General features: G+C 72.3%; 54 protein-coding genes and 2 tRNA genes (2 of these 56 running past the window's edge). 26 read left to right on the top strand and 30 right to left on the bottom strand.

The features are described from left to right. Positions 1–432 carry the end of a pyridoxal phosphate-dependent aminotransferase gene (locus RH861_RS03515; protein ID WP_310519772.1) on the top strand. The gene continues 786 nt to the left of window position 1, outside the view, so 432 of the gene's 1,218 nt are visible here — the last part of the coding sequence; the start codon falls outside the window, past its left edge; the stop codon is at positions 430–432. 14 nt (positions 433–446) lie between these two features. Further along, complete coding sequence (gene dgt / locus RH861_RS03510) at positions 447–1,958, top strand: dGTP triphosphohydrolase (RefSeq protein ID WP_310519771.1); 1,512 nt, start codon at positions 447–449, stop codon at positions 1,956–1,958. 62 nt (positions 1,959–2,020) lie between these two features. On the opposite strand, the gene RH861_RS03505 is transcribed toward dgt, so the two are convergent. Further along, positions 2,021–2,926, bottom strand: a complete 906-nt coding sequence (locus RH861_RS03505; protein WP_310519770.1) for a LysR family transcriptional regulator ArgP — start codon at positions 2,924–2,926, stop codon at positions 2,021–2,023. A 69-nt stretch (positions 2,927–2,995) separates the two neighbouring features. Here RH861_RS03505 and RH861_RS03500 point away from each other — a divergent pair, with 69 nt between their 5' ends. The 8 genes from RH861_RS03500 (at position 2,996) to RH861_RS03465 (ending at position 12,194) form a co-directional block, all read left to right on the top strand. Further along, positions 2,996–3,730 (top strand): LysE/ArgO family amino acid transporter, encoded by a 735-nt coding sequence (locus RH861_RS03500; RefSeq protein WP_310519769.1) that lies wholly within the window; start codon positions 2,996–2,998, stop codon positions 3,728–3,730. Between the two features lie 276 nt (positions 3,731–4,006). After that, positions 4,007–5,011: an isopenicillin N synthase family dioxygenase gene (locus RH861_RS03495; RefSeq protein WP_310519768.1), complete on the top strand. Its 1,005-nt coding sequence runs from the start codon at positions 4,007–4,009 to the stop codon at positions 5,009–5,011. A gap of 158 nt (positions 5,012–5,169) precedes the next feature. After that, on the top strand, positions 5,170–6,069 hold the full coding sequence (locus RH861_RS03490; RefSeq protein ID WP_310519767.1) for an ABC transporter ATP-binding protein: 900 nt from the start codon (positions 5,170–5,172) through the stop codon (positions 6,067–6,069). Then, positions 6,066–6,962: an ABC transporter permease gene (locus tag RH861_RS03485; protein ID WP_310519766.1), complete on the top strand. Its 897-nt coding sequence runs from the start codon at positions 6,066–6,068 to the stop codon at positions 6,960–6,962. Before RH861_RS03490 ends, RH861_RS03485 begins: the two co-directional genes overlap by 4 nt. Positions 6,963–6,986: 24 nt before the next feature. Further along, positions 6,987–8,183, top strand: a complete 1,197-nt coding sequence (locus tag RH861_RS03480; protein WP_310519765.1) for a sensor histidine kinase — start codon at positions 6,987–6,989, stop codon at positions 8,181–8,183. Continuing rightward, positions 8,180–8,851, top strand: coding sequence for a response regulator (locus RH861_RS03475; protein ID WP_310519764.1), 672 nt, complete (start codon positions 8,180–8,182; stop codon positions 8,849–8,851). Before RH861_RS03480 ends, RH861_RS03475 begins: the two co-directional genes overlap by 4 nt. A gap of 26 nt (positions 8,852–8,877) precedes the next feature. Further along, positions 8,878–10,488 carry a bifunctional phosphatase PAP2/diacylglycerol kinase family protein gene (locus tag RH861_RS03470; protein ID WP_310519763.1) on the top strand — a complete coding sequence of 537 codons (1,611 nt, stop codon included), beginning with the start codon at positions 8,878–8,880 and terminating at the stop codon, positions 10,486–10,488. Continuing rightward, on the top strand, positions 10,485–12,194 hold the full coding sequence (locus RH861_RS03465; RefSeq protein WP_310519762.1) for a long-chain-fatty-acid--CoA ligase: 1,710 nt from the start codon (positions 10,485–10,487) through the stop codon (positions 12,192–12,194). Before RH861_RS03470 ends, RH861_RS03465 begins: the two co-directional genes overlap by 4 nt. Positions 12,195–12,220: 26 nt before the next feature. Here the strand turns inward: RH861_RS03465 and RH861_RS03460 are convergent, their stop codons facing one another. From RH861_RS03460 to RH861_RS03440, 5 genes are all read right to left on the bottom strand, one after another. After that, the gene (locus tag RH861_RS03460; RefSeq protein WP_310519761.1) at positions 12,221–13,429 is read right to left on the bottom strand and encodes a UDP-N-acetylmuramate dehydrogenase; all 1,209 of its coding nucleotides are present in this window, start codon (positions 13,427–13,429) and stop codon (positions 12,221–12,223) included. 1 nt (position 13,430) lies between these two features. Continuing rightward, on the bottom strand, positions 13,431–13,868 hold the full coding sequence (locus tag RH861_RS03455; protein ID WP_310519760.1) for a MaoC family dehydratase: 438 nt from the start codon (positions 13,866–13,868) through the stop codon (positions 13,431–13,433). Continuing rightward, positions 13,868–14,314 (bottom strand): FAS1-like dehydratase domain-containing protein, encoded by a 447-nt coding sequence (locus RH861_RS03450; protein ID WP_310519759.1) that lies wholly within the window; start codon positions 14,312–14,314, stop codon positions 13,868–13,870. The genes RH861_RS03455 and RH861_RS03450 overlap by 1 nt, the downstream gene beginning before the upstream one ends. A gap of 74 nt (positions 14,315–14,388) precedes the next feature. Beyond that, a complete protein-coding gene (locus tag RH861_RS03445; RefSeq protein WP_310519758.1) occupies positions 14,389–15,012 on the bottom strand; it encodes a DUF937 domain-containing protein in 624 nt (207 codons plus the stop codon). Between the two features lie 45 nt (positions 15,013–15,057). Then, positions 15,058–15,432, bottom strand: a complete 375-nt coding sequence (locus RH861_RS03440; RefSeq protein WP_310519757.1) for a hypothetical protein — start codon at positions 15,430–15,432, stop codon at positions 15,058–15,060. Between the two features lie 186 nt (positions 15,433–15,618). Here RH861_RS03440 and RH861_RS03435 point away from each other — a divergent pair, with 186 nt between their 5' ends. Further along, complete coding sequence (locus RH861_RS03435) at positions 15,619–15,987, top strand: ArsR/SmtB family transcription factor (RefSeq protein ID WP_310519756.1); 369 nt, start codon at positions 15,619–15,621, stop codon at positions 15,985–15,987. A 1-nt stretch (position 15,988) separates the two neighbouring features. Next, complete coding sequence (locus tag RH861_RS03430; protein WP_310519755.1) at positions 15,989–16,639, top strand: SRPBCC family protein; 651 nt, start codon at positions 15,989–15,991, stop codon at positions 16,637–16,639. Positions 16,640–16,867: 228 nt separating this feature from the next. Here RH861_RS03430 and RH861_RS03425 read toward each other — a convergent pair whose 3' ends face one another. From RH861_RS03425 to gabT, 6 genes are all read right to left on the bottom strand, one after another. Continuing rightward, positions 16,868–18,418: an APC family permease gene (locus RH861_RS03425; protein ID WP_310519754.1), complete on the bottom strand. Its 1,551-nt coding sequence runs from the start codon at positions 18,416–18,418 to the stop codon at positions 16,868–16,870. Positions 18,419–18,429: 11 nt separating this feature from the next. Then, positions 18,430–19,308, bottom strand: coding sequence for a universal stress protein (locus RH861_RS03420; protein WP_310519753.1), 879 nt, complete (start codon positions 19,306–19,308; stop codon positions 18,430–18,432). Continuing rightward, a complete protein-coding gene (locus RH861_RS03415; RefSeq protein WP_310519752.1) occupies positions 19,305–20,678 on the bottom strand; it encodes a flavin monoamine oxidase family protein in 1,374 nt (457 codons plus the stop codon). Before RH861_RS03415 ends, RH861_RS03420 begins: the two co-directional genes overlap by 4 nt. 189 nt (positions 20,679–20,867) lie before the next feature. Then, a complete protein-coding gene (locus RH861_RS03410) occupies positions 20,868–22,334 on the bottom strand; it encodes an NAD-dependent succinate-semialdehyde dehydrogenase (protein ID WP_310519751.1) in 1,467 nt (488 codons plus the stop codon). A 41-nt stretch (positions 22,335–22,375) separates the two neighbouring features. After that, positions 22,376–23,674 (bottom strand): Glu/Leu/Phe/Val family dehydrogenase, encoded by a 1,299-nt coding sequence (locus RH861_RS03405; RefSeq protein ID WP_374760956.1) that lies wholly within the window; start codon positions 23,672–23,674, stop codon positions 22,376–22,378. A 20-nt stretch (positions 23,675–23,694) separates the two neighbouring features. Continuing rightward, positions 23,695–25,053 (bottom strand): 4-aminobutyrate--2-oxoglutarate transaminase, encoded by a 1,359-nt coding sequence (gabT, locus tag RH861_RS03400; protein ID WP_310519749.1) that lies wholly within the window; start codon positions 25,051–25,053, stop codon positions 23,695–23,697. 129 nt (positions 25,054–25,182) lie between these two features. Between gabT and RH861_RS03395 the strand changes: the two genes are divergently transcribed. The 3 genes from RH861_RS03395 (at position 25,183) to RH861_RS03385 (ending at position 27,859) form a co-directional block, all read left to right on the top strand. After that, entirely contained in the window at positions 25,183–26,736 is a 1,554-nt protein-coding gene (locus RH861_RS03395; protein ID WP_310519748.1) for a PucR family transcriptional regulator, read from the top strand. A 71-nt stretch (positions 26,737–26,807) separates the two neighbouring features. Continuing rightward, on the top strand, positions 26,808–26,996 hold the full coding sequence (locus RH861_RS03390; protein ID WP_067950807.1) for a DUF1918 domain-containing protein: 189 nt from the start codon (positions 26,808–26,810) through the stop codon (positions 26,994–26,996). Between the two features lie 89 nt (positions 26,997–27,085). Continuing rightward, positions 27,086–27,859 carry an SGNH/GDSL hydrolase family protein gene (locus RH861_RS03385; protein ID WP_310519747.1) on the top strand — a complete coding sequence of 258 codons (774 nt, stop codon included), beginning with the start codon at positions 27,086–27,088 and terminating at the stop codon, positions 27,857–27,859. A 44-nt stretch (positions 27,860–27,903) separates the two neighbouring features. Here RH861_RS03385 and RH861_RS03380 read toward each other — a convergent pair whose 3' ends face one another. Continuing rightward, positions 27,904–28,398 carry an FBP domain-containing protein gene (locus tag RH861_RS03380; RefSeq protein WP_310519746.1) on the bottom strand — a complete coding sequence of 165 codons (495 nt, stop codon included), beginning with the start codon at positions 28,396–28,398 and terminating at the stop codon, positions 27,904–27,906. 78 nt (positions 28,399–28,476) lie between these two features. After that, positions 28,477–29,829, bottom strand: coding sequence for an aminotransferase class V-fold PLP-dependent enzyme (locus RH861_RS03375; protein ID WP_310519745.1), 1,353 nt, complete (start codon positions 29,827–29,829; stop codon positions 28,477–28,479). A gap of 260 nt (positions 29,830–30,089) precedes the next feature. Between RH861_RS03375 and RH861_RS03370 the strand changes: the two genes are divergently transcribed. Beyond that, positions 30,090–31,778, top strand: a complete 1,689-nt coding sequence (locus RH861_RS03370) for a stealth family protein (protein ID WP_310520276.1) — start codon at positions 30,090–30,092, stop codon at positions 31,776–31,778. Positions 31,779–31,814: 36 nt separating this feature from the next. Here the strand turns inward: RH861_RS03370 and RH861_RS03365 are convergent, their stop codons facing one another. From RH861_RS03365 to RH861_RS03355, 3 genes are all read right to left on the bottom strand, one after another. After that, positions 31,815–32,759, bottom strand: a complete 945-nt coding sequence (locus RH861_RS03365) for a phosphodiesterase (RefSeq protein WP_310519744.1) — start codon at positions 32,757–32,759, stop codon at positions 31,815–31,817. A 306-nt stretch (positions 32,760–33,065) separates the two neighbouring features. Next, on the bottom strand, positions 33,066–33,584 hold the full coding sequence (locus tag RH861_RS03360) for a hypothetical protein (RefSeq protein WP_310519743.1): 519 nt from the start codon (positions 33,582–33,584) through the stop codon (positions 33,066–33,068). An 81-nt stretch (positions 33,585–33,665) separates the two neighbouring features. Continuing rightward, a complete protein-coding gene (locus RH861_RS03355) occupies positions 33,666–34,478 on the bottom strand; it encodes a universal stress protein (RefSeq protein WP_310519742.1) in 813 nt (270 codons plus the stop codon). Between the two features lie 168 nt (positions 34,479–34,646). Between RH861_RS03355 and RH861_RS03350 the strand changes: the two genes are divergently transcribed. From RH861_RS03350 to RH861_RS03325, 6 genes are all read left to right on the top strand, one after another. Then, on the top strand, positions 34,647–36,350 hold the full coding sequence (locus RH861_RS03350; protein WP_310519741.1) for a sensor histidine kinase: 1,704 nt from the start codon (positions 34,647–34,649) through the stop codon (positions 36,348–36,350). 16 nt (positions 36,351–36,366) lie between these two features. Then, complete coding sequence (locus RH861_RS03345; protein WP_067950822.1) at positions 36,367–37,008, top strand: response regulator; 642 nt, start codon at positions 36,367–36,369, stop codon at positions 37,006–37,008. A 132-nt stretch (positions 37,009–37,140) separates the two neighbouring features. Next, positions 37,141–38,289 (top strand): zinc-dependent alcohol dehydrogenase, encoded by a 1,149-nt coding sequence (locus RH861_RS03340; protein WP_310519740.1) that lies wholly within the window; start codon positions 37,141–37,143, stop codon positions 38,287–38,289. A 15-nt stretch (positions 38,290–38,304) separates the two neighbouring features. Then, positions 38,305–38,901 (top strand): hypothetical protein, encoded by a 597-nt coding sequence (locus tag RH861_RS03335; RefSeq protein ID WP_310519739.1) that lies wholly within the window; start codon positions 38,305–38,307, stop codon positions 38,899–38,901. 98 nt (positions 38,902–38,999) lie between these two features. Next, positions 39,000–39,911: a VOC family protein gene (locus tag RH861_RS03330; RefSeq protein WP_310519738.1), complete on the top strand. Its 912-nt coding sequence runs from the start codon at positions 39,000–39,002 to the stop codon at positions 39,909–39,911. A gap of 73 nt (positions 39,912–39,984) precedes the next feature. After that, entirely contained in the window at positions 39,985–40,554 is a 570-nt protein-coding gene (locus RH861_RS03325; RefSeq protein ID WP_310519737.1) for a GIY-YIG nuclease family protein, read from the top strand. Positions 40,555–40,567: 13 nt separating this feature from the next. On the opposite strand, the gene RH861_RS03320 is transcribed toward RH861_RS03325, so the two are convergent. After that, entirely contained in the window at positions 40,568–42,427 is a 1,860-nt protein-coding gene (locus RH861_RS03320; RefSeq protein WP_310519736.1) for a DEAD/DEAH box helicase, read from the bottom strand. A gap of 178 nt (positions 42,428–42,605) precedes the next feature. Between RH861_RS03320 and RH861_RS03315 the strand changes: the two genes are divergently transcribed. Further along, positions 42,606–42,893: a hypothetical protein gene (locus RH861_RS03315; RefSeq protein ID WP_067950832.1), complete on the top strand. Its 288-nt coding sequence runs from the start codon at positions 42,606–42,608 to the stop codon at positions 42,891–42,893. Between the two features lie 117 nt (positions 42,894–43,010). Here the strand turns inward: RH861_RS03315 and RH861_RS03310 are convergent, their stop codons facing one another. After that, positions 43,011–43,949, bottom strand: a complete 939-nt coding sequence (locus tag RH861_RS03310) for an aldo/keto reductase (protein WP_310519735.1) — start codon at positions 43,947–43,949, stop codon at positions 43,011–43,013. A gap of 173 nt (positions 43,950–44,122) precedes the next feature. On the opposite strand from RH861_RS03310, the gene RH861_RS03305 reads away from it, so the two are divergent. Further along, a complete protein-coding gene (locus tag RH861_RS03305; protein ID WP_310519734.1) occupies positions 44,123–44,731 on the top strand; it encodes a hypothetical protein in 609 nt (202 codons plus the stop codon). Positions 44,732–44,743: 12 nt separating this feature from the next. Then, positions 44,744–45,526 (top strand): PspA/IM30 family protein, encoded by a 783-nt coding sequence (locus RH861_RS03300; RefSeq protein ID WP_248598080.1) that lies wholly within the window; start codon positions 44,744–44,746, stop codon positions 45,524–45,526. 82 nt (positions 45,527–45,608) lie between these two features. On the opposite strand, the gene RH861_RS03295 is transcribed toward RH861_RS03300, so the two are convergent. The 11 genes from RH861_RS03295 to RH861_RS03245 form a co-directional block, all read right to left on the bottom strand. Further along, positions 45,609–46,367, bottom strand: a complete 759-nt coding sequence (locus RH861_RS03295) for a FadR/GntR family transcriptional regulator (protein ID WP_310519733.1) — start codon at positions 46,365–46,367, stop codon at positions 45,609–45,611. Between the two features lie 61 nt (positions 46,368–46,428). Then, on the bottom strand, positions 46,429–47,901 hold the full coding sequence (locus tag RH861_RS03290) for an APC family permease (protein WP_310519732.1): 1,473 nt from the start codon (positions 47,899–47,901) through the stop codon (positions 46,429–46,431). Positions 47,902–47,984: 83 nt separating this feature from the next. Next, entirely contained in the window at positions 47,985–48,779 is a 795-nt protein-coding gene (locus RH861_RS03285; RefSeq protein ID WP_310519731.1) for a carbon-nitrogen hydrolase family protein, read from the bottom strand. 48 nt (positions 48,780–48,827) lie between these two features. Continuing rightward, positions 48,828–50,081 carry a cation:proton antiporter domain-containing protein gene (locus tag RH861_RS03280; RefSeq protein WP_310519730.1) on the bottom strand — a complete coding sequence of 418 codons (1,254 nt, stop codon included), beginning with the start codon at positions 50,079–50,081 and terminating at the stop codon, positions 48,828–48,830. Continuing rightward, positions 50,071–50,877 carry a hypothetical protein gene (locus RH861_RS03275; RefSeq protein ID WP_310519729.1) on the bottom strand — a complete coding sequence of 269 codons (807 nt, stop codon included), beginning with the start codon at positions 50,875–50,877 and terminating at the stop codon, positions 50,071–50,073. The genes RH861_RS03280 and RH861_RS03275 overlap by 11 nt, the downstream gene beginning before the upstream one ends. Positions 50,878–51,021: 144 nt before the next feature. After that, positions 51,022–51,095: transfer RNA gene (locus RH861_RS03270), tRNA-Met, on the bottom strand. Positions 51,096–51,129: 34 nt separating this feature from the next. After that, a tRNA-Thr gene (locus RH861_RS03265) sits at positions 51,130–51,201 on the bottom strand. A 74-nt stretch (positions 51,202–51,275) separates the two neighbouring features. Further along, positions 51,276–51,701, bottom strand: a complete 426-nt coding sequence (locus RH861_RS03260; RefSeq protein ID WP_310519728.1) for a DUF4190 domain-containing protein — start codon at positions 51,699–51,701, stop codon at positions 51,276–51,278. A gap of 112 nt (positions 51,702–51,813) precedes the next feature. After that, positions 51,814–52,797 (bottom strand): sugar ABC transporter permease, encoded by a 984-nt coding sequence (locus RH861_RS03255; protein WP_310519727.1) that lies wholly within the window; start codon positions 52,795–52,797, stop codon positions 51,814–51,816. Further along, positions 52,797–54,416 carry an ABC transporter permease subunit gene (locus RH861_RS03250; RefSeq protein ID WP_310520275.1) on the bottom strand — a complete coding sequence of 540 codons (1,620 nt, stop codon included), beginning with the start codon at positions 54,414–54,416 and terminating at the stop codon, positions 52,797–52,799. Before RH861_RS03250 ends, RH861_RS03255 begins: the two co-directional genes overlap by 1 nt. Positions 54,417–54,502: 86 nt before the next feature. Continuing rightward, on the bottom strand, positions 54,503–55,741 hold the full coding sequence (locus RH861_RS03245; RefSeq protein WP_310519726.1) for a sugar ABC transporter substrate-binding protein: 1,239 nt from the start codon (positions 55,739–55,741) through the stop codon (positions 54,503–54,505). Positions 55,742–55,982: 241 nt separating this feature from the next. Between RH861_RS03245 and RH861_RS03240 the strand changes: the two genes are divergently transcribed. Continuing rightward, on the top strand, positions 55,983–56,370 hold the start of the coding sequence (locus RH861_RS03240; RefSeq protein WP_310519725.1) for a glycoside hydrolase family 13 protein. Its footprint extends 1,295 nt past the window's final position; only the first 388 of its 1,683 coding nucleotides appear in the window; its start codon is at positions 55,983–55,985; the stop codon falls past the right edge of the window.

Here is a 56,370-nt window from a genome sequence, read left to right as displayed (position 1 = left end):
CCGGCCGACGTCATGAAGGGCGCCGCGAACCTCCAGTCGCACCTCACCTCGAACGTGTCGAACATCTCGCAGCGCGCGGCGATCGCGGCCCTCACCGGGCCCCAGGAGCCCGTCGAGCGGATGCGGCAGGCCTTCGACCGCCGCCGGCGCCTGATCGTCGCCGAGCTGTCGAAGATCGACGGCATGGCGGTGCCCGTCCCGCAGGGCGCCTTCTACGTGTACCCGGATGTCACGGGCCTGCTCGGCCGCGAGTGGGACGGCGTCACGCCGACGACCTCGCTCGAGCTCGCCGACCTCATGCTCGAGCGCGCCGAGGTCGCAGCCGTGCCCGGTGAGGCGTTCGGCCCGAGCGGGTACCTGCGGTTCAGCTACGCGCTCGGCGACGAGCCGCTGCTCGAGGGCGTCCAGCGCCTGCAGCGCCTGTTCGGCTGACCCGGGTGCCGCCGATGGATCGCGCGACGCGACGCGTCCACGAGCCCCGCCGGAGCGCCGACGTGGTCGGGGAGCACTCGCAGTTCCGCCTCGACCTCGAGCGGATCCGGTTCTCGCCGTACTTCTCCCGACTGTCGGCCGTGACGCAGGTCATCGCGCAGCCCGGGGCGGGGCCGCTCATCCACAACCGCCTGACCCACTCGATCAAGGTGACCGCGGTCGCGCGCGCGATCGCCGTCAAGCTGACGGATGCCGCGTCGCCCGCGCGATCGCTCGCCCTCGAGCACGGCTGCGACGCCGTCGTCGTGCAGGCGGCCGCGAGCGCCCACGACCTCGGACACCCGCCGTTCGGGCATCTCGGCGAGCGCGTGCTCGACCGGCTCGCGCGCGAGCGGCTGGGCCTCACCGACGGCTTCGAGGGCAACGCGCAGACGTACCGCATCCTCGCCTCGCTCGACGTGAGCGAGGCGGCGCCCCGCGGGCTCAACCTGACCGCCGCGGTCCGCACGGCGGTCGCGAAGTACCCGTGGACGCGCTACCTCGACGTGGAGGCCCTCGGCGACGGCCCGCTCCCCCGCGGCCTGCGTCGCACGCTCGACGGGGTCGACGTGCTGAAGTTCTCGACGTACGGCATCGACGCCGCCGACTTCCACGAGGCGCGCCGCGGCCACCCGCCGCTCACCCAGTCGCTCGAGTGCTCCGTCATGGACATCGCCGACGACATCGCGTACTCCATCCACGACGTCGACGACTTCTACCGCGCGGGCCTGCTCAGCCAGGGCGCGGTGGCGCGCGAGTTCCGCGGCTGGATGGACTTCACCGCCCAGCTCCGCGACCTCGAGGCCGACGCGCTCCGCGGGCGCACGGCCCCGCCCGGCAGCGCACTCGAGGCGCTCCGCCGCAAGATGCACGCGAGCGACCCGTGGATCGCGGACGACGATGCGTTCCGCCAAGCGGTGTCCGTGGTAGCCGACGACCTCGTCGACGGCCTGCTCGCGATGCCGTTCGACGGCTCGATCGCCTCCGAACGGGCGCTGTCGTCGTTCGCGAACCGGTGGATCGACCACCTGCAGTCCTCAGTCGTGCCGTCGCCGGAGGGCGTCGTGCGGGCCGGCCCGGTGACGCTCGACGTGCGGGCGTGGCACGAGGTCGAGGTGCTGAAGTTCGTGCACCGTCACTTCATCCTGGACCGGTCCGACATCGTCATGTACCAGCGCGGGCTCAGCCGGGTGCTGACCCGCGCGGTCAACGGGCTCACCGCGTGGGTGCACGATGAGGACGACCGAGACCGCGTCCCGCAGCGACTGAAGGAGCTGGTCGAGATCGCCACCGACGGGTACGCGCAGCTGCGCGAGACGCGACCCGAGGGCGTGCCCGTTCCGGACGCCGCGGACGTGCCGGCGCTCGGGGTCGGCCGCGGCGTGATCGACTACGTGGCGTCGTTGTCCGACGACCAGGCGCTCGCGGTGTCGGAGGCGATCGACGGTCGCCCCGACCGGCTGTGGGACATCGGGCAGAACCTCTGAGGTCTCGATACGAGCGCTTCGCGTCCGGCTCGACCACCGGTTCGGTCCGGCCGCTTCCCGTCCTACTCGACCGGCGGGCGTCGCAGGGCGCGGCGCGCCTCGGCCGTGATCCCCTCGGCGATCGCGTCGAGCAGGGGCGAGCCGAGGTTCCACTGCTGCCAGTACAGCGGCACGTCGATGGGCGGCCCGCCGAGGGCGACGAGGCGACCGTCGGCGAGCTCGTCGTCGGACTGGAACCCGGGCAGCAGGCCCCACCCGAGTCCGAGCTTCACGGCCGTCGCGAAGTCGTTCGAGGCGGGCACGTAATGCCGGGGCGGCTCCGCGGCATCCGTCCCCAGCAGCCGCAGGTACTCGCCCTGCAGGTCGTCGCGGCGATCGAAGTCGACCCGGGGCGCGTCGGCGAGCGCCGCGGCATCCGCCCCCTCGGGAGACCATCGCGCGACCCAGCCGGGCGTCGCGACGGCGGTGTACCGCATGACCCCGAGCGGGCGGACGACGCAGCCCGCGACCGCCGCCGCCCGGGAGGTGACGGCGCCCATGACGGTGCCCGACTCGAGGAGCTCGGCGGTGAAGTCCTGGTCGTCGCGGTGCAGGTCGAAGACGACGCGGTGGCGCTCGGCGATCCTCGCGAGCGCCGGCAGGAACCACGTGCCGAGCGAGTCCGCGTTGACCGCGAGGGGCACGGTGGTGGGGCGAGCGGATGCCGCGTCGTCGCCGCCGAACGCGGCGAGCGCGTCGTGCTCGAGCAGGGCGAGTTGGCGAGCCAGGCGGACGACCGCGGCACCGGCCTCGGTGGTGCGGACCGGCTTCGAGCGCACGACGAGCACTCGACCGAGTCGCTGCTCGAGCTGCTTGAGGCGCTGCGACACGGCCGACGGCGTGATGCTGAGCTCGGCGGCGGCCGCCTCGAGCGTGCCGGCGTCGACCACGGCGGCGAGCGTGCGCGCCAGGTCGAGCGGGATCTGCATGAAGCAATGCTAATGCTCCTGAAGAATCCTGAGCTGGAGTTGATCGCGCGCGCTGCGTAGCCTGACGCCATGGATCTCAGCGTGCTCGTGGCCGGCCTCGGCCTCGGCTTCTCGCTCATCGTCGCGATCGGCGCGCAGAACGTGTTCGTGCTGCGGCAGGGCATCCGCCGCGAGCACGTCTTCGTCGTCGCCGCGATCTGCGCGATCTCCGACGCGGTGCTCATCGCCGCGGGCGTCGGCGGCATGGGCGCGGCGCTGCAGGCCATGCCGTGGCTGGTCGGCGTCGCGCGCTGGGCGGGCGCGGCGTTCCTCGTGGGATACGCGGTGCTCGCGGCACGGCGGGCCATCCGCGGAACGGAGGCGGGGCTCGTCGCGGAGGACGGTGCCGGGGGTCTCGATACGGGCGCTGACGCGTCCTACTCGACCACCGGGGCGGGCGCTGACGCGTCCTCTCCGACCAGCGGGGCGGGCGCCGGCGCATCCTCCTCGACCACCGGCGTGATCGCCCGGCCGACGGCGCTGCTCCCCGTCGTGCTCACGTGCCTGGCGCTGACGTGGCTGAACCCGCACGTCTACCTCGACACGGTCGTGCTGCTCGGCTCGGTGGGCGCCACGTACGGCGACCTCCGCTGGACCTTCGCCGTCGGCGCGATGCTCGCGAGCGTCGTCTGGTTCTTCTCGCTCGCGTACGGCGCCCGCCTGCTCGGCCGGGTGCTGGCGAGCCCGCGTGCCTGGCGCATCCTCGACGGCGTCATCGCCATCGTGATGCTCGCCATCGCGGTCTCGCTCGTGCTTCCAACCTGAGTCGTGCTACCGTGTGCGTCATCGTGAGCACCAAGTCCTGTCGCTGCTGTCGCCGCTAGGCGATCGTCTCCCCGACGATCCCAGGGCGCGATTCCTCCGCGCCGCCGACCGCAGCCCCCGTGCTCACGCCGCATCCGACGCGTCCGCGTCAGCTCAGCGGCATCCGCTCTTCGAGGCACCGCCATCGAAACGGATGCCACGAGCCGACGTCGAAGGATGCCGGGGCCGCCTCGTCGTCGGCGCACCCATCCCCGGCACCCTCGAAAGGACCAGCACATGTCCGGCATCCCCGTCCTCGACCTCTCCCTCCTCAACGGCACCGCCGAGCAGCAGGCGCAGTTCCGCGACGACCTGCGCCGCGCGACCCACGAGGTGGGCTTCTTCTCGCTCGTCGGCCACGGCGTCCCCGCTGACCTGATCGACCGCGCGTACGAGGTGGCGCACGCGTTCTTCGCGCTGCCCGAGTCGCACAAGCTCGCGATCGAGAACGTCACGAGCCCGCACTTCCGCGGCTACACGCGCATGGGCGGTGAGCGCACGCTCGGTCGCGTCGACATCCGCGAGCAGATCGACATCGGCGCCGAGCGCCCTGCCGTGCCCGCCGGACCCGACACCCCCGACTACTGGATCCTGCAGGGCCCGAACCTGTGGCCCGAGGCGCTGCCCGAGCTGCGCGAGGTCGCCGAGGAGTGGATCGCCCGGCTCGACGAGGTGAGCTCGCGCCTGCTGCGCGCCTGGGCGGAGGCGCTCGGCGCACCCGCCGACACGTTCGACGAGGCGTTCAGGAACCCGTCGCCGTACATGAAGATCGCCCGCTACCCCGGCGTCGAGGCCGAGCAGCCCGCGCAGGGCGTCGGCGCCCACAAGGACCTCGGGGTGCTCACGCTGCTCTCGGTCGAGGAGGGCAAGGCCGGGCTGCAGGTCGAGAAGGACGGCGAGTGGATCGACGTGACCCCGCCCGCCCATGCGTTCGTGGTGAACATCGGCGAGCTCCTCGAGATCGCCACCGGCGGCTATCTCAAGGCGACGCTGCACCGCGTGGTCTCCCCGGCGCCCGGCACCGAGCGGATCTCGATCCCCTACTTCCACGGACCGGCCCTCGACGCCACGATCCCGACCATCGAACTCCCGCCGGCCCTCGCGGCCGAGGCGGCGGGGGTCACGCAGGACCCGGCGAACCCGCTCCACGCGGTCTTCGGCGAGAACTGGCTGAAGAGCCGGCTGCGCGCGCACCCGAACGTGGTCGAGGCGCAGCACCCGCACCTGCTCGTCGGGGCCTGATCCGATCGAGTGTCCACTCGATGCGGGTCGCGGAGCACCGGACCCGCACGATGTGGACACTCGATCGTCGGGGACCCCGGCATCCACCGGTCGGTGGAGGGCGGAATCGACCGGATCACGGCTACCGCGGCCGTGGGCGGGCGGGCAGGATCGGGAGCATGGACCAGATCGCGACATCGGACGCCCCCGCCGTGCGGGTGCGCGGGCTCCGCAAGGACTACGGCGGCAAGGCCGCCGTCGACGGCATCGACCTCGACATCGAGCGCGGCGAGACGTTCGCGCTGCTCGGACCGAACGGCGCCGGGAAGTCGACGACGATCGAGATCCTCGAGGGCTACCGGCTCCGCACCGCGGGCGAGGTGAGCGTGCTCGGCGCCGACCCGGCGCACGGCAGCCTCGACTGGAAGGCCCGCATCGGCATCGTGCTGCAGTCGGCCGCCGAACCCGGCCGGTACACCGTCCGCGAGCAGCTCGCCCACTTCGCCCGGTTCTACCCCGATCCTCGCGACGTCGACGAGGTCATCGCCGCCGTCGGGCTCGAGCCGCAGGCGCGCACGCGCGTCGCCAAGCTCTCCGGCGGCCAGCGTCGTCGGGTGGATGTCGCGCTCGGCATCATCGGCCGGCCGGAGCTGCTGTTCCTCGACGAGCCCACGACCGGGTTCGACCCGGAGGCGCGGCGCGAGTTCTGGACGCTCATCCGCGCCCTCAAGCAGGAGGGCACCACCATCCTGCTGACCACGCACTACCTCGACGAGGCCGCGCAGCTCGGCGACCGGGCCGGCGTGATCGTCGGCGGCCGGCTCGTCGAGGTCGCCCCGATCGGCGAGATCGGCGGCGCCGAGGCGCGGGTGCCGATCGTGCGCTGGCGCGACCGTGACGGGGTGCTCCGCGAGGAGCGCACCGAGCGGCCCGCCGAGCTCGTGGCCGCCGTCGCGCGCGACCTGGGCGGCGAACCCGACGGGCTCGAGGTGATCCGCCCGAGCCTCGAGGACATCTACCTGGGGATGGTGGGCGCGACGGGAAGCGTCGCCCCCGATGACGAGGAGGCGCTCGCATGAGCACCACGACCGACCGCGCCGACGGCACCGCCCGCGACATCCGCTCGACCGCCCCCGACGCCCGCCGTCGACGCGGCACCCGGCCCGGCCGGCTCGCCGTCGGCATCGGCCGCATCGGCTACGAGGTGGTGGGCTACTTCCGCACGCCCGACGCGGTGTTCTTCACGTTCCTGTTCCCGTTCATCATGCTCGGCATCTTCACCGCGGCGTTCAGCTCCTCGGGCGACATCCAGCCCGGGCCGGGAGCCGAGGGCATCTCGGTCGGGGCGTACTACCTGCCGGGCCTGCTCGCGGCGGGCATGCTGCTCTCGGGCGTGCAGAACCTGGCGATCGACATCGCCATGGAGAAGTCCGACGGCACGCTGAAGCGCCTCGGCGGGACACCGCTCTCGCCGGTGTCGTACTTCCTCGGGAAGTTCGGCCAGGTGTTCGTGACCGGCCTGCTCCAGGCCGCCCTGCTGCTCCTCGCCGCCGCGACCCTGTTCGGGATCGCCCTGCCGACCGAGCCCGAGAAGTGGGCGACCTTCGCCTGGGTGTTCGTGCTCGGCGTCGCTACGTCGGCGCTGCTCGGCATCGCGCTCTCGTCGGTGCCGCGGTCGGGCAAGTCGGCGGCGGCGGTCGTCATCCCGATCCTGCTGGTGCTGCAGTTCATCTCGGGGGTCTACCTGCAGTTCTACGCGCTGCCGGAGTGGATGCAGAACCTCGCGAGCCTGTTCCCCCTGAAGTGGATGGCGCAGGGCATGCGCGCCGTGTTCCTCCCCGAGGACTTCGCGGTCCTCGAGCAGAACGAGTCGTGGGATCTCGGCTGGGTCGCGCTCGTGCTGCTCGCCTGGCTGGTCGTCGGGCTGGTCGTCAGCCGCCTCACCTTCCGCTGGATCCGCCGGGACGCCTGACGGCCGCTGTGGGAGCCTGAGTCGATGCAGAACGTGCGGTGGTGGGATGCCGCGGCGGTGGCGGTCGCGGTCGTCATCGTCGCGATCAGCCTGCTCGACCCGCCGTTCGGGACCGACGACGCGGCGACCTGGGCGGCGGCCGGGGCGTTCCTGCTCGTCCACCTCGCGTGGGGCCGCGGGTGCGTGCCGGTGGCATCGAGCCGCCGTCACCTCGCGGTCGCGATCGCCTACGCGGTGATCCTCGCCGTCGGCACCACGATCGAGCCGTCGTTCGCGATCCTGCAGGCGTTCCTCTATCCGTTCGTCTGGTCGACCTCGCCGTCGACGCGCGCCGCGATCGTCGCCAACCTCCTCATCGCGGTCGCGATCGTCGCCGGCTACGCGGTCCGGCACTGGCCGGCGGGGCTCGTCACGGGCACCGCGATCGCCGCGCTCTCGGTCGGGTTCAGCATCGCCCTCGGCCTCTGGATCACCCGGATCGCGATGTACGGCGAGGAACGCGCCCGGCTGCTCGACGAGCTGCAGGCGGCGCAGGGCCAGCTCGCCGCCGTCCATCGCGACGCGGGCGTCGCCGACGAGCGGGCCCGGGTCGCGCGCGAGATCCACGACACGATCGCGCAGAGTCTCACGGGGCTCGTGATGGTCGCGCAGCGTGCTGAGCGGCGGCTCGACGGCGTCGACGGCGCGGGCGCGGCATCCGCTCGCAGCGATCTCGAGCTCATGGAGCAGATGGCCCGGGAGGCGCTCACCGAGGCGCGCGGACTGGTCGCCTCGCTCGCGCCCGTCGATCCGGGCGCCGGACTCGCCGAGGCGCTGCGGCGGCTCGTCACGGCGTTCGAGCGCGAGACCGGGGTCCGGGTGACGGCGACGACGGATGCCGCGGACCTCGACCGCGAACTGGAGGTCGTGCTGCTGCGCTGCGCGCAGGAGGGACTCGCGAACGTGCGCAAGCACGCGCACGCCTCGGCGGCGGAGGTGCGCGTCGCGGCCGGCGCGGGCGCCGTGACGCTGGAAGTGCAGGACGACGGGGTCGGCCCGGGCGACGCGGCGGCCGGCGACGGCGGCTTCGGGCTCGCCGGCATGCGCGACCGCGTCGCGCTCGTCGGCGGCCGCGTCGAGTTCGGTCCCGGCGCGTCCGGCGGCACGGTGCTGCGCGTGACCGTGCCGAGGGCGGATGCCGCGACCACCGCCCCCGACGATCCGACGGGAGTCACGTCATGACCGTGCGAGCAGCCGGAGACGGCGCCGAGCCCATCCGCATCGTCGTCGCCGACGACCACCCCATCGTCCGATCGGGCATCGTCGCGCTGCTCGAATCGGAACCCGGCATCGAGGTGGTCGGCGAGGCCGCCGACGGCGCCGAGGCCGCGGCGCTCGCGGCCGAGCTGCGCCCCGACCTCGTCCTGATGGACCTGCGCATGCCCGTGCTCGACGGCGCGGCGGCGACCGAACGCATCCTCGCCGAGGCGGGCGGCGGCACGCGCGTGCTCGTCCTCACGACCTACGAGACGGACGACCACATCCTCGCCGCGATCGAGGCGGGCGCGAGCGGGTACCTGCTGAAGGCGGCGCCGCAGGAGGAGATCCTGGCCGGCATCCGCTCGGTCGCCGCGGGCGAGACGGTGCTCGCGCCGTCGATCGCGGCGAAGCTCGTGACGCGCGTCCGCCAGGGAGCGGCCGCCGCGGGCCGGGCGGCGCCGTCGCTGTCGCCGCGGGAGCTCGAGGTGCTGCGCCACGTCGCCGACGGACGCTCCAACCCCGAGATCGCGCGCCTGCTGCACATCGGCGAGGCGACCGTGAAGACCCACCTGATCAACGTCTTCGCGAAGCTCGAGGTGAGCGACCGCACCCGTGCGGTCACGCGCGCGATGGAGCTCGGGCTGCTCTGACGACGCCGTGGGCCTACGCTGGCCTCGTGGGGGTCGTCACGGGGGTACGCGTCGCCGTCCGCCGCGCGCGCCTGCTGCCGCCCTGGGTGCAGCGAGCGGATGCCGCGGCCGCGCGTCGCGTGAACGGATGGCACTCGCATCCGCACGTCGACCGCTTCTGGTCCCGGCTCACGGGCTTCGCCGACAAGGGCGTGCTGTGGTTCACCATCGCGGGCGTGCTCGCCGTGGTCGGCCGCCGTCGTGCGGCGGCGCGCGGCATCCTGTCGCTCACCGCGGCCAGCGCCCTCACCAACCTCATCGCCAAGCGCATCTTCGGCGGCGACCGGCCCACGCTCGAGGACATCCCCATCGGACGCCGCCTCCCGGTGCAGCCGTCGAGCCGCACGTTCCCGTCGGGCCACTCCGCGAGCGCGGCCGCGTTCGCCACGGGCGTCGCCCTCGAGTCGCCGCGGATCGGGGCGGCGATCGCCCCCGTCGCGCTGGGCGTCGCGTACTCGCGCCTGCACGTCGGCGCGCACTGGCTCTCCGACGTGGTCGGCGGCATCACGATCGGCGCGGGCGTGGCCGCGGTCGGCGCCGCCGTCGTCCGCCCCCGGCCGGGCCCGCCGCCCACCCCGCTGCCGGCGGGCGCCGACCGGGAACTGCCCGCGTCGCCCGAGGGCGAGGGCGTGTTCGTCGTCGCCAACCGCTCGTCGGGCACGAGCATCGTGCGCACCGACCCCCTCGACGTCGTCCGCGACCGGCTGCCCCTCGCCGAGGTGCGGATCCTCGACGACGACGAGGACCTCGGCGAGGTGGTGCGCGACGCGCTCGCACGAACGACGCCGCCGCGCGTGCTCGGCATCTGCGGCGGCGACGGCTCGGTCGCCGCGGTCGCGCACGAGGCCCGGCGCGCGGGCGTTCCGCTCCTCGTCGTGCCCGGCGGGACCTTCAACCACTTCGCGCGCACGGCGGGCGTGCCCTCCGCCGAGGTCGCCGCCGAGGCGCTGCAGCGCGGCGAAGGCGTGCGAGCGGATGTCGCCGAGCTCGCGTTCGGCGACGCCGACCCGATCACGGTCATCAACGCGGCATCCGTCGGCATCTACCCGGACTTCGTGCAGGCGCGCGAGGTGCTGCAGCGACGCCTCGGCAACAAGTGGCTCGCGGGAGTGGTGGCCGCCGAGCGCGTGCTGCGCCGCGCGCAGCCGACCACGGTCGTGGTCGACGGACGCCGCGCCCAGGTGTGGACCCTCTTCATCGGACTCGGACGCAACGACCGCGACACCCCGGCTCCGCTGCAGCGGCAGTACCTCGACGACGGCCTGCTCGACGTGCGCATCCTCCACGCGGGCTCCCACCTGCGGGCGATCGCGTCGCTCGCGTTCGGGCGCCGGACGGCGGGCCTGCTCCGGCGGCTCCGGCTGATCCCCGAGCGCGTCGAGGCGTACACCGACACCGAGGTCACCGTCGACGTGCGTCCGCGGGGCGGTCAGCCGCCCGGGTTCGCGCACGACGGCGAGCTCGCGGTCGACGAGCCGGCCGCGGCATCCGCCGACCTCTCGGCCCCGGGCTACCGCACGACCGTGCGGCTCGTGCCCGGCGCGCTCGACGTGTACCGGCCCGCCGTTCGCACCACCCGGATGGAAGGTCCACGATGAATCCGTACGAGCACCGGCCCTGGCTCGCGCACTACGCCCCGGGCGTGCCGCACGAGATCGACGAGCCGACGCAGACGCTCGTCGACCTGATCGACGACGCGGTCGCTCGGTTCGACCGTCGCACCGCGCTCGAGTTCTTCGGCGCCGAGACCAGCTACCGCGAGCTCGGCGAGCAGATCGCGCGGGCCGCGGAAGGGCTCCGGCGGCTCGGGGTGGGGCCGGGCGACCGGGTGGCCCTCGTGCTGCCGAACTGCCCGCAGCACGTCGTCGCGTTCTACGCCGTGCTCCGGCTCGGGGCCGTCGTCGTCGAACACAACCCGCTCTACACGGCACGCGAGCTGCGCCACCAGTTCGAGGACCACGGTGCGACCGTCGCGATCGTCTGGGACGCCACGGCCGACACCATCGCCGACTTCCCGCGCGACATCCGGCCCGCGCACGTGATCTCGGTGGACCTCACGAGGGCGCTCCCGTTCGGCAAGCGGATGGCGCTCCGCCTGCCCCTGCGCAAGGCGCGCACGGCACGCGCGGCGCTCACGACCAGGCCCACGGCGCGCGGCGTCGTCGCCTGGCAGGACGTGCAGGACGCGCGTCCGCTCTCGAAGCGGCATCCGCGGCCCGCGCTCGGCGACACCGCGCTGCTGCAGTACACCAGCGGCACCACCGGCACGCCCAAGGGCGCCGTGCTCACCCACCGCAACCTGCGCGCCAACGCCATGCAGGGGCGCGCCTGGGTTCCGGGTCTCCGCGAGGGCGACGAGGTGTTCTACGGGGTGCTGCCGCTGTTCCACGCCTACGGCATGACGCTGTGCCTGACCTTCGCGATGAGCCTCGGCGCGAAGCTCGTGCTGTTCCCGAAGTTCGATGTCGACCTGGTCTTCGCCGCGGCGAAGCAATCCCCGCCGACCTTCCTGCCGGCGGTCCCGCCGATCTACGACGCGCTGGCCCGCGCCGCCGAGGCTCGCGGCAGCACCGCCCCGCTGCGCGGCATCCGCTACGCGATCTCTGGGGCGATGGCGTTGCCGACCGCCTCGGTCGACCGCTGGGAGGGCGTGACCGGCGGCCTCCTCGTCGAGGGATACGGCATGACCGAGTCCTCGCCGGTGGCCATCGGGAACCCGATGGGCCCCACCCGTCGGCCGGGCACCGTGGGCGTGCCGTTCCCCAGCACGGAGATCCGGGTGGTCGATGCCGAGCGCCCGACCGAGGACGTGCCCGCCGGCGAGGAGGGCGAGCTGCTGCTCCGCGGTCCGCAGGTGTTCGAGGGCTACTGGCGGCGGCCGTCCGAGACGGCCGAGACGCTGCTGCCGGGCGGATGGCTGCGCACGGGCGACATCGTGCGGGTGTCCGACGACGGGTTCGTCACGATCGTGGACCGGCGCAAGGAGCTCATCATCACGGGCGGCTTCAACGTGGCGCCGTCGGAGGTCGAGGGCGTCCTGCTCGCGCACCCCGACGTGCGCGGTGCGGCCGTCGTCGGACTGCCGCGCGACGCGGGCGGCGAGGAGGTCGCCGCCGTGGTCGAGTTGCGCGACGGCGCCGCGTTCGACGCCGGCGCGATGCGCGACTTCTGCCGCGAGAGCCTCACCCCGTACAAGGTGCCGCGCAGCATCGTCGCGGTCGACGAGCTGCCGCGCTCGCTCATCGGCAAGGTGCTGCGGCGGGAGGTGCGGGAGCGGCTCCTCGCCGAGCGCGACGCCGGCTGACGCCGCGTCGGAGTCGGGGCCCTCGGCTAGAGCTCGAGGCCGATCAGCACCGGCTCGGGGTGCAGCGTGATGCCGAACTCGGCCTGCACGCGTCCCTGCACGAACCGGGCGAGCTGCGCGATCTCCTCGGCCGAGGCGCCGCCCCGGTTGGTGAGCGCGAGCGTGTGCTTCGTCGAGATGCCCGCGCGCGACCCGGGCAGGGCGAAGCCGCGACGGATGCCGCTGTGCTCGATCAACCACGCGGCCGAGAGCTTCACGAGCGGCTCGTCGGGTGCGGCATCCGACCGCTGCTCGGCCTGCTCGACCTCGGCCTGGTGGGCGAGGAACGCGTCGAGCGGCGACCGGGCCTCCAGCTCGGCGAGCGGGGTGACCTCGTCGGGTTCGTCGGGGTCGAGGTACCAGCGCGGCGCGTCGCCGGGCAGGGTGCGGGCGACGTGCTCGGAGACGATCGGGTTGGTGAAGAACGACCCGGCGCTCACCGAGTCGGGGTCGTCGGGGTCGAGGACCATGCCCTTGCCCGAGCGGAGCGCGAGCACGGCCTCGCGCACCCGCGCGACCGGCACCCGGTCGCCGAGCTGCACGCCGAGGGCCTGCGCGAGCTGCGCGTAGGCGACCGGCCGGCCCACCGGCTCGCCGAGCACCTCGCGCTCGGCGGTCGTGTCGTGGAGGGCGAACTCGACCGACACCACGACCCCGCGCAGCCCCTGCTTCAGCACCGACGTGCGGTACCCGAGCTCGAGCTCGTCGGCGGACATGAAGCGCGGCTCGTCGGCGCCCTCGTCGAGGAACTCGATGCCGATGAGCGCATCGGAGACCTCCTGCCCGTACGCGCCGATGTTCTGCACGGGCGACGCGCCCACCGAGCCGGGGATGCCCGACAGCGCCTCGAGGCCCGAGTAGCCGCGGGTGACGGTGAACGCGACGAGCTCATCCCAGTTCTCGCCGGCCTGCACGCGCAGGCGCACGGTGCCCTCGTCGTCGCCGGGGTGCACTTCGATGCCGCGCGTCGCGATGTGCACGACCGTGCCGGCGAAGCCGTCGTCGCCGACGAGCAGGTTCGATCCGCCGCCGAGCACCATCCACGGCCCGCCCGACGCCTCGGCCTCGCGCACGTGCGCGACGAGCTGGTCGGGGGTCGTCGCCGTCACGAGGCGGCCGATCGGCCCGCCCACGCGCAGGGTCGTGAGGTCGGCGAAGCGGATGCCGGGCTCCTCCGTGGTCGCGGCGTCGGTCATGTCAGGCGAGCACCACCCGCACCTGGGCCTTGCCGAGCACCGTGGCGCCCTCGAAGGTCACGGTGAGGTCGATGCGCGCAGCGCGGGCCTCGGCGTCGACCTGACCCACCTTGGCGGTGACGCTCACGTCGGCGCCCGCCTCGGGGTCGACGACCACCGGACGCGTGAAGCGCACCTGGTAGTCGGCGACGCGGCCGGGGTCGCCGGCCCAGTCGACGACCGGCTGCACGGCGAGCCCCATGGTGAGCATGCCGTGGGCGAGCACGCCGGGCAGCCCGACGGCGGCGGCCACGTCGTCGCGGTAGTGGATCGGGTTGAAGTCGCCCGAGGCGCCCGCGTAGCGGACGAGCGAGTCGCGCGTGAGGTGGACGTCGCGTTCGGCGACCACGTCGCCGACGGCGAGCGCGTCGAAGTCGGGGATGGTGGGGGCGGCGGCCATCAGTCGTCTCCTCGCACGACGAGGGTGGAGATCGCGGTGACGACGTGCGCGCCCGCGGCATCCGTGATGACCGACTCGGCGGTCACCATCGAGTGGGCGCCGAGCGTCTTCACGCCCGACACGGTGAGCGTCGCGGTCAGCTCGTCGCCCGCGACGATCGGACGCGACGACGTGAACCGCTGGTCGCCGTGGACGACCCGGGAGAAGTCGATGCCGGCGTCGGGTTCGGCGAGCAACTGCGCGAGCGTGTGCTCCTGCACGACCACCGCGAACGTGGGCGGCGCGACGACGTCGTCGTACCCGGCGGCGCGGGCGGCGTCGACGTCGACGTTGACGGGGTTCGTCGCGAACACGGCGCGCGCGAACTCGCGCACCTTCTCGCGGCCGACGAGGTACGGCGCGGTGGGCGCGAACACGCGCCCCTGCAGCTCGGGGTTCACAGGCACCGTGACAGTCTACGCAGGGGTGCCTGCGGCGGGTCGATGCGGCATCCGTCGCCGGCCCGCCCGTGCGGGTAGGGTCAGCGCTTGCCGCCGCCGAGGAGTCCGCCGAGCAGGTCGCCCAGGCCGCCGAGCATGCCGCCGGCCCCGCCGCCGGCACCCGCACCGCCGCCACCGCCGCCGAGCAGGCCGCCCAGCAGGTCGCCGATGCCGCCGCCACCGCCCGTGGGCGCGGCATCCGCCTGCCCGGGGTTCTGCTGGCGCTTCGCGAACCGGCTCGCGAGGAAGCTGAGCACGATCGGCGCGAGGATCGGCAGCAGCTTCTGGATCAGGCCCTGGTCGGTGCTGCCCGACGCGCCGAGCTTCTGCACGACCTGGTCGGTGTTCCGGCCGAAGACGTTGTGGACGATCTTGTCGCCGTCCTGCTCGTCGACCTCGTCGAGGTTCACGCCGCCCTCGAACAGCGTCGCCGGGTGCTGCTGCACCGCGCGCTCGAGCGACGCGGCCCCCGCGGGGTCCTGCGCGTTCGCGCCCATGCCGCCGAGCAGCGCCGGGAGCGCCTCGTCGACCGCGCGACGCGTCGTCGCCTCGTCGACGCCGAGGCGCCGCGACAGGTCGGAGATCGGGATGTTGGCGATGATGTCGTCGTACGCGGCCATCTGGGTGGTCTCCCTCCGCGCCCGCCGTCGGGCGTCCTCGTTCACGGTAACCGCAGCGTCCTGCGCCGCGGTAGGCCCCGTTGCTGCGAGTCAGCCGAGGAACATCGCCCAGAGCAGCGCGAGGTAGATCAGCACGAAGATCGTCGGCGTGACCCACTTCACGACCTGCATCCAGAGGGCGGATGCCGCGATCCGCCGCCCGAGGGGCGTCGCCGCCGGAAGCGTCCGGAGGTCGTCGATCACCGCGAGCCCCTCGTTCGCCGCGCTGACCTGCGCGACGGCCCCGAGGATCCCCGAGGCGAGCAGGATCCCGGCCGCGGCGAGGCGCACCGGCAGCTCGGCGTCGGCGAGCCCGACGAGCAGGAACCACGTCGTGAGCGTGAGCAGGAAGGTCGGCCCGAGCTGCGAGACGATCACGTGCCAGCGGCTCGCCCGCCACGCCGCGATGAGATCGTGCTCCGACATGCGCCCTCCCGGTGATCGGCCTGTCGTCACGGTACCGCCGGGATCCATCCGGGCCGGTGCGTCGTCGCCGGGAATCCGCCGTGAACGGCCGCCCGCCCTGGGACCCGGGCCGCGCCGGGCCGGAGGTGGGAGGGAGGCCCATAATTGCGCGTTGACTTATATAAGTTGTTGGTGAATTATGGTGGCATGCACGCGCTCGACCTCCTCGGCGATCCGGTCCGACGCCGGATCGTGGAACTGCTCGCCGATGGCGAACTGGCCGCGGGAGAGGTCGGGCGCGTCGTGCAGCGCGAGTTCGGCATCAGCCAACCCGCCGTATCGCAGCACCTCCGGGTGCTGCGCGAAGCCGGCCTCGCCACGGTGCGGGCCGAGGGCACCCGGCGCCTCTACGCGCTCGACCCCGAGCCGATGCGCGAGGCGGCCGAGTGGTTCACGCCGTTCGAGCGCTTCTGGGGCCCGCGCCTGGACGCACTGGGCACCGAACTGGCCCGGTCGGCGCGGGCGCGCCGGCTCGCGGCATCCGCTTCACCGACGACGCAGACGAAGGAGACCTGACATGGACATCAACGCCCAGATCGCCGCGGTCGACCGCGGCCTCACCGACGGCACGCGCGACGGCGCCGTGACGCGCGTGCAGACCCTCGCGCAGACCTACCCGGCTCCGATCGACGACGTGTGGGACGCGCTCACGTCGGTCGAGCGGATCCCCCGCTGGTTCCTCCCGGTCACGGGCGACCTGCGCCTCGGCGGCCACTACCAGGTCGAGGGCAATGCGGGCGGCACCGTCCAGACGTGCGACGCCCCCAACTCGTACGGCGTCACGTGGGAGTTCGGCGGGGGCGTCACCTGGCTCACGGTGCGGCTCAGCGCCGTCGACGAGACGCACACCCGCGTCGAACTCGAGCACGTCGCGCTCGCCGACGACCTCGGCGCCGAGATGTGGGAGCAGTTCGGGCCGTCGGCGACCGGAATCGGATGGGACGGGGCGCTGCTCGGACTCAGCCAGCACCTCACGACCGGCGAGATCCGCCCCGACAACTCCGCCGAGTGGCTGCAGTCCGACGAGGGCCGGCGGTTCCAGCGCCTGAGCGCCGACCGATGGGCCGTGGCCCACGAGGCGAGCGGGGCGGATGCCGCGATCGCCCGCCGGGCGGCCGACACCACATACGCCGCCTACACCGGTACATCCGCGCCCGCCGCGGACTGACGCCCGCCGGCGCCATCAGCCCGCCGCCCCCGGCCCGCCCAGCCCCGCCGAGGGGACGCAACACGCCGTCGGGCCAGCCGCCCGGACGGCGTGTTGCGTCCCCTCGCGCATGAAGGATGCGGCGCCGGCACCGGCGGGAACGCGGAACCGCCCCGCCGGGTGTCGCCGGCGGGGCGGTTCGGTTCGCGCGGGCCCCGCGCGGTGAGGCGACGCGGGACCCGGCGCGGCTCAGTCGGCCGAGGCGCGCGAGAGCACCTCGCCGCGGAAGAACGCGGGACGCTTGATCGCCTGCCAGATCATGATGACCACGCCCGTGAGCAGCACCACCATGCCGAGGATGAACACGAGGCCGACGCCGCCGATCGCCGAGCCCGAGCCGTAGTCGGGGTCCATGCTGTCGATCAGCGTCGTGAAGAACAGCACCGACAGGATCACGCCGCCGACGAGCGGGAACAGGAGCGTGAAGAAGAACTCGCGCACCGACCGGAACCACGTCTTGCGGAAGAACCACACCGCCGCGAACGCCGTGATGCCGTAGTAGAAGCAGATCATCATGCCGAGCGCGGTGATGGTGTCCCACAGCACGTTCTCACTCACGAACCGCATGACCGCGTAGAAGACGGATGCCACGACCGCCGACACGATCGTCGCGTACCCGGGGGTGAAGAACCGGGGGCTCACCTGCGCGAACTTCTTCGGCAGCGCGCCGTAGTGACCCATCGCGAGGAGCGTCCGGGCCGGCGACACGAACGTCGACTGCAGGCTCGACGCGGAGCTCGTGAGCACCGCGAGCGAGACGAGGATCGCGAGCGGGCCGAGCACCGGCCCGGCCAGCGCGAAGAACACGTTGTCCTGGATGTCGGGGTTGCCGAGGCCGTACTCGCCGTCGCCGACGCCGGCGAACGAGATGAGCGAGACGGAGATCAGCAGGTAGAGCGAGACGATGATGAGCACCGACAGCGTCGCCGCACGGCCCGGGGTCCGCTCGGAGCCCTTCGTCTCCTCGTTCATGGTGAGGGTGACGTCCCAGCCCCAGAAGATGAAGATCGACAGGGACAGGCCGGCCGCCAGGGCGCTGAAGTCGCTCACCGCGAAGGGGTTGAACCAGCTGAGCTCGATAGGCGTCGCGTCGAACGCGTTGCCGTTCGCGACCTCGACGAGCGCCGCGCCCGAGAAGATGACGAGGACGAGCACCTGGAACCCGACCAGCCAGTACTGCAGCTTCTGGGTGGTCTGCATATCGCGGTACGAGATCGTCGTCGCGCCGAGCATGAACAGCAGGCACACGACCACGTTCACGAACGGGTTCGCGGCGATGCCGGCGATCTCCGGGTTCCCGACGACCTGCGAGATCGCGAGGAACAGGAAGTCGACCGCGATGCCGGCGAGGTTCGACAGCACGAGGATGGTCGCGGCCACGAGGCCCCAGCCGGCCATCCAGCCGATCCACGGACCGAACGCGCGCGTCGCCCAGGTGAACGACGTGCCCGAGTCGGGCATGCGGCGGTTCAGCTCGCGGTAGCCGAACGCCACGAGCAGCATCGGGATGAACCCGAGCAGGATGATCGCGGGAACCTGCGTGCCCACCTCGGACACCGTCGGGCCGAGCGCCGCAGTCAGCGTGTACGCCGGGGCGATGCACGAGATGCCGATGACGATCGCGCCGATGAGACCGACCGAGCCGGCCGACAGCCCCTTCTTGCTGATGCCGTGATCGGACGAGTCGACCGCACGGGTCGCCTCGGTCAGCGGGGCCTGGGAGGGATTGGTTTGCGTCATTGCACGGTCTTTCAGGAGGAGCGGGTGGTGCGCGGCACCACGATCATGGGCGCCGGAAGCTCGCGCAGCATCTTCGCCGCGGTCGAGCCCAGGAACAGGTGGCGCGGTGCCGCGAGGCGGCTCGAGCCGACGAGCACGAGCTCGCCCGGGTGCCAGTCGAGCGCGCGGACGGCGTCCTCGATGGACGCGCCCGTCGCGGTCTCGACGGTCGCCTCGATGCCGTCGGGCAGTGCCTGGCGGGCCTCGTCGAGGACCTCCTCGGCGTGCACCGTGCTCGTCAGCGCGACGAGCTCCGGGTCGAGGCCGTGGGGCAGGTCGATCGGCACGAGAGAGAGAAGTCGCAACGGCGCCTTCGTCGCCCGGGCCAGCACGATCGCCGACTCGAGCAGCGCGTCGGCGCCGGGGCGGGTGCCGACGCACGCCGTCACGCGCGTCACGCCCTGCGAGGCGGGCACCTCGCGGGACCCGGCGGGCGCGATCACGACCGGCACGTCCGAGGAGTGCAGCAGCTCGTTGGCGACCGAGCCGATGCGCGAGCGGCCGAGCAGTCCGCCGCCGGCGGCGCCGACCACGATGAGCGAGGCGCCGAACTCGTGCGCAGCCGCGACGAGGCCCTCGGCGTACGACTCGGCGTAGCGCAGGTGCAGCTTCGACGCGACATCCGCCCCCAGGTGCTTCGACGCCTCGGCGAGCCACTCTCGCGACTGCTCGCGCAGGTACCGCTCGTAGCCGGCGTCGGCGGGCACCAAGGCATTACGCGCCTCGGACGGGAGGATCATCACGACCTCGAGCAGCGCCTCGGCCGCGGAGGCGACGCGGTTGGCGAGCGCCAGGGCGTCGGCGCCGGCCTCGTTGGCGGTGTACCCGACGACGATGGTCACGTCGGTCATGCGAGCTCCTCCAGGATCTGCGCGGCGACGAGGCGCCCCATGCGGATGGCGCCGTCGACGTGCTGGTAGCCCTTGCCCGCCATGTCCGAGCACGCGAAGCGGATGGGACCGACCGGCGTGCGCAGGTCGGCGCCGTAGCGGGCGAGGCCGCCCATGTCGAAGCTCGCCGCGTACGCACCGCGGGTCCACTCCTCCGAGCCCCAGTCGGACTCGTAGTAGACCACCGGATGCTTCGCCTGCTCGCCGTAGTAGTGCGACATCGACTCGAGGATGCGCGCCTTGCGCTCCTCGGCGCTGAGCTCGAAGACGCCGTCGGCGGCCTCGTCGGCGACGAAGCCGACGAGCGTGCCGCGCGGGTCGTCGTGGTTGGAGTTGTCGTACGCCTCGTGCACGAGCTCCCACGGGCTGAACGCGGTGCCCGACAGGCCCTGCTCGCGCCAGAACGGCGTCTCGTAGACGGCGTGCACCTTGATGACGAAGCCCATCGACAGGTGCTGGTGCAGCTGGTGCTGTCGGCGGGGCAGCGGCGGCTCGTACGAGATGCGGTTCACGAGGATCGGCGGCACGGCGAGCACGACCTCGCGCGCGTGCACCTCGAGGTCGTCGGTCACGGCCACGACCGCGGCCTGGCCGGGTGCGGCATCCGACTGCCAGCGGATGGTGCGCACGGGCTGGTTCAGGCGCACGCGCTCGCCGAGGCGCTCGGCGAGGCCGATCGGCACGAGCTGCAGGCCGCCGACCACGCGGCGGTCGAGGATGAAGTCGGCGTCGACGAGGTTCGAGAACGAGCCCGCGGATGCCGCCATGAGCAGGGCCTGCAGCGCCGAGAACGCGTGCGCGGGCTTGGTGAGCATCGCGCCGGCGATGAACATGCCGATGTTCTCGCGGGCCTCCTCGTCGTCGGTCTGCGTCTCGAGCCACCGGGCGAACGAGATCTCGTCGAGTTCCTTGGCGCGCGGGTGCGCCCACGGCTGCTCGGGGTCGATCTCGGCGACGAGCGCGTCGAGCTGCTCGATGAGGGTGAGGATCTCCTGCTCCGTCGCGGGCGGCACCGGGAAGATGTCGCCCTCGAACTTCTTCACCTCGCCGTCGGGCCCGATGTAGACGTTGACGCCGTGCCGGTAGCGCGGGTAGGTCTCGAGGCCGAGGTCGTCGAGCGTCTCGATGAGCGCGTCCTGGTCGGGCGAGACCCACTGGCCGCCGACCTCGAGCATGGCGCCCTCGATGACGTCGGTGTGCAGGCGGCCGCCGACGCGGTCGCGCGCCTCGAGCACGACGACGTCGCGCCCGGCCCTGACGAGCTCGGTCGCGGCCGTGAGGCCGGCCGCGCCCGCGCCGACGATGACGACGTCGGTGTCGATGCGTTGCATGGTGTTCCTTCGGTGTGCGGGGTCTGATTGCTCTTCTCAGGAGTTATCCGGCGTGTCGCCGCTCGGAGCGGCGTGTCGTCCTGAGAAGCGGCCCGGTTCGGCGAGCGGGTCCTGAGAAAAGCAGCAGCGAGAGAGAGATGGGGGCGGATGCCGCGACGCGGGGGGTCGCGGCATCCGCCCCACCCGGCGCTAGGCCGGGATCAGGGTGTACTTGGTGTCGAGGAACTCGTGGATGCCCTCGAAGCCGCCCTCGCGACCGATGCCCGACTGCTTGACGCCGCCGAAGGGGGCGGCCGCGTTCGAGACGAGGCCCGTGTTGAGGCCCATCATGCCGGTGTCGAGGCGGTCGATCATGCGGTGGCCGCGCGCGAGGTCCTGCGTGAACACGTAGGAGATGAGGCCGTACTCGGTGGCGTTCGCCAGGCGCACCGCCTCGTCCTCGTCGGCGAACGTGGTGATGCCGAGCACCGGTCCGAAGATCTCCTCGCGGAGCAGGCGGGCATCGGCCGAGACGTCGCCGAGCACGGTCGGGGCGTAGAACGAGCCGGTGCCGTCGACGGGGGCGCCGCCGGCGAGCACCTTCGCGCCCTTGGAGACCGCGTCCTGCACGAGCTCATCGGTCGAGGCGACCGCGTTCTCGTCGATGAGCGGACCGATCGCGACGCCGTCCTCGGTGCCGCGGCCGACGCGCATCGCCGAGACGCGCTCGGTGACGCGCTTGGCGAACTCGGCGGCGACCGACTCGTGCACGATGAACCGGTTCGCGGCCGTGCACGCCTGGCCGATGTTGCGGAACTTCGCGACGAGCGCGCCCTCCACGGCCTTGTCGAGGTCGGCGTCCTCGAAGACGACGAACGGCGCGTTGCCGCCGAGCTCCATCGACGTGCGGAGGATGCCCTGCGCGGACTGCTCGATGAGCTTGCGGCCGACCTCGGTCGAGCCCGTGAACGAGAGCTTGCGCAGGCGCGGGTCGGCGATGATCGGACCCGAGACCTTCGACGAGCTCGTCGTGGTGACGACGTTCACGACGCCCTTCGGCAGGCCGACCTCCTCGAGCAGCTGCACGAACGCGATGGTCGTGAGCGGCGTGAGCGCGGCGGGCTTCACGACGACGGTGCAGCCCGCGGCGAGCGCCGGGGCGATCTTGCGGGTGGCCATCGCGAGCGGGAAGTTCCACGGCGTGATGAAGTACGACGGGCCGACGGGGCGCTGCGCGACCACGATCCGGCCGGTGCCCTCCGGGTTCCAGCCGTAGCGGCCGGTGATGCGCACGGCCTCCTCGCTGAACCAGCGGAGGAACTCGCCGCCGTAATTGACCTCGCCACGCGCCTCCGCGAGCGGCTTGCCCATCTCGAGCGTCATGAGCAGCGCGAAGTCCTCGCGGCGCTCGATGAGCCGGTCGAACGCGCGGCGGAGGATCTCGCCGCGCTCGCGCGGGGCCGTCGCGGCCCACGCGTCCTGCGCGGCGACGGCGGCGTCGAGCGCGCGGATGCCGTCGGCGGCCGACGCGTCGGCGATCGACTTGATGACCTCGCCCGTGGACGGGTCGCGGACCTCGAAGGTCTTGCCGCCCTCGGCCTCGACCCACTCGCCGCCGATGAAGAGGCCGTCGGCGACGCGGTCGAGGAGTGCGGATTCCTGCGTTGCAGTGGTCATGCGTTGGTTGTCCGTTCCAGTCGTGCGCGGGTCTCGCGCGATCAGGGGTAGAGGCCGCGGATGCGGTGCGCCTCGGCGACGCGCTCGACGGCGAGCGCCGTGGCGGCGGTGCGGAGCGAGAGGTCGCGGGCCTCGGCGTAGCCGAGGACGTGACGCCAGGCGTTCAGCATCCGCTCCTCAAGTCTGCTCTCGACCTCGTCGGCACGCCACCAGTACGCCTGGTTGGCCTGCACCCACTCGAAGTACGAGACGATGACACCGCCCGCGTTGGCGAGGATGTCGGGCACGACGAGCACGCCGCGCTCGCGGAGGATCGCGTCGGCCGCGGGCGTCGTGGGGCCGTTGGCGCCCTCGACGATGACACGGGCGAGCACCTCGCGGGCGTTGGACTCGTTGAGCACGCCCTCGACCGCGGCGGGCACGAGCAGGTCGACGTGCTGCGTGAGCACGGCGTCGCGGTCGAGCTCATCGGCGCCGGCGAACCCGACGACCGAGCCGGTGGCGCGCACGTGGTCTGCGAGCGCCTCGATGTCGAGCCCGCCGTCGTTGCGCACCGCGCCGTACTGGTCGCTCACCGCGGTGACGCGCACGCCGGCCTCGGCGAGGAACCGCGCGGCATCCGCACCCACCTTGCCGAAGCCCTGCACGGCGGCGGTCGACCGCGACGGCTCGAACCCGGCGTGCCGGAGCGCGGCGAGCGCGATGTGCGTGACGCCGCGCGAGGTGGCGGAGGCGCGGCCGAGCGACCCGCCGAGCGAGATCGGCTTGCCGGTGACGATGCCGGGCACGGTGTAGCCGGAGTTCACCGAGTAGGTGTCCATGATCCAGGCCATGGTCTGCTCGTCGGTGCCGATGTCGGGTGCGGGGATGTCGCGCTCCGGGCCGATGATCGGGAGGATCTCGCTCGTGTAGCGGCGCGTGACGCGCTCGAGCTCGGCCTGCGAGTGCTCGCGCGGGTCGATCGCGAGCCCGCCCTTGGCGCCGCCGTACGGCACGTCGAGGAGGGCGCACTTCCAGGTCATCCACATGGCGAGCGCGCGCACCTCGTCGAGGTTCACGTTCGGCGCGTAGCGCAGGCCGCCCTTGGCGGGGCCGCGCGAGAAGTTGTGCTGCACGCGGTAGCCGAGGTACAGGCGGCTCTCGCCCGAGTCCATGCGCAGCGGCACGGCCACGCTGAGCTCGCGGCGCGGGGTCGCGAGCATCTGGTGGAGTCCGTCGCCGTAGCCGAGCAGGGCGACGGCCTCGGCGAGCTGGGCGCGCGCGTCGGCGAGCGGGGTCGCCTCGGCGTCGACCGAGGGGGCGGGGCGGGTGACGGATGCCGCGGCATCCGTCGGCGACATCGTCGGCGCCGTCACGGGGTTCATGCCTGCTTCAGCCCCTCGGCGATGACGTCGAGGCCCTCGATGAGCAGCTCGTCGCCGATGGTGAGCGGCGGGAGGAAGCGGATGACGTTGCCGTAGGTGCCGCACGTGAGCACGAGCACGCCGTTGGCGTGGGCGTACGCGGCGAGCTTGCCGGTGAGCGCCGCGTCGGGCGCGCCGGTCGCGGGATCGACGAGCTCGATGGCGACCATGGCGCCGCGGCCGCGGACGTCGCCGATGCGGGCGTCGGCGGTGCGGAGCGCGTTGAGGCGGCCGATGAGCACGGCGCCGATCTGCTGGGCGCGCTCGATGAGGCCGTCCTGGTCGTACGAGTCGATCGCGGCGAGCGCGGCGGCGCACGCGAGCGGGTTGCCGCCGTAGGTGCCGCCGAGGCCGCCGGCGTGGGCGGAGTCCATGATGTCGGCGCGGCCGGTGACGGCCGAGAGCGGCAGGCCGCCGGCGATGCCCTTCGCGGTGACGATCAGGTCGGGCACGATGCCCTCGTGCTCGCTCGCGAACCAGGCGCCCGTGCGGGCGAAGCCGGTCTGCACCTCGTCGGCGATGAAGACGACGTCGTTCTCGTTCGCCCACTTCACGAGCGCCGGCAGGAAGCCGGGGGCGGGCACGATGAAGCCGCCCTCGCCCTGGATGGGCTCGATGATGATCGCGGCGAGGTTGTTCGCGCCGATCTGCTTCTCGATCTGCGTGATGGCGCGGGCGGCGGCCTCGGCGCCCGAGAGGCCGTTGTCGCGGTGCGGGTAGCTGAGGGGTGCGCGGTACACCTCGGGCGCGAACGGGCCGAAGCCGTCCTTGTACGGGATGTTCTTCGCGGTGAGGCCCATGGTGAGGTTGGTGCGGCCGTGGTAGGCGTGGTCGAACGCGACGACGGCCATCTTCTTGGTGAAGTGGCGGGCGATCTTCACGGCGTTCTCGACGGCCTCGGCGCCGGAGTTGAACAGGGCCGACCGCTTCTCGTGGTCGCCGGGGGTGAGCTCGTTGAGCTTCTCGGCCACGGCGACGTAGCTGTCGTAGGGCGCGACGGTGAAGCAGGTGTGGGTGAAGGCGTTGAGCTGCGCGGTGACGGCCTCGACGACGCGCGGGTTCGAGTTGCCGACGCCGGTGACGGCGATGCCCGAGCCGAGGTCGATGATCGAGTTGCCGTCGGCGTCGACGATGACGCCGCCGCCGGCCGCGACGACCGAGACGGGGATGGTGGTGCCCACGCCCTTGGCGACGGCGCCGGCCTTGCGGGTCATGAGCTCCTGCGAGCGGGGGCCGGGGATGCTGGTGACGAGGCGGCGCTCCTGGGCGAGCGAGGGGCCGCCGACGGCGGTGGCCGTGGGTTCGACGAGGGTCATGGGTGCTCCGATGCGGTGACGACGGTGGCGGTGTCGGGCCATGGTAGGCAGCGGCGAACGGATGCCACCCCCTCCCCGATGTACACTCGACCCCAGTGTTCTCGACGCGGCGTACACCGAGGAGGTCCCGTGAAGCCCACCGTGCGCACCCTGCTCGAGCGCGGCGACCTCGCGCTCACTCCACTGGTCGACGAGTCGCACCTGCCCGACGGCGTCCTCGACGCGCCCGTGCCCTGGGTGCACAGCTCCGATCTCGACGACCCCGCGCCGTTCCTCGAGCCCGGCCAGGTGCTGCTCACCACCGGCACCCAGTTCGGCGCCGACCCGTCCCGCGACGACCCGGATGTCTTCGACGCGTACGTGGCGCGGCTCGAGGGCGCGGGCCTCGCCGCGCTCGGCTTCGGCGCCGAGGTGGTGCGGCCCGCCACGCCCGCACCGCTCGTCGAGGCGTGCGAACGCCACGGACTTCCGCTGTTCGAGGTGCCGTACCGCGTGCCGTTCATCCGCATCGCGCGCACCATCGCCGACCTCAACGCCGCCGACGCGAACGCCCGGCAGGCGTGGGCGCTGCAGGCGCAGCGGGCCATCTCGCTCGCGGCGCTCCGACCGGACGGGCTCGGTGCGACGCTCACCGAGCTCAGCCAGCGCCTCGGCACGTGGGTCGGGCTCGTGGACGCCGCGGGCGCGCTCGACCGCGAGGCGCCCGAGGGCGGACTCGGCCAGCCGGCGCTCGGCGAGGTCGTCGGCGAGGCCCGGTCGATGCTGCGACGAGGGCAGCGCGCGAGCCGCACCCTCGAGGCGGGCGCGTCGGTGGGCCGGCCGCAGCGGATGACGCTGCAGACGCTCGGCGCCGGCGGCGCACTCCGCGGCGTGCTGGCGATCGGCGAGTCGCCCGAGCTCGACCAGGCCGGCCGCGAGGTCGTGACGTCGGTGATCGCGCTCGCCGGACTCGCGCTCGAGCAGAACCGCGACCTCGACCGCGCGCGCGGGCACCTCCGCTCCGGGCTGCTGCGCTCGATGCTCGCGGGCGACGTGCACCTCGCGAGCGAGGTGTCGGCCGAGATGTGGGGGCCGCTCCCCGCCGACCCCGTCCGCGTCGCCGTGTGCGACCTGCCCACCGAGCACATCGACCGGGTGGCCGAGTTCCTCGAGCTCCGCGTCGACGAACGGGACGGACGGCTGTTCTTCGGCCGCGACGGCGAGTCCGTCACGATCGTGATGGAGGACGCCGACAGCGGGATCGCCGACGAGCTCGCCACCGAGTTCGACGTGCCCGTCGGCGTCTCCGACGCGGCATCCGTCACCCGCCTCGCCGAGCTGCACGAGCAGGCGCTGCGCGCCCTCGACCGCGCCCGCGAGACCGGGCCGGGCGTGACCGTGTTCGACGACATCAGCCGCCAGGGCGTGCTCGCGTTCCTCGCCCGCACCGACGCCCGCGCCGTGGCCCGTGCCACGCTCGAGCCGCTCATCCGGCACGACGAGCAGAACGGCACCGCCCTCCTCGAGACGACCCGCGCCTGGCTCGCGCACGGCGGCCAGTTCGACGCGACCGCGCAGGAACTCGGCGTGCACCGCCACACCGTCCGCAGCCGAATCGCGCTCGCCGAGAGGCTCCTCGGCCGCGACCTGTCGGGGTTCCACGCGCGTGCCGACCTCTGGGCGGCGCTCCTCGCGACCGACTGACCTCCCTTCCCGCGGCGGACGCCGGGGCGTACCGTGGAAGGGGACGGTTCTCGCGACGGAGGGGGTTCCCGATGCAGGCGACGGTCGGCGATCGGCTGGTCATCCACGGCAAGCAGGTGGGCAGCGCCGAACGGCACGGCGAGGTGCTCGAGGTCCGCGGTGCCGACGGCGCACCCCCGTACGTCGTCCGCTTCGACGACGGGCACGAGGCCCTGCTCTACCCGGGCAGCGACTGCGAGCTCGAGCACGCGACCGGCTGAGGCGCGCACGGGGCGGCGTCGTGGCCTCCGTCGACGCCCGAAAGGCAACCCCCGAGAGATGACGGATGCCGCACGCTAGCGTGGAACGCATGCTCTTCCACTCGTACGCGGCGATCGGCGACAGCTTCACCGAGGGCGTCGGCGACGAGTTGCCCGACGGCAGCGTGCGCGGATGGGCGGACTTCGTCGCCCTCGGGCTGGCCAAGGACGCCTCCCCCGAGGCGGTGCGGTACGCGAACCTCGCGATCCGGGGCCGCAAGCTCGGGCCCATCGTCGACGAGCAGCTCGAGGCGGCCATCGCGCTGAAGCCCGAGGTGATCAGCTTCAACGGCGGCGGCAACGACATGCTGCGACCCCGCATGCCCGAGGAGCTCGTCGCGCAGCGGTTCCGCCAGGCGGTGCACCGCATCCGCGACGAGGGCATCCACGTGCTCATGCTGAGCGGCGCCAACCCCACCGAGCACCTGCCGCTCGGGCGCGTGTTCGACGCGCGCGGGGTGCGGCTCACCCAGGCGCTGTACGACCTCGCGTCGCTCGACGGCGTGACGTTCGTCGACAACTTCGCCGACCGCGGCCTGCGCGACATCCGCTACTGGTCGGCCGACAAGCTGCACCTCAACTCGCTGGGCCACGCGCGCGTCGCGTCGAACGTGCTCACCGCGCTCGGGGTGCCCGTGCCCGAGGAGTGGGGTGTCGCCGAGGTGGCGGCTGCGCCGCCCGGTCCGAAGAGCCGGAACACGGCCGTGTACTACCGCGAGTACGTCCTGCCCTGGATCGGGCGACGACTCACGGGGCGGTCGTCGGGCGACGGTCGTGCGGCCAAGCGGCCGACGCTCGAGCCCGTCGCGCTCGACGCGGAGTAGGTCTCGGTACGGGCGCTTCGCGTCCGACTCGACCACCGAGCGCGTCAGCCCGCCCGGACGCCCTCGACGAAGGCGCGCGTGCGTCGGGCGAGACCGTCGATGCGCGCCCACGCGTGCGAGCCGGTGCGCACCTCGGCGGGGGCGAGCGGGGCGTGCAGTCGCACGTTCTCCTGGCACGACAGGTCGCTGCACAGGTAGGTGCCGACCGTGCTGCCGTTCCGTCCGGCCTCGCCCGCGCGCCGCGCGGAGAACATGGTCACCTGGTTCGCCGGCTGCTGCGTGTGGCAGAAGTTGCACATGCCGGCCCGGAACCGCGAGGACGGCGGGTCGGCGGCGCGCAGCACGATGCCGACGGGCTCGTCGTCGATGATCGTCACGAGGTACCCGCGGCGGCTCGCCCGACGGTCGCGCCAGGCCAGCGCGTCGACGTGCTCCCAGTCGACGAGCAGGTACTCGAGCGGCAGTTCGAACTCGTCGAGCTCCCGATCGGTCGCGTTCACGAACGACGACCGGAGCTCGTCCTCGCTGAGCGGACGCATTCCGACCCCCTTCGACCCGAACCAGTGTAGGCGCGACCTCGGCTGCCGCCACCGGGTGGACGCCGCGTCGACGGTCGGTCATGCGACGGCGGGACGCGGCCGGTCGTCGTGTCGGGGGCACCAGCCCGCGGGCGTGCGGTCGTAGACGTGCGCGGGGCCGGAGGCGACGAGCCGGCGGAGTGCGTCGAGGAACCGGTCGACGTCGTCGGCCGACGTACCCGCACCGACGCTCGCCCGCAGGCCGTTGGCGCGCGTGGCGATGCGGTCGAAGAACGGGTGCGCGCAGAACCGCCCGGCTCGCACCGAGATGCCGTGCTCGGCGGCGAGCGCCGCGGCGACGAGCCCGACCGACCCGCGTTCGAGCTCGACGGTGGCGATCCCGAGCCGGTCGTCGACGTCGGCGAAGCCGCGCAGCACGCGCACCCCCGGGATCGCGGCGAGCCCCTCGTGGAGACGGCCGGTGAGCGCCGCCTCGTGGGCGCGCAGCGCCGGTTCGCCGAGCCGCTCGAGTTCCGCGAGTGCCGCGGCGATCGCGGCCACGCCGATGACGTTGGGGGTGCCCGCCTCGTGCCGCTCCGGTCCGCGCTTCCACTCGGCGCCGTCGACGGCCACCGCCTCGACGGCGCCGCCGCCCGCGAGGTGCGGGGGCGCGACGTCCAGCCAGTCGCCCCGGCCGACGAGCGCGCCCGCCCCGAACGGCGCGTACGCCTTGTGTCCCGAGAAGGCGACGTAGTCGATGCCGGATGCCGCGAGGTCGATGCGCCGGTGCGGCAGGAGCTGCGCGGCATCCACCGCGAACCGCGCGCCGTGGTCGTGGGCGAGCCGGGCGAGCACCTCGAGCGGCAGCACCTCGCCGGTGAGGTTGGAGGCGCCCGTGACCGACAGCAGTGCCGCAGGCGTGCGGCGGAGCTCGGCGGCGAGCGCGTCGAGCGTGGCGGCGAGGGTGCCGCGCGCGACGACCACGCGACGACCGCGACGCGTCCAGGGCAGCAGGTTCGCGTGGTGCTCGAGGTCGAGCACCACGGTGTCGCCGGGCACGGCCGCGGCGAGGAGGTTGAGCGCGTCGGTGGTGTTGCGGGTGACGACCACGTGGTCGTCGATCCGGGCGCCCACGTGGCGGGCGATGACGACGCGGGCGTCGTCGACGACGGCGGTCGACGCCTGCGAGAGGTAGCCGGTGCCTCGGTGCACGCTCGCGTAGTACGGCAGCGCGCGGGCGACCCGCTCGGCGACGGCCGTGAACGCGGGGGCGGACGCCGCGACGTCGAGGTTCACGTGGCGCACGCGCCCGCCGCCGAGGACGGGGATGTCGAGGTCGGCGCCGACGAGCGCGGCGAGCGGTCCGGGCCCGGCTCCGGGCACCCGCGCCGGGGCGCCCGCGAGCGCCGTCGCGCCGCCGCGCGGGGTCGTGCTCGCGCTCGTCTCCGGCATGCCGCCTCCCTCCCGTCGCGTGCGGTGCGCCCGACGCTACGGATGCCGCGAGGACCCGCTCAAGGGGCGCCCGTCACGGCACGACACGGTGCGACACGGGGCGAAACACGCGGGCGGTCCTCCGCCCGGACGCAACCCCGCATCCGGGCGCCCGCGTGGACGTACCATGAGAGCACCGCGCCGATCGGCGCAGCACCCCCGACCGAGGAGCACCTCACGACGTGACGACGACCGAGCCCGCCGAGCCCCGCCGCGACCGCATGCCCCAGACCGGCGACGCGTTCCGTCGCCGTCCCGTCCCGGATCCCGGCCTGCGCCTCAGCGACGTGCCCGAGCTCGTCCTCGTCTCCCCGGATGCCACGCACTCGCGCTTCGACCGCGACGACATCGTGGTGCGCAAGGGCCAGTACGCCCTGCGCAACGGCCACATCACGCCGCACGAGTCGATGGTCGAGGACCTCTGCGCCGTGGCATCCGCTCTCGACGACGCGGGCATCGACTACCTGCTGGTGCGCCGCGACGGCGGTCGCCCCGTCATCGCGGTCGACCGGGCCGAGCGCAAGCGGGTCGCGCGCGCCCTCGCCGAGGCGTTCGCCGACGAGCCGTTCTACTCGGCGACGCTCGTGCCCGACAAGGCCGCGGGCGACCGGCACGTGCTCGTGGCCGACGGCAGCCTGTCGTCGCACCGCAAGCCCAAGGCGGTGCGCCTGTACCGCCCCCGGGTCGAGCCCGTGGGCCGGCTGCGGTACGGCGCGGAGACCGCCGTGCAGCTCGAGTTCTGGCGCTTCGGCGAGGACGTCATCGAGGCGCCCGTCGAGAACGCCCTCATGCGTCGCACCCTGCCGCGCGGCGAAGCGGTCGAGGAGACCGTGCACCTGCACGGGCGCGAGTGGCGCACGCTCGAGCACATGTGGTCGCCGCTCGCGAGCGACGTCGACTTCGAGATCGACATGGTGTTCTCGTGGGTCGACGGGTCCGACGTCGAGTTCCTCCGCGAGCGCGCACGTCGCATGCAGACCTACGTCGTCGGCGAGGGCGACGACTCCGAGGCGCGCTACCGGCAGATCGACGAGCTGAAGTACGCGCTGCGCTCGGTGCACCTGTTCGCGCCGTGGGTGCGCCGCATCTTCATCTGCACCGACTCGCGGCCGCCGGCGTGGCTCGCGAAGCACCCGAAGGTCACGATCGTGCGGGCCGAGGAGATGTTCGCCGACACGTCGGTGCTGCCCACGTACAACTCGCACGCCGTCGAGAGCCAGCTGCACCGCATCCCGGGCATCGCCGAGCACATCCTGTACTCCAACGACGACATGTTCTTCGGTCGCCCGCTCTCGCCCGACCTGTTCTTCTCGCCGGGCGGCATCACCAAGTTCGTCGAGGCCGGCACGCGCATCGGGCTCGGCGACTCCGACCCGAGCCGGTCGGGCTTCGAGAACGCCGCTCGCGTGAACCGCCGGCTGCTGCGCGAGCGGTTCGGCAAGGTCACCACCCGGCACCTCGAGCACTGCGCGGCGCCGCTCCGCAAGTCGGTCATGGCCGAACTGGAGCGCGAGTTCCCCGACGAGTTCCGCCGCACGGCCGCGAGCCGGTTCCGCTCGGCGACCGACATCTCGGTGACGAACTCGCTGTACCACTACTACGCGCTGCTCACCGGCCGTGCCGTGGTGCAGACCGATGCGAAGGTCAAGTACATCGAGACGACCCTGAAGCGCGCGCTCCCGGCGATGAAGCGCCTGCTGAAGCGCCGCGACATGGACATGTTCTGCCTCAACGACGGCAGCTTCCCCGAGATCTCGGTCGAGGAGCGCACCGAGGCGGTCATCGACTTCCTCGAGCGCTACTTCCCCTTCCCGGCACCGTGGGAGAAGGGCGCGACGGATGCCGCGGAGCCGGCGTTCGACGCCGCGGGCGCGCCGATCGCGAGTGACGCCGACCACTCGGCGGCCTGACGCGCGGCGCTCGCCGCGAGCGGGGGGCGGGGCCGGCTACGCCAGGACGGGGATCGGCCGCGTGAAGGGCGGCTCCTCCTCGCGCGGGGCGGGCACCGCGGCATCCGTGATCTCGACCCCGGCCGCGTCGAGCCGGCGCCGGGTTTCGGCGGCGTCGACCCAGTCGAGCGCAGGCGTCTCGCCGAGCGGGACCACCGAGTGCAGCACCGTGCCGGGGTACACGTGCACGAGGTTGAAGGCGCGGGCGCCGTCGCGTCCGCGCGTGCCGCCGACCGGCACCGTGAGGTCCTGGGTGTAGCAGCTGGCCGAGGCGACCGAGACCGGCACGCCCGCGAACATCGCCGTCGACGAGTAGTGCAGGTGCCCGGCGATGATCGATCGGATGTCGCTGCCCGCGACGACCTCGGCGAGCGGTCCCTGGTCGCGCAGCTCGACCGACACGGCCAGGTCGAGCACGCTCGGGATCGGCGGGTGGTGCATCGCGAGGATCGTGCCGTCCGGCGCGGGGATCGACAGTTCCTCGGCGAGCCAGTCGAGCTGCTCGTCGGCGACCTCGCCGTGGTGCCGGCCGGGGACGGTCGTGTCGAGCGTGATGACGCGGAGGCCGTTCACGTCGTCGACGCGGTCGACCGGCCGCTGCCCGCCGGCGACGTCGCGGAGGAGACCACGACGGAAGGCGTCGCGGTCGTCGTGGTTGCCCATGACCCAGATGACCCGCGACCCGAGGCGCGCGGCGGCCGGTTCGACGATGCGACGGATCAGGTCGTACGCCTCGGGTTCGCCGCGGTCGGCGAGGTCGCCCGTGAAGACGATCGCGTCGGGCCGTCCGCCCGACGCCTCGAACTGCTCGAAGAGCTCGCGCAGGTGCCGGTCGGCGTCGATCCGGTCGTAGAGCCGTCGTCCGGCTCCGAGCAGGTGGGTGTCGCTGATGTGCAGGAGGAAGTGCGACGGGCGGGGGTACTCGGCCCTGCGGGGGTTCACGCTGACTCCGTCTCGTTGCCGATGGTCCGGGTCGATCCGAAGCTAGCGCAGCATGCCCACCCGAACGATCAGTGAATGCGGAGTGTGACGAACCTGAACGCTTCGCCGACCACGGTCGATTCCGGATGTCAAGGCCCTCCCCCGAATCGTCGCGCCGTCGCAGACTCGGTGCCGAGGTGGTCGTCACCTCTGGCAGGCCGGTCGGCGTGCTGAAGACCGTTCCCGTCCCCCGGGAGCCTCGCCGCCGGCCTGCCGTCCACCCGATGCGCTCGGGAGGCGACGCTCGCGGTCGCGCGAGCCGAGCGCTCAGTCCTTCTTCTTGTCGGGCCGGTTCGCGGCCCCGGGCGAATCCGCGGACTTGCCGGGCGCCTCCGGCTCGGGCTCGTCGGCGGGCTCCGGATCGGCGACCGAGGGAACGTCGGACGCGGGCGGTGCGGCATCCGTTTCTGTGGGCGCCGACGTCGGACTCGGAGCCGGCACGACCGTGGGCGGCGACGACGCCCCGCTCGGGATCGGCGATGGCGTCGCCGGGTCGCGGTCGGGTCGCGGACGGTCGTCGGGCTCGGCCCGTTCGGAGCCGCCGGCGACCGGCGCCGACGCCGAGATCACGGCCGTGGCGCCGCCCAGCGCCAGGGCGGCGACGATCGACGCCGCGCCGAGGAGCACCGCGGGTCGATGAGCGGAGACCCACGGCAGCGCCGGGCTGCGACGGACGTGGGCGAGCGCGGCGGCGATGACTCGGCCGAGGCCCTCGCGGAGTCCGGGCCGATGAGCGGCGTGACGGCCGCGCCGCCCGTCCGACGATGCCGACCTGGGGTCTGCCATTGCCTCGTCCACCACGTCCCTCAGTGCGATTGCCGGATGCAGCCTACCTGCCGGAACGCGACGGCGCCTCCCGAACGGGGGTCAGGCGGCGGACGAGGCGGCCGTGGCGGCCGCGGCGGGCACGACCACGACGGGGCCGGCGAGGTTCATGAGGAGGTCGGAGTTGGTGCGGCCGAGGGGCAGGAAGCCACGCCCGTCCGCTCCGCGTCGCCCCGTCACCGTCAGGACCGCGCGGCGGGAGACGCCGATGAGCGTGCCCGAGGCCGGGTCGGCGGTGCTGCGCTGCTCGATGGAGACGTCCGGGTGCACCGCCGCGGCGAGGGAGGCCGCGCGCTCGGCGGGCGCCGGTCGGTCCTCGTCGCCGTCGGAGTGCACGATGACGAGGGGCTCGCCGAGCCGCTTCGCCTCCCGCGCGGCGAACCGCACGGCCTCGTCGCTGTCGGTCCCCTCCGAGACGCCGACGGCCACACCCGACCGACCGCGCCACGAGGTCACGGGCACGACGACGGTCGGGGTGGTCGAGACGGCGGCGAGCTGCAGGCTCCGCGAGCCGAGGGCGTGGCCGTGGAAGTAGCCGACCTTGTGGGTGCCGACCGCGACGAGGGCGGCGTCCCGCGCGGCCTCGGCGAGTGCCAGCATCGGGCTGCCCACGGCGAGGTGCGTCGACACCTCGAGGTCCGGTGCCAGGCCCCGCACGAACTCGACCTCGCGCTGGGAGCCGCGCTCCGCCGCGCCCTTCAGTTCCGCCAGCGCGGACCCGCCCACCGTGCCCCAGCCGTCGTCGACCACGGTCGCGAGCAGGAGGTCGTCGCCGGTGCGGCGCGCACGATCGATCGCCCAGGTGAGAGCCGCCCGACTCGCCACGCTTCCATCCGCACCGACCACGATCGTCATGCGATCCAGCATCCGCTCCCGGGGGCTGCGGGAGCGGGGCCTTTGGTCCCCCAGCGCGTCGGGTCGCCGCGGCAGACCCCCGCAGCGGATCCCGGGGGCCGGAAAGCGGGTGCTACAGTGGCGGCAAATACGGTGGGGGATATGGGGATGGGTGCGATGGATTCGCCCTTGTCGTTTCCCGAGGGTCCGCGATCGGAGCTCGACCGGACGCTCAGGGAGCTCGTCGACCGTGCGGACGAGGTCATGCGCACGCAGGGACGTCTCCGCGCCCTCCTCTCGGCGACCCAGGCCGTGGTCGAGCCGATCGAGCTCGCCGAGGTGCTGCGACGCATCGTCGAAACCGCGGTGAAGCTCGTCGACGCCGAGTACGGCGCGCTCGGCGTCCTGGCCCCGCAGGGCGGACTCGAGGAGTTCATCCACGTGGGCATGCCCGACGACATGGTGCACCGCATCGGCCACCTGCCGGACGGGCGCGGCCTGCTCGGCGCGTTGATCGACCACCCCGACCCGATCCGCCTGCACGAGATCGGCGAGGACCCGCGCTCGGTCGGGTTCCCTGCCGGGCACCCGCCCATGCACAGCTTCCTCGGCGTCCCCGTCCGGGTGCGCGACGAGGTCTTCGGCAACCTCTACCTCACCAACCGCGCCGACGGCGACTTCTCCGAGGAGGACGTCGAGCTCATCTCGGCGCTCGCCGCCGCGGCGGGGGTCGCGATCGACAACGCGCGCCGGTTCGCCGAGTCGCAGATGCGGGAAGCCTGGGCCGCGGCATCCGCCCAGGTCGCCGCCGCCCTGCTGACCTCGTCGAGCGACGATGCCGCCGCGTTGATCGCCGACGAGCTCGCCTCGCGCGGGGCCGCCGACCGCGTGTCGGTCGTGGTGCGCGGCGAGGAACCGGGATCGGTGCGCGTGCTCGAGTCACGCGGGGTCGACTGCGACGACGTCGCCGGCGACGAGGTGCCGCCCGGCCGGACGCTCGCGGCGGTCACCCTCGAGGGCGGCGCGACGCGGACCACCCCCGGCGGGCGGACCGAAGCGCCTCGAGACGCCCTCGCCCTCCACGCGGACGGACACGACGGACCCGTGCTGTTCGTCGCGCTGCGGAAGTCGGGTCTGCCCACGGCCGTGATCGCCGCGGGACGGCGCCCGGGCGCCCCGCACTTCACCCCCGCCGAGATGCGCATCGCGGAGGACCTCGCGGAACGCGTCTCGCTCGCGCACGAGCTCGCCGAAGCCCGGGAGGCCCAGCAGCGTTCCCTGCTGCTCGAGGACCGCGCCCGCATCGCCCGCGACCTGCACGACCACGTCGTGCAGCAGCTCTACGGCGCGGGGCTCGACCTCCAGGCGGTCGCCTCGCTGAGCACGGGCGCGGCGGCCGAACGCATCGAGTCGGCCGTCGAGACCCTCGACGAGACCATCGCGCAGATCCGCACGATCGTGTTCGCGCTCACGCCGCGTGCGGGCGGCGCGCCGACGCTGCGGCACCGCGTGCTCGACCTCGCCGGAGCGGCGTCGCGGCACCTGCGGCAGCCGGTCTCGGTGTCGTTCAGCGGTCCGGTCGACCTGATCTCGCAGGGCCGCCTCTCCGACGAACTCACGGCATCGGTCCGCGAACTGCTCTCCAACGCGGTCAAGCACGCCGAAGCGCACACCGTCGGGCTGACGGTCGCGGCATACGACGGCGTCGTGGCGGCCGAGGTCGTCGACGACGGGCGCGGCATCGGCGCTCCCGTCCGGCGCAGCGGCCTCGACAACCTGCGGACGCGCGCCGAGCAGCTCGGCGGCTCCTTCGAGGTCGACAGCGGCCCGCACGGCACCCGCGCGCGGTGGACCGTTCCCGTCGAGGCCGAGCCCGTGTCGACGAACCCCTGAGCGAATTGGAGCCCCAGTGACCCGAGTCTTCCTCGTCGACGACCACGAGATCGTGCGGCGCGGCGTCGCCGAGCTGCTCGAGCGCGAACCCGACCTCGTCGTCGTGGGCGAGGCCGACAGCGTGGCGCACGCGCTCCCCCGCATCCAGGCCACGGCGCCGGATGTCGCGGTGCTCGACATGCGCCTCCCCGACGGCGACGGCATCGACCTGTGCCGGGAGATCCGTTCGCGCAATCCCGAGATCGCCTGCCTGATCCTCACCGCGTACGACGACGACCAGGCGGCCATGTCGGCCGTGCTCGCGGGGGCATCGGGGTACGTGCTGAAGAACGTCCGCGGCTCGACCATCGTCGAGGACGTCCGCGCAGTGGCGGCCGGCAAGTCGCTCATCGATGCGAAGGTCACCGCGCGCGTCACGCAGCAGGCCGCGCGCGACGACCACGACGATCCCCGCTTCGCGGCCCTCAACCTCCGGGAACGACAGGTGCTCGCGCTCATCGCCGACGGGCTCACGAACCGGCAGATCGGCGAACAGCTCGGACTGGCGGAGAAGACCGTGAAGAACTACGTCTCCGGCCTGCTGTCGAAGCTCGGGTTCGAGCGTCGCACCCAGGCTGCCGTGTACCAGATGGAGCGGCGCGCGCACGAGCAGGGCTGACCCCCGCGACGCACCGCATCCGTCGCGTTCGGCTGCTCCGGCCGATCTGCAACCCCCTGACGGCGTCGATCCCGACGTGTTCGGCTGTGCGCTCGAGCACGACACGGCACGAACGACGATGAGGAGCGACACATGCGCGCGATGGTGTACCGAGGGCCCTACAAGGTCCGAGTCGAAGAGAAGGACCGGCCGCGGATCGAGCATCCGAACGACGCGATCGTGCGCGTCACGGCCGCCGCGATCTGCGGTTCCGACCTCCACCTGTACCACGGCATGATCCCCGACACGCGAGTCGGCATGACCTTCGGCCACGAGTTCGTCGGCGAGGTCGTCGAGGTCGGACCGTCGGTGGAACGCCTGAAGGTCGGCGACCGGGTGATGGTGCCGTTCAACATCTACTGCGGGTCGTGCTACTTCTGCGTGCGCGGCCTGTACTCCAACTGCCACAACGTGAACCCGAACGCCACCGCGGTCGGCGGGATCTACGGGTACTCGCACACGAGCGGCGGCTACGACGGCGGCCAGGCCGAGTACGTCCGCGTGCCGCTCGCCGACGTGGGTCCGTCGGTGATCCCCGACTGGCTCGACGAACGCGACGCCGTGCTGCTGACCGACGCGCTGCCGACGGGCTACTTCGGCGCCCAGCTCGGCGACATCGCCGAGGGCGACACGGTCGTGGTCTTCGGGGCCGGGCCGGTCGGGCTGTTCGCGGCGCGGTCGGCGTGGCTCATGGGTGCCGGCCGCGTGATCGTCGTCGACCACCTGGAGTACCGGCTGGAGAAGGCCCGGGACTTCGCCCACGCCGAGACCGTCAACTTCACCGAGCTCGACGACGTGGTCGTCGAGGTGAAGCGCACGACCGATTGGCTCGGGGCGGATGTCGTCATCGACGCGGTGGGCGCGGAGGCCGACGGGAACTTCCTGCAGCACGTGACCAGCGCGAAGTTCAAGCTGCAGGGCGGCTCGCCCGTCGCGCTGAACTGGGCGATCGATTCCGTCCGGAAGGGCGGCACGGTGTCGGTGGTGGGTGCGTACGGGCCGATCTTCAGTGCGGTCAAGTTCGGGGACGCCATGAACAAGGGCCTCACCATCCGCACCAACCAGTGCCCGGTCAAGCGGCAGTGGCCGCGACTGCTCGAGCACATCCGCGCCGGCTACTTCAAGCCGAGCGACATCATCACCCACGAGATCCCGCTCGAGCACATCACCGAGGGCTACCACATGTTCTCGGCGAAGCTCGACAACTGCATCAAGCCCATCGTCGTGCCGAGCGCGGCCTGAACGGAGGAGGAGACCATGCCGTACAACGCCGAACCGCACCTGCGCCGGCCCAGTTCCGAGGCGCTGAGGGAGCGCATCCCCGGGTGGGGCGCCGACCTCGACCCGGCCGATCGGCCGTCGGTGCCGCGCGAGTTGAGCCTGACCCCCGAGGACAACGGCGCGCATTGGGACGTGCCGGAGCGTCAGCCGGAGCTCGAGCCGCGTGAGCGGTCCATCGAGCACGGGATGCTGCCGCCGGTCTTCGGCACGGTCGCGCCGCTGCGCGGGCTGTCGGGGGCGATCCGACGCTACGCGTACGAGAACTACAGCGAGGCGCGCGCCGCGCACTGGCTGCTGCTCGTGCTCGGCGACCGGGTCGACGCGGGCGAGCAGCACCTCCGCTCGCTCGCCTCGACGCGGCCCGACAACCCGATCACGGAGACCGGCGTGCTGAGCGAGGGGCGCCGGCACGGCGTCGCCTCACGGTTCGGCGTCGGTCGTGCCGACACCGCGCACCAGTGGATGGACCCGGTGATCGTCGCGGCTCCCTGGGTCGTGACGGCCATCGGGATCGGGCTCCTGGTCCGCGGCGCGCGGCGCACGGCGGCGTCCGAGCCGGTCGAGACCGAGTAGCGCGACCGGGCGGGCGCATTCCGTCGACGCGGCGGAATGCGCCCGCCGCCGTCGGAGTTATACTTGTTGCTACAAGTAATCACCGACGGGAGATCTTCATGTCCAGCACCGACGAGCGCGTGCTCGACCCCGAGACCTCGATGGGCGCCGTCACGCTGCGGGTCGGCGACCTCGAGGGCATGACGGCCTACTACGCGACCGCCTTCGCGATGGAGCCGCTCGAAGAGCGCAGCCGTGCGCGCGAGGTGCATCGCGTGCTGGGTCGCGGCACGACTCCCCTGGTCCGACTCGTGCACACGCCCGACCTACCCGTGGTCGACCCCCGCCAGCCGGGCCTGTTCCACACGGCGTTCCTGTTCGACGACCGGGCGAGCCTCGCGGCGACGGTGCTCCGCGCCGCTCAGGACCCACGCAGCCGCTTCGTCGGCTCGAGCGACCACCTCGTCAGCGAGGCGTTCTACTTCACCGACCCCGAGGGCAACGGCGTCGAGCTCTACACCGATCGCGATCGCAGCACGTGGATCCACGACGGCGAGCAGATCCGGATGGCGACCGCCTACCTGGATCCCGACGACTACCTCCGCCGCCACCTCAGCCAGGCCGCCGTCGACGCCGGCCCGTCGCTCGCCGGGAAGGTCGGGCACGTGCACCTGCAGGTCGGCGACCTGACGAGCGCACGGGAGTTCTACGTCGACGCCATCGGCTTCGAGCCCACGCAGACCGGCTATCCGGGCGCGGTGTTCGCGTCGGCCGGCGGATACCACCACCACATCGCCATGAACACGTGGAACAGCCGCGGCGCCGGCCCGCGCGCGGCGAGCCTCGGCCTCGGCGACGTCTCCGTGACCGTGCCGGCCCGCGACGACCTCGACGCGCTCGCCGTACGGCTCCGCGGACGCGGCCTGCAGTTCGCCGACGACGGCCGCGCCATCACGGTCGACGACCCGTGGGGCACCCAGGTCACGGTCGGCCTGCCCGACCTCACGACCGACGAGCTGCTCGCCCGCTAGGGGAACGAGGAGGACCCGAACGCCCGTACCCGACACCCGGCCGAACGTCACCGGCTCGCCGTACGCTGCCCCCATGGCAACGGATGCCGCGGCCTGCACCGCCGTCGACGAACTCGGCGCCTGCTCGGCTCCCGCCGAACCGGGCGCTCCGCTGGCGCTGTGCACGACGCACCTGCTCGCCGCGTACGACTGGGTCGCGCGCGAGCAGGGCGTGACCGATGTGCTGCCGGGCGCGTGCCTGGTGTGCGGCTCCCGCGTGGGCGTGCACTACCCGTCGGGGTGGACCTGCGCCGTCTGCGAGTGGCGGCTCGGCGACGCGCCCGACCTCGACGTCCTCCCGGCCCGGGTCGACGTCGTCTACTACGTCCGCTGGCGCGACCGCGTCAAGATCGGCACGTCCGCGAACCCGCGGCAGCGGTTGGCGGTGATCCCGCACGACGAGGTGCTCGCCTTCGAACGCGGCGGTCGGCTGATCGAGCAGCGGCGGCACGCGCAATTCGCGGCATCCCGGTACCCGGGCGGCGAGTGGTTCGCGTTCGACGCCCCCATCGCCGCGCTCGTGGCCGAGCTCGCCGCCGGGGTCGACGACCCCTGGCAGCGGTACGACCGCTGGCGCAGCGAGGAGCTCGCCAGGCGGGCGTGACCGTGCGCCGGCGTCAGCGCTTGGAGTGACGCGGCTTGCGGGCGGGTCGGTCGTCGCCCCCGGCCGCCTCGCCGGCGTCGCCCTCGCGACCGCGCGCAGGGCGGTCACCGTACTCGCGCGGGCGGCGCGGGCCCCGGTCGTCGTCCCAGCTTCGCCGGCGCGGCCGACCCGAGTCGGGTCGCAGCTCGATGAGCTGCCCCGAGATCCGGGTGCCCGCGAGGCGGTCGAACACCTCGTTCGGCAGGTCGGCGGGCAGCTCGACCAGCGAGAAGTCCGACTTGATCTGGATGGCGCCGAAGTCGTCGCGCTGCAGTCCGCCCTCGTTCGCGAGCGCTCCCACGATCTGGCGGGGCTGCACCCGCTGGCGCTTGCCGACGGCGATGCGGTACTGCGCCATCCGCGTGTTCGGACGCGGACGGCGGTCCGGCCGCTCGCCGCCGCGGTCGCCGCGGTCGCCGCGGTCCGGGCGCTCCCGGTCGCGATCGAACCGCTCGCGCACCGGCCGCTCGGGCTCCGGCTCGAGCAGCAGCGGCGCGTCGCCCTGGGCGACGACGGCGAGGGCCGCCGCGACATCCGCTTCGGGCACGTCGTGGTTGCGCACGTAGTGGGCGATGATGTCGCGGAACCCGTCGATGCGTTCGGCCTGGCCCAGCGCGGCGGTGATGCGGTCGTCGAACCGCGCGAGCCGGGTCTCGTTGACCTCGTCGACGCTCGGCAGCTGCATCTGGGTGATGGGCTGCTTGGTCGCCTTCTCGATGCGCGCGAGGAGCCCGCGCTCGCGGGGCGTGACGAAGCTGATCGCGTCGCCGGTGCGACCCGCGCGGCCCGTGCGCCCGATGCGGTGCACGTAGGGCTCGCTGTCGGTCGGGATGTCGAAGTTCACGACGTGGCTGATGCGCTCGACGTCGAGGCCGCGGGCCGCGACATCCGTCGCCACCAGGATGTCGAGCTTGCCCGACTTCAGCTGGTTCACGGTGCGCTCGCGCTGCGCCTGCGCGATGTCGCCGTTGATCGCGGCGGCCTCGTAGCCGCGGGCGCGGAGCTTCTCGGCGAGGGTCTCGGTCTCGTTCTTGGTGCGGACGAAGACGATCATGCCCTCGAAGTTCTCGACCTCGAGGATGCGGGTGAGCGCATCGACCTTCTGCGCGTACGACACGACGAGGTAGCGCTGCGTGATGTTCGCCGAGGTCTGGGTCTTCGTCTTGACCGTGATCTCCTCGGGGTCGTGCAGGTACTGCTGCGACATCCGTCGGATCGTGGCGGGCATGGTCGCCGAGAACAGCGCGACCTGCTTGTCGTCGGGGGTGTCGGCGAGGATCGTCTCGACGTCCTCGGCGAAGCCCATCTTGAGCATTTCGTCGGCCTCGTCGAGCACGAGGTACTTCAGCTCCGACAGGTCGAGCGTGCCCTTGTCGAGGTGGTCCATGATGCGGCCGGGCGTGCCGACGATGATGTGCACGCCGCGGCGCAGCGCCGACAGCTGCACGCCGTATCCCTGGCCGCCGTAGACGGGCAGGATGTGCACGCCGCGGAGGTGGGCGGCGTACCGCTCGAACGCCTCGCACACCTGCAGCGCGAGCTCGCGGGTGGGGGCGAGCACGAGGGCCTGCGGGGTCTTCTGCGACACGTCGAGGCGTGCGAGGATCGGCAGCGCGAAGGCGGCGGTCTTGCCGGTGCCGGTCTGCGCAAGTCCGACGACGTCGCGGCCGGCGAGCAGGGTCGGGATGGTCGCGGCCTGGATCGCGGAGGGCGTCTCGTAGCCGACGTCGTCGAGTGCCTTGAGCACCGGACCCTCGAGCCCGAGGTCGGAGAAGGTGATCGCGGCGGGCTCCTCGGGAGCCGCGGCCTCGACGGGGGAATCCACGGAAGTCACGCTTCAGGGTAGTCCGTGCGCCTGAACGGCGCCCGGGTGCCGCCGCACCGCGCCGTGACGGATGCCGCCTCGCGACGAGGGGCGCCCAGTGTGCGCCATCCGCGTCCATGCCGCAAGGGGTCGCGTCGCCTGCGGCCGTTCGGAAGGGTTGGAGGCTCGTGATCAGAGGAGGAACGACATGCTGACTCTCACCCCATCGGCGAGCACCGTCGTGAAGGAGATCGTCGACCGCAGTGGTGCCCCCGCCGGGGCCGGCCTCCGCATCGACACCGAGGATGCCGCCGGCACCGAATTCGGCGTCGCCATCGCGCCGGCTCCAGAGGAGCGGGATTCGGTCGTCGAGCAGGAGGGCGCGCGCGTCTACCTCGCGGAGAACGCGGCGAAGGCGCTCGACGACAAGACCCTGGACGCCCATGTGGCCGAGGACGGACGCGTGGCGTTCGACATCCTCCCGCAGCGGGTCTGATCCGATCAGACGGCGGCCCGGTGACCCGTTCCCCGGACCGTCGGACGTCGGATCGCAACGAACGCCGCGGGCTTCGGCCCGGGGCGTTCGTCATGCGGCGGGGCCGCCTCCCTTCGGTCAGGTCCAGGGACGGGCGCTCCGGGCGGCCCAGTAGGACTCGGGGTCCTCCGCGAGGTCGGGCAGGGCTGCGGCATCCGTCACCGTCGGACCGGACGCGAGGTTCGCGTCGAGCTGCTCGGGCGTGACCGCCCCCGACAGCACCACGTCGGCCCACGGCCGGGCACGGGCCGCGCCGATCGCCAGCGCGTCGAGCGCCGCGCCTTCCGCTGACGCGAGCGCCGCGGCCGAGAGCCCGGCCCCCGCGGGCGTGAGCCGCCCGTTCGCGACGGCCTCCTTCACCACGACGAGCCAGCCCGCGTCGTGCGCGCGTGCGAGCGCCGGGCCGGCCGACGGCTCGAGCAGGTTCCACGTCGCCTGCACTGCTGTGAAGGGCGAATCGGGCAGGGTGCGCGCCGCGTCCAGCGCCTCGCCCTGCCTGGGTCCGCTCGTGGAGACGCCGACCCGGATGCCGGACGCCGCGAGGCCGCGGAGGCGGCCCAGCAGCGCCCGGTCGGCGAGCGCCGGGCTGTCGGGCGTGAGCGAGTGAACGAGGTAGACGTCCGGAGCCCCGCCGAGCGCGGCGAGCGTCTTGGGCCACTGGCGCTCGAACATCGCGAGCGAGTGCTCCTTGCGCTCGTGCACGTCGGCGTCCATGCGCCATCCGCCGACGTACTCGTAGCCCCACTTGGACTCGATCGTGAGGTCGGCGCGACGTTCGGGGTGGGCGGCGAGCCACGACCCGAGGAACTCCTCGGCCAGCCCGTACGAGCGGGCCGAATCGACGAAGCGGATGCCGCGGGCCCACGCCGCGTCGAGCATCGCGTGTGCGCGAGCGCGCAGCGCCTCGACGCTCCGGTCGCCGCCGAGGTCGTCGTCGCGGCCCTCCGTGATGTAGGCCGGGCGGCCGAGCGCGGCCAGGCCCAGGCCGAGCGGGGCGAGGGGTGCGGCATCCGTCACCCGCACCAGCGTAGCCGCGGGGAGTCCCGACCGGACGGGGCCGATTCCGTCGCGATCCCGAGAGTTTGGGGGGAACCCTCCCGCCCGACCCGCGATGGGGCGTACATTGCGTTATATCGCGAGTTGAGCGCGCGGAACTCGTCCCGCGCGACCCGCGTGCTGGAGGTGGTCGTGTGGAGGTCCTGCTCTGGATCCTCGTCGCATTCCTGATCATGGCCGTGGCCTCGATCACGATCGTGGTGCTCGTCGTGCGCGCCGTCTTCCGCCGCATCCGCCGCAGCCGCGCCCTCGCCGGCCGCGCCCTGCGCACCCGCGCCCGGTTCACGACCGGGCCGCGCGGACAGGTCCTCCGGCTCCGGGTCCGACTGGCCGACTCGCTCGCCAGCGGACGAGCCGCCGTGGAACTCGCGGCGCAGGGCGCCGGACCGCGCGGCGAGCTCGACCGCCTGCACCGGCGCATCGCCCAGGAGGGCGACGCCCTCGACCGTCAACTGCGCTTCATGGAGAGCGAGACCGACGCCGCCGCCCTCGCCCGCGACCTCCCGGTCGCCGAGGGCCGCGTCGACCAGCTGGTGTCCCTCGTCCGCCGCGTCCGCGCGGCGGTCGGCGCGCAGCTCGACGGGCTCACCGACGACAGCCTCGCGGCCCTGCGCGCCGACGTCGACCGCGAGGTGTCCGCATTGCACGCCGGAGTCCAGGAACTCCGCGCCCTCAACGGGCGCGACGCGTACGGCGACGTCTCCCCCGAGACATCCGCCCGACGCCTAGACCGCTCGAGATAGGGGAACACCACCATGAGCAACTCGTCGCGCATGCGTGACATCTTCCGCAGCAAGACCTCCCGCGCCCTCGACCGCATCGAGGACCCCCGCGAGATGCTCGACGACAGCTACGACCAGCAGGTCAAGCTGCTGCAGCAGGTCCGGCAGGCCCTCGCCGAGGTCGCGACCGCGAAGAAGCGCATCGACCTGCAGGGCCAGGAACTCGGAGCGCGCTACCAGCGACTCGCGGCGCAGGCGCAGGAGGCACTCGACGGGGGCCGCGAGGACCTCGCGCGCGCCGCCCTCGAACGTCGCGCGCTCATCGAGCGGCAGGTCGCGAACCTGCAGCAGCAGTACCTGGGCATGCAGCGGCAGACCGAGCAGCTGCAGGACCGCGAACGCCAGCTGTCCGAGCAGGTCGCCGCCTTCCGCATCGAGAAGGAGGCCATCAAGGCCACCTACTCCGCCTCCGAGGCGCAGGTGCGGGCCAACGAGGCGGTCGCCGGGCTCGGCACGAGCATGCACGACGTCGGCACGAGCCTCGAACGCGCTCGCGACCGCGTCGCGCAGATGCAGGCGCGCGCCCAGGCCACCGACGAGATGCTCGCGAGCGGCGCACTGAAGGACCTCACGGCCCCCGCGGATGCCGACATCGAGCGCCAGCTCGCCGCGATGCAGGCGAAGTCCGACATCGACCGGCAGCTCGAGGCGATGAAGGGCACGGGCGCATCAGCGGCGGGCGGCGCAGGCCGACCGGGTGGCGCCGAGGACGCGGGCGAGTGGCTCAGCATCGGACAGGGGCCGACCGGGTCCTGAGCGGTCGGCGGCGACGGCATCCCCGCCTCCGCCTCCGCCTCCGCCTCCGCCTCCGGCGACCGAGCGACCCGGCCGGGCCGCATCACCGCGCGTCGGTGGGCGCGTCGGGATGCCGCGAGTCGCCGCGCGTCTCCCGCTCCCCGAGGCCCACGTACATCGACTCGTGGAGCTCGACGATGTGCTCGAACGTGAGGCGGCTCGCGAGGGCGGCATCCGCGGCCGCGAGGGCGTCGACGAGCCGGGCGTGCTCCTCGTTCGACGCCCGCAGGTAGTCGATGCGGTACGGGATGAAGTACGCGTACAGCTCGTGCGACAGTCGGTGGTGCAGGAGGGCGGCCGCCGCAACGCCGGGGATGCGGGCGATGCGGTCGTGGAACTCGGCGTCGAGCTCCCGGTAGCCCGCCCAGTCCGGCACCGTGCGCATGCGCTCGACGAGATCGGTCAGGGCCGCCAGGTCCTCCGCCGGACAGGCGTGCGCCGCGAGCCCGGCGAGTCCGGCCTCCAGGACGGCGCGCTGGTCGATGAGGTCGTGGACGTGCTGCGCATCGGCCCGGTACGCCTCGATCTCGGGCAGGTCGCCCACGTGGGGCTCGTCGACGATGAACGTGCCGCCGCTGTTGCCGCGACGGCGGGTGACGAGACTCTCGTCGGCGAGCGTGCGATACGCGCGGCGCACCGACATCTCGCTCACGTCGAACGCCCTCGCCGTCTCCTCGGGCGACGGGAGTCGCTGGCCGGGCGCGAGCATCCCCAGCTCGACGGCGAGCATGATGCGCGCCCGCACGGTGTCGACCGCCCCCGAACGCCGGATCGCACCGAGCGGCTCGGATGAGAGATCCATCGAGGACTCCTTCCGAGGCTCGGGTGCGATCCGGCGCGGTGGCGGATGCCGGGGTCGGCGTTCAGCCGCGGTCTGCTGCGGCGACCTCCGCGACCTCGTCGTCCGCCGCGGCGTGGAGCGGGAACCGCCTGCCCAGCAGGATACCGACGACGAAGGCGATGGCCGGGACCAGGGCGAGCATGATGCTCACGCCGAGGCTCCCGCCGGTCACGAGGGTGAAGTTCGACAGCACGAGCCACATCCCGATGAGGAGGCCGGCGACCGCGGCCACGGGCATCACTCGGGTGGTCCAGGCGCGCCCTGCGCCGAGCTCGGGGCGGCGCGCGAAGAACACGACCACCGCGATCGAGGTCACGAGCATGAGCAGCACCATCCCCACCGTCGCGACGCCGGCCATCGAGCCGAAGACGCCGACGAGGGGGTCGAGGCCCGAGAGCGCGAGGACGGCGAGCACGATGGCGGCGGTCGCCGTCTGCACGAGCGAGGAGGTCGCGGGCGAGTGGTGCTTCTCGTGCCGACGTCCGAGCGCCGCGGGCATCGCGCCCTTGTGCGCGAGCGTGAACTGGTACCGCGCGATCACGTTGTGGAACGAGAGGACGCACGCGAACAGGCTCGTGATGAGGAGGACCTGGACGACGTCCCGCACGATCGGCCCGAGGTACTGCGTGGTGGTGTCGAGGAGCAGGTTCCCCTCACCCGCGAGCGTCTGCTGGGCGACGGCGACCGCATTGCCCGCGCCGACGCCCGTGACGAGCGCCCAGCAGGAGACCGCGTAGAACACGCCGATGATGACGACCGCGAGGTACGTGGCTCGCGGGATGGTGCGCTCGGGGTTCCGAGCCTCGTCGCGGAAGACGGCGGTGGCCTCGAAGCCGATGAACCCGGTGAGCGCGAAGAGGACGCTGACGCTGAGCCCGGTCGTGAACATGTTGGCGGGGTCGAAGCTCTCGAGCGCGAGGCCGCTCTCACCGCCGGTCGCGAGGATGGCGACGTCGAGGACCACCACGACGAGGATCTCGAGCACCAGCGCGACGCCGAGCACCTTCGCGCTCAGTTCGATGTGGCGGTACCCGAGCACGGCGACGACCGCCATCGTGACGAACGAGTAGAGCCACCACGGCAGCGACGGACCGCCGAAGAACGTGACGAGGTCGTCGAGGGCCCACCCCATGTAGCCGTAGATGCCGACCTGGATGGCGGTGTAGGCCACGAGGGCGGTGAAGGCGGTTCCCAGCCCGGCGCGGGACCCGAGCCCCGCCGTGACGTAGGAGAAGAACGCACCGGCCTCGCGGACGTGCGGCGTCATCGTGACGAAGCCGACCGAGAAGAGCAGGAGGATGACGGCGGCGAGGATGAACCCGGCCGGCGCGCCGACGCCGTTGCCGACGCCGATCGCGAGGGGGACGTTGCCGCCGATGACGGTGAGCGGTGCCGCCGCGGCGATCACCATGAAGACGATGGCGCTCGTGCCGAGCTGTCCGTCGAGCCGCGCGCGCTGGCCAGCGCGGGGTTCGGCGATGGGAGAGACGGTCATGTGGTCGCTTTCTGCAGTGGGGGGCGCCGCGGCGTCCGAGGGGGATCGTTGGGAAGGTGCTGGTGCGCAGGCGGTGGGCGGGGTCACCGCTCAGGTGCGTACAGCGCGGGCCTGCGGTCCACGAGGTACGGATTCGCCGCTCGTGCGCGGCGGGTGGCCTCGGGATCGATCGTGGCGATCATGAGGCCGCTCTCGTCGGTGCCGCCGAGACGTGCGAGGATCTCGCCGTCCGGGCCGACGATGCTGCTGAGGCCGACGTACCGCAGCTCGCCCTCCGAGCCGCTGCGATCGACGTAGGCCACGTGGATCTGGTTCTCCCAGGCACGGACCGGGATCAGCCGTTCGGCGATGTGGCCGAAGGGCTCCATCTGGGCCGTGGGGACGATCACGGCATCGACGCCGGCGAGCGCGGCCGCCCTCACGGTCTCCGGGAACTCGACGTCGTAGCAGATGAGGACCGACAGGCGGACCCCGTCGAGCTCGACGGGATCGGGCAGGCGATCGCCCGCCTCGAACAGCGCGCGATCGAGCTCGCCGAAGAGGTGCGTCTTGCGGTACCGGAGCAGCTCCTCCCCGTGCTGGTCGACGAGCACGACCGCGTTCGCGATGCCGCCGCCGGGGAGTCGTTCGGGCAGCCCGGCGACGATCGCGATTCCCACCTCTGCCGCGATGACGGCGACGCGGTCGACGAGGTCGGCGGTCACGAGGGGCGCCAGACGGTCGCCGATGTTGTATCCGGTCACGAACATCTCGGGGGTGACGAGCAACCGGGCGCCGCGCGCGGATGCGTCGCGCGCCGCCTCGGCGATGATCGCGAGGTTCGCGTCGACGTCCCCCTCGACGCCCGCGTGCTGCAGGCCGGCGATGGTCAGACTCATGTGGCGCTCCCTTTGATCGTCGCGTCATTGAAACAGATCAAAGTGATACTAATGGGTCGGACGCGTTTCGTGGGTGTTTCGGTTCCGCCGACGGTCGAGCCAGGCGCTGAGCGGAGCGGTCGTGAGTCCGTGCACGACGACGGACAGGGTGATGGCGAGGCTGACGAGCACGAACACCCGTTCGTCTCCGGTGAGTCGTTCGGCCATCGTGGCGTAGAAGAGGGCCGAGACTCCGATCGGCCCGAACCAACTCAGGAAGAACGTCTCAGGTCGCGTGTGCAGGCCGCGGATCAGGGGCCTGAGGCTCCAGATGGTGACCAGGCGCCGCAGGAGCACCGCCGCGAGGAGGGCGAGCGGAACCGACCAGCCCAGCGCCAGCCACTCCTCGATCGGCAGCGCCATGCCGAACAGCACGAAGATTGGCAGCAGGAACAGGCGATTCACGGCGTCCTCCACCTTGTCCTCCTGCGCCTCGTCACGTTGCGGGATCACCTGGCCGAACACTGCGGCGGCGACGAACACGGCGAGGAGGTCGTTCGTCCCCATGAGCTTCGCCACTCCCAGCACGGCGAGCGCCAACGGGACCAGGAACCCCAGGTACGCGCTCTCCTCCATCAGCTTCCGCCGGCGGGCCATGGTGAAGATCTTGCCGAGGAGATACCCGGCGAGGGCGCCGAACGCCGCGCCGCCGAGCACCTCGCGGAGGAGCACGGTGCCGAGGAGATCGCGCCAAGCGGCATCCGGAGCGGTGAACAGGAGCACGGGGAGCATGACGAACAGGTAGCCGAGCCCATCGTTCACGCCGCTCTCCGCAGAGATGTTGTGGCGCACTCGCTCCGGGATGCGCTTTTCCGCCAGCGAGCCGGTGACGATCGGGGTGCTGACGACCGGGTCCGTCGGCGTGATGATGGCGCCGATCAACAGGGCGAGCAGGAACGGGGTGCCCGTCGCGACCGTCAGCACACCGGTCGCAACGACCAGCATGAGCGGCATGCCGAGGCCGATGATCACCAGGATCCAGCGCAGGTTCCGACGCCAGTAGCCGTGCGGCAGTCGCAGGGCCACGCCCGCGAGGCCGACGGCCAGCGTGAGTCGGGCGCCCTCCTCCAGCAGCATCCGCGGGTCCTCGGCCAGATCCTCGATCCGGAGCAGGTCGAGGGCGAACGGTCCGATGACCACGCCCGATACGAGTGCCAGGACGGGTCCCGGGAGACTCATCCGCTGGAAGGCGGACGAGAAGAGGGAGAGGAGCAGGACGACGCCGCCGAAGAGCGCCAGGGTCAGGTTCGTCTCACTGCCCATGCCGACCTCCGCTGCGAGTCGGGTCTGCGGCGGCCCCCGTCGCGTCGGGGCGCCCGGTCCTGGCCGGCTTCTCCAGGAAGTAGGCGCCGAGCGAACCGGCGAGCGTCGCGAAGACGACCACCGAGTACACGGCCAACGCCACGTGCAGGATGCGCGTCAACACGGAGTCGCCCTCCAGCGGGGCGCCCGTCACCGTCGACAGCGCGGCCTGGTAGAGCGCCTCGCCGTAGCTCATGCCGTCGCCGAGCAGGTAGAGCAGCTGGCTGGCCGCCAGGATCACCACCGCCGTGACGGCCGCGAGCCAGGCGATCCGATCCGACAGGAGCCGACCGGCGGACCGAGAGCCGCGCACGCCCGCCGTGAGGATTCCGCCGAGTCGAGCCACCGGAGCCACGCGGATGACCGAAAGCGCACGGAAGAAGCGCAGGAACGGCACGGCGAGGAACAGGACCTGCCACCAGTTTCGACGCCAGAAGTCGATGGAGCGGGCGACGACCGCCCGCAGGACGAACTCCGCCACGAAGATCCCCCAGAAGATCCACCCGAGGACGGAGAAGACGGTGACGAGCACCGGATCGCTCGCCAGGACCTGGTCCAGGACCACGAAGAGGAACACGATGCCGAGGACGCCCATCGGCCGATCGAGCCGAGCCGCGAGTCGCTCGGCCGCGTCGACCCGCTCGCGTTCGGGAAGGGGCGCGGCACGTCGGCCGCGCGACAGCGTGTCGCGCCCCCGCGCAGGCGCCTCGAGCGTCCTCCGGCTCTCCCCGGCGGGGTTCCCGGGTTGGTTCCGCATGCCCACTCCGCTCATCTCCCCGCCACGGTAGGCCGGGAGGGCGGGGCGTTGAAGGCGGTCGACGGAAGCCGTTCGATCCGCTAGGCGGAGGGCGGGTCAACGAGAACGGCCCGGCACCACGAGAGGGAACCGGACCGTTGACGGTAGCGAGGGCGGGACTCGAACCCGCGACACCACGATTATGAGCCGTGTGCTCTAACCACCTGAGCTACCCCGCCGCAAGGTCGCTCCGGACGGATCCGGAGGAACCAGAGCCCCGAGTCAGGATTGAACTGACGACCCCTTCCTTACCATGGAAGTGCTCTACCACTGAGCTATCGGGGCAGTGCCGCTCGCGCGGCAACCACACGAGGATATCACCTCGGAGCGCCACCATTAAATCGGCGGCGACGCCGATCTCACGGCATCGCGGACGCCCCCGCAGCGGTCGCCGAGAAGGCGATGATCGCCACGATGAACAGCACGTACAGCACGATGCCGACGACCCACAGGGCCGTCACGATGTAGCCGGCGATGAGGCCGGCGAGCGCCGCGGTGTCGCCCTGCTCGCCGCGCTCGCGGATCTGCCGCCGGGCGATGTGCCCGCACACCACGCCGGCGATCGACGAGAGCGGACCGAGCATGAGGCCGCCGAAGGCGAGCGCGAAGGCCACCCACGCCAGCACGTTCTGCCGCGGCGGCGCCGGAGCCCAGCCCGCGGGCGCGCCGTACGAGGAGCCGTAGCCGTAGCCGGCATGCGAGGGCGCCTGAGCGACGGGCGGCTCAGCCGCGGTCGCGGGCGGCGCCGGCGGCACGGCGGGGGTCTGGGCGGCGGGGGCGTCCATGGGGCTCCATCGGATCGGGGCGGGCGGGCCGAGCGACATGCTATCGCCGAGACGACGGATGCCGCGTCGCGGTCGCCCGCACGCGGCATCCGTTCGCCGGAATCGGCGTCGACTACTTCACGGCACCCGCCGTGAGCCCGCCGACGATGTACTTCTGCAGGTAGAGGAAGAGGAGCACGACGGGCAGTGCCGCGATGACCGCACCCGCGGAGAACGCGGCCCAGTCGGCGTAGCGCGGGTTCGACACCAGCTTGACCAGGCCCACGGCGAGGGTCTGCTTCTCGGTGTCGATGAGGATCACCGACGCGACCACGTACTCGTTCACCGAGAAGATGAACGACAGCAGCGCGACCACCGCGAGGATCGGCGCGACCAGCCGCAGGATGATCGTGAAGAAGATGCGCGCGTGGCCGGCGCCGTCGATCTTCGCGGCCTCGTCGATCGACGACGGGATGGTGTTGAAGAAGCCGTACATGAGGTAGGTGTTCACGCCGAGCGCGCCGCCCAGGTACACCATGATCAAACCGATGTGCGTGTTCAGGCCGATGGCCGGGAACCAGTCGCTGATCGCGCTCATCACGAGGAAGATCGCGACGACCGCGAGCATCTGCGGGAACATCTGGATCACGACGATCGAGATGAGCCCGAAGCGGCGGCCCGTGAAGCGCATGCGCGAGAACGAGTACGCCGCGAGGGCTCCGAGGAACACCGTCAGCAGCGCCGTGATGCCCGCGATGAGGATCGTGTTGCCGAACCACGTCGTGAACGGCACCTGCGGGTTGGTCAGGATGCGCGCGTACGCGTCGAGTCCGATCTGCGAGAAGAGCGCGTTCGAGCCGGTGAGCGTGCCGGTCGGGTTCAGCGACGACGAGATGACGAACACGATCGGGAAGAGCGCGAACGCGACGACGACGATGCCGACCAGGTGGCGCCATCCGGTGGCCTTGAACCAGCGGCCGAAGCTGAACGGCCGCTTCGGCGCGGCCTCGCGGGTGAGCTCGGGGTCGCCGCCCGCCTTCACGGCGGCGCGCTGCTCGACGAGCTCGCCCTGGAGCAGTCCGGTCTCGGTGCCGGAGATGGGACGCGGCTCGGCCATCAGTTGATCTCCTCGAGCGACTTGGTGCGACGGAAGGCGATGATCGAGATCACCGCGACCACGATGAAGATGATGATCGAGTACGCCGACGCGAGCCCGTAGTCGCGCGTCTGGCCCGTGAACGCCACCTTGTAGACCATCGAGATCAGGATGTCGGTGAAGCCGACCGGGATCGGGGCGCCGGTATCTCGCGGCCCGCCATTGGTCAACATGTAGATCACGTTGAAGTTGTTGAAGTTGAACGCGAACGAGGCGATCAGGAGCGGGGCGACGCTGACGAGGAGCAGCGGCAGCTTGATCAGGCGGAACACGTTCCACGAGCTGGCGCCGTCGACCGTAGCGGCCTCCTGCACGTCGTCGGGGATCGACTGCAGCGCGCCGAGGCACACGAGGAACATGTACGGGAAGCCGAGCCACAGGTTCACGATGAGCACGGAGATCTTCGCGACGAACGGATCCGTCAGCCAGGGGACGGACGCACCGCCGAGGAGCACCTGGTTGATGAACCCGAAGCTCTGGTTCATCATGCCCGCCCAGACCAGCGCCGACAGGAACGACGGGATCGCGTACGGCAGGATCATCGCGATGCGGTACGCCTTGCGGCCGCGCATGCGCAGGTCGTTGAAGGTGATGGCGAGGAACAGGCCGAGGAAGAAGGTCGACGCGACCGAGATGAGCGCGAACGCGAAGGTCCAGAGCGTCACGTAGACGAGCGGCCCGGCGAGGCGCGGATCGGTGACCGCGCGGAGGAAGTTGTCGAAGCCGACGACGATCTGCCAGCCCGGACGGAGCTCCTGGCCGTCGTCGGCGACGAAGGCGCCGGTGCCGATGTCGGTGTAGACGGTGCCCGTCGAGAGGTCGGTCATCGTGCCGGCGGCCTCGTCGTACTCGAGGTTCGAGGTGTAGAGGTAGCCGTTCGACCCGTCGGGCGTCCGCAGCGCGCCGTCGTTCGGGTCGTCGGAGGCCGGGATGGCCAGCTCGGTGATCTCGTCGGTGCGGGAGATGACCTCGCCGAACGAGAGGGTGGTCCATCCGTCGACGGCGACGGCCTTGCCGTTCTCGATCTCGGCGCCGTCGACCTCGGCGAGGGGCTGCTCCATGGTGCCGAGCTGCACGTCGCCGTTGGGGTCGGTGACGAGGAGGCCGAGCGTGCCGAGCTGGTCGACGACGGTGACCTGGTAGGTGGGCGAGTCGGGCACGCGCTCGAGCGAGGCCGCCATGAGCGAACTCACCGCCTGCTCCTTCGAGCCGTTGTGCCCGGTGCCGTAGTTCGTGAAGGCGACGTACCCCGTGTAGAGGAGCACGAACACCTGGAAGAGGGAGAGGAAGATGATGCCGGGCGTGAGGTACTTCGCCGGCAGTCGGCGGCGCGAGAAGTAGATCCAGTTGACGAAGACCGTGACGGCGACGATCACGCCGAGCACGATCCACTCGCGTTGGAGTGCGAGGATGAACACCGCGTAGAGCGCGATCGCGTCGACGAGGCCCATCAGCACGAGCTTGACGACGAAGGCCTTCATGCTGCCGGATGCCGCGTCGGCGATCTTCGCCGCCTGGCGCTGCCGTTTCGTCGGCTTCCTGTCGGCCCCGGGATCGGCCGCGACGTCCTCGTCGATCATGCTGCTCATCTTGCTCGCTCTTCTCGTGGAACGGGAGTGCCCCGGGCCGGATGCCGTCGCGGCATCCGACCCGGAGCGCTCAGTCGTTACTTGGCGTCGATCGCAGCCTGGACATCGGCGGCGAGCTTCTCCCAGGTCGCAACCGGGTCCTCACCGTTGATGATCGAGGCCTCGGCGATGCCCCAGTACTGCCACACCGAACCCATGGCGGGGATGGCGGGCATCGGGACGGCCTCGGCACCGACGGCCGCGAAGCCCTCGATGATCGGGTCGCTCGAGGCGGTCTCGGCCGCGGACGAGAGGGCGGGCAGGATGTTGCCGGCCTCGAACAGGTCGAGCTGGACCTCTTCGGTGCCGATGTAGTTCACGAGGAAGTCGTTCGCAGCGACCTTGTTGTCCGACTCCGAGCTCACGAAGAAGCCCTTGACGCCGGCGAACGGCGAGGCGGCCTCACCGGTGGGGCTCGGGATCGTGTCGATCGCGACGTTGATGCCGCCGTCGGTCGCGGCACCGACGTTCCACGGACCGGTCAGCCAGAAGGCCGCAGTGCCGTCGAGGAACGCCTGCTTGGCGATGTCGCCGTCGATGTCGGTGTTGAAGTTGCCGGCGCCGTTCTTGCCCTGGCTGCCCAGCCAGTTCGCGAACTCGATGCCGCCCTCGTTGCCGAGCTGCAGGTCGGTCGGGTCGTAGCCCTCGTCGTTGGTGCCGAAGACCGGAGCACCGAAGGCCGTCTGGAACGGGTAGAGGTGGTAGGGGTTGCCCTCGGCACCCTGCTCGACCACGAACGGCTTGTCGAGGCCGGCGGCCTGGCCCTTGGCGATCATGTCGTCGAAGCTCGTTGCGGCCTCGGGGACGAGGTCGGCGTTGCGGAGGATCGCGATGTTCTCGACCGCGTAGGGGAGCATGTAGACGGTGCCCTCGTAGGTCGCCGCGTTGATCGCGACGTCGAGGTAGTCGCCGGCCGAGTCGCCGAGCTCGAGCGGCGCCACGACGCCGTTCGTCGACAGCTCGCCGAGCCAGTCGTGCGCGCCCATCGTGATGTCGGGGCCCTCGCCGGTCGGGACCTGCTGGATGAAGTCGTCCTTGATGGTGGCGACGTCCTTGCCGACGATCTCGACCTCGACGCCCTTCTCCTCGGAGTAGGCGTCGGCGGCGGGCTGAACCGCGTCGACGCGCTCGGCGTCGACCCAGACGGTCAGCGTGCCGCCCTCGGCCGAGCCGCCGTTCTCGCCGTTGTCGGCGTCGCCGCTCGCGCAGCTCGCGAGCCCCAGGGTCGCGACGACGGCGACGGCGCCGGCCGCGAACAGCTTCTTGTTCACCCGCATTGGTGTGTGCCCTTCTCAGTGTGCGTGAGACCGGCGCCTTCGCCTGGTGACGTGCGCACCGTGCTCGAAAGGCCGTTCTTCCGTTTGGATGTCGCTCGCATCGTGATTGCAAGCGGTTTCAGGTATACCCTGTCAAGGTCCCATTGACAACTCGGTGTTATCGGATCGATACCGCTTACTCAGGAAACTGCGCGGACTCCAGATCTGCAAACGCTTTCAGATTGACCTAGGATCTTCCCTCATGACTTCCGAATGGTGGCGCACCGCCGCGATCTACCAGATCTACCCCCGGTCGTTCGCCGACGCGAACGGCGACGGCATGGGCGACCTCGCGGGCATCCGCTCTCGCCTGCCCGAACTCGCCGACCTCGGAGTCGACGCGATCTGGCTCTCCCCCTTCTACGCGTCGCCGCAGAAGGACGCGGGATACGACGTCGCCGACTACTGCGACGTCGACCCGCTGTTCGGCACGCTCGCCGACTTCGACGACATGCTCGCCGAGGCCCACCGGCTCGGCCTCAAGGTCATCGTCGACCTCGTGCCGAACCACTCCTCCGACCGGCACGTCTGGTTCCAGGAGGCCCTCGCCGCAGCGCCCGGCAGTCCCGAGCGCGCCCGCTACATCTTCC

Origin of the sequence: Agromyces indicus (genome assembly GCF_031432295.1) — a bacterium.
Lineage (GTDB): Bacteria > Actinomycetota > Actinomycetes > Actinomycetales > Microbacteriaceae > Agromyces > Agromyces indicus.
The sequence above is the reverse complement of the archived record's forward strand: the minus strand, read 5'-3'. Positions and strand labels throughout refer to the sequence as shown.

Coding starts and splice junctions, on each gene's coding strand:
- dgt (WP_310519771.1), top strand. CDS start 447: ATGGATCGCGCGACGCGACGCGTCCACGAGCCCCGCCGGAGCGCCGAC.
- RH861_RS03505 (WP_310519770.1), bottom strand. CDS start 2,926: ATGCAGATCCCGCTCGACCTGGCGCGCACGCTCGCCGCCGTGGTCGAC.
- RH861_RS03500 (WP_310519769.1), top strand. CDS start 2,996: ATGGATCTCAGCGTGCTCGTGGCCGGCCTCGGCCTCGGCTTCTCGCTC.
- RH861_RS03495 (WP_310519768.1), top strand. CDS start 4,007: ATGTCCGGCATCCCCGTCCTCGACCTCTCCCTCCTCAACGGCACCGCC.
- RH861_RS03490 (WP_310519767.1), top strand. CDS start 5,170: ATGGACCAGATCGCGACATCGGACGCCCCCGCCGTGCGGGTGCGCGGG.
- RH861_RS03485 (WP_310519766.1), top strand. CDS start 6,066: ATGAGCACCACGACCGACCGCGCCGACGGCACCGCCCGCGACATCCGC.
- RH861_RS03480 (WP_310519765.1), top strand. CDS start 6,987: ATGCAGAACGTGCGGTGGTGGGATGCCGCGGCGGTGGCGGTCGCGGTC.
- RH861_RS03475 (WP_310519764.1), top strand. CDS start 8,180: ATGACCGTGCGAGCAGCCGGAGACGGCGCCGAGCCCATCCGCATCGTC.
- RH861_RS03465 (WP_310519762.1), top strand. CDS start 10,485: ATGAATCCGTACGAGCACCGGCCCTGGCTCGCGCACTACGCCCCGGGC.
- RH861_RS03460 (WP_310519761.1), bottom strand. CDS start 13,429: ATGACCGACGCCGCGACCACGGAGGAGCCCGGCATCCGCTTCGCCGAC.
- RH861_RS03455 (WP_310519760.1), bottom strand. CDS start 13,868: ATGGCCGCCGCCCCCACCATCCCCGACTTCGACGCGCTCGCCGTCGGC.
- RH861_RS03440 (WP_310519757.1), bottom strand. CDS start 15,432: ATGTCGGAGCACGATCTCATCGCGGCGTGGCGGGCGAGCCGCTGGCAC.
- RH861_RS03435 (WP_310519756.1), top strand. CDS start 15,619: ATGCACGCGCTCGACCTCCTCGGCGATCCGGTCCGACGCCGGATCGTG.
- RH861_RS03430 (WP_310519755.1), top strand. CDS start 15,989: ATGGACATCAACGCCCAGATCGCCGCGGTCGACCGCGGCCTCACCGAC.
- RH861_RS03425 (WP_310519754.1), bottom strand. CDS start 18,418: ATGACGCAAACCAATCCCTCCCAGGCCCCGCTGACCGAGGCGACCCGT.
- RH861_RS03420 (WP_310519753.1), bottom strand. CDS start 19,308: ATGACCGACGTGACCATCGTCGTCGGGTACACCGCCAACGAGGCCGGC.
- RH861_RS03415 (WP_310519752.1), bottom strand. CDS start 20,678: ATGCAACGCATCGACACCGACGTCGTCATCGTCGGCGCGGGCGCGGCC.
- RH861_RS03410 (WP_310519751.1), bottom strand. CDS start 22,334: ATGACCACTGCAACGCAGGAATCCGCACTCCTCGACCGCGTCGCCGAC.
- RH861_RS03405 (WP_374760956.1), bottom strand. CDS start 23,674: ATGTCGCCGACGGATGCCGCGGCATCCGTCACCCGCCCCGCCCCCTCG.
- gabT (WP_310519749.1), bottom strand. CDS start 25,053: ATGACCCTCGTCGAACCCACGGCCACCGCCGTCGGCGGCCCCTCGCTC.
- RH861_RS03390 (WP_067950807.1), top strand. CDS start 26,808: ATGCAGGCGACGGTCGGCGATCGGCTGGTCATCCACGGCAAGCAGGTG.
- RH861_RS03385 (WP_310519747.1), top strand. CDS start 27,086: ATGCTCTTCCACTCGTACGCGGCGATCGGCGACAGCTTCACCGAGGGC.
- RH861_RS03380 (WP_310519746.1), bottom strand. CDS start 28,398: ATGCGTCCGCTCAGCGAGGACGAGCTCCGGTCGTCGTTCGTGAACGCG.
- RH861_RS03375 (WP_310519745.1), bottom strand. CDS start 29,829: ATGCCGGAGACGAGCGCGAGCACGACCCCGCGCGGCGGCGCGACGGCG.
- RH861_RS03370 (WP_310520276.1), top strand. CDS start 30,090: ATGCCCCAGACCGGCGACGCGTTCCGTCGCCGTCCCGTCCCGGATCCC.
- RH861_RS03360 (WP_310519743.1), bottom strand. CDS start 33,584: ATGGCAGACCCCAGGTCGGCATCGTCGGACGGGCGGCGCGGCCGTCAC.
- RH861_RS03355 (WP_310519742.1), bottom strand. CDS start 34,478: ATGACGATCGTGGTCGGTGCGGATGGAAGCGTGGCGAGTCGGGCGGCT.
- RH861_RS03340 (WP_310519740.1), top strand. CDS start 37,141: ATGCGCGCGATGGTGTACCGAGGGCCCTACAAGGTCCGAGTCGAAGAG.
- RH861_RS03335 (WP_310519739.1), top strand. CDS start 38,305: ATGCCGTACAACGCCGAACCGCACCTGCGCCGGCCCAGTTCCGAGGCG.
- RH861_RS03330 (WP_310519738.1), top strand. CDS start 39,000: ATGTCCAGCACCGACGAGCGCGTGCTCGACCCCGAGACCTCGATGGGC.
- RH861_RS03325 (WP_310519737.1), top strand. CDS start 39,985: ATGGCAACGGATGCCGCGGCCTGCACCGCCGTCGACGAACTCGGCGCC.
- RH861_RS03315 (WP_067950832.1), top strand. CDS start 42,606: ATGCTGACTCTCACCCCATCGGCGAGCACCGTCGTGAAGGAGATCGTC.
- RH861_RS03300 (WP_248598080.1), top strand. CDS start 44,744: ATGAGCAACTCGTCGCGCATGCGTGACATCTTCCGCAGCAAGACCTCC.
- RH861_RS03295 (WP_310519733.1), bottom strand. CDS start 46,367: ATGGATCTCTCATCCGAGCCGCTCGGTGCGATCCGGCGTTCGGGGGCG.
- RH861_RS03290 (WP_310519732.1), bottom strand. CDS start 47,901: ATGACCGTCTCTCCCATCGCCGAACCCCGCGCTGGCCAGCGCGCGCGG.
- RH861_RS03285 (WP_310519731.1), bottom strand. CDS start 48,779: ATGAGTCTGACCATCGCCGGCCTGCAGCACGCGGGCGTCGAGGGGGAC.
- RH861_RS03280 (WP_310519730.1), bottom strand. CDS start 50,081: ATGGGCAGTGAGACGAACCTGACCCTGGCGCTCTTCGGCGGCGTCGTC.
- RH861_RS03275 (WP_310519729.1), bottom strand. CDS start 50,877: ATGCGGAACCAACCCGGGAACCCCGCCGGGGAGAGCCGGAGGACGCTC.
- RH861_RS03260 (WP_310519728.1), bottom strand. CDS start 51,701: ATGGACGCCCCCGCCGCCCAGACCCCCGCCGTGCCGCCGGCGCCGCCC.
- RH861_RS03255 (WP_310519727.1), bottom strand. CDS start 52,797: ATGGCCGAGCCGCGTCCCATCTCCGGCACCGAGACCGGACTGCTCCAG.
- RH861_RS03250 (WP_310520275.1), bottom strand. CDS start 54,416: ATGATCGACGAGGACGTCGCGGCCGATCCCGGGGCCGACAGGAAGCCG.
- RH861_RS03245 (WP_310519726.1), bottom strand. CDS start 55,741: ATGCGGGTGAACAAGAAGCTGTTCGCGGCCGGCGCCGTCGCCGTCGTC.